This window comes from Streptomyces sp. NPDC107581, assembly GCF_055657175.1.
Map to the genome: position 1 here is coordinate 464368 of NZ_JBVKBH010000005.1, position 55249 is coordinate 519616.

50 protein-coding genes, 4 pseudogenes and 1 riboswitch (2 of these 55 running past the window's edge) are annotated in these 55249 nt (G+C 71.9%); of the genes and pseudogenes, 28 read left to right on the forward strand and 26 right to left on the reverse strand.

The window, feature by feature from the left end; genetic code table 11:
• From ACZ7P3_RS15360 to ACZ7P3_RS15380, 5 genes are all read right to left on the reverse strand, one after another.
• Positions 1 to 384, reverse strand: partial view of a hydroxyacid dehydrogenase gene (locus ACZ7P3_RS15360; RefSeq protein ID WP_472081985.1) — the 5' end (the start) only. It extends 603 nt beyond the left edge of the window; the window shows 384 of its 987 coding nt (coding positions 1–384); the start codon lies at positions 382 to 384; the stop codon falls past the left edge of the window.
• A 77-nt stretch (positions 385 to 461) separates the two neighbouring features.
• Positions 462 to 1379: a carbohydrate ABC transporter permease gene (locus ACZ7P3_RS15365; RefSeq protein WP_472081665.1), complete on the reverse strand. Its 918-nt coding sequence runs from the start codon at positions 1377 to 1379 to the stop codon at positions 462 to 464.
• The gene (locus tag ACZ7P3_RS15370) at positions 1376 to 2197 is read right to left on the reverse strand and encodes a carbohydrate ABC transporter permease (protein ID WP_472081987.1); all 822 of its coding nucleotides are present in this window, start codon (positions 2195 to 2197) and stop codon (positions 1376 to 1378) included. The genes ACZ7P3_RS15365 and ACZ7P3_RS15370 overlap by 4 nt, the downstream gene beginning before the upstream one ends.
• A 356-nt stretch (positions 2198 to 2553) precedes the next feature.
• On the reverse strand, positions 2554 to 3900 hold the full coding sequence (locus tag ACZ7P3_RS15375; RefSeq protein WP_472081667.1) for an ABC transporter substrate-binding protein: 1347 nt from the start codon (positions 3898 to 3900) through the stop codon (positions 2554 to 2556).
• Between the two features lie 144 nt (positions 3901 to 4044).
• Positions 4045 to 5145, reverse strand: a complete 1101-nt coding sequence (locus ACZ7P3_RS15380) for a substrate-binding domain-containing protein (RefSeq protein ID WP_472081669.1) — start codon at positions 5143 to 5145, stop codon at positions 4045 to 4047.
• Between the two features lie 185 nt (positions 5146 to 5330).
• On the opposite strand from ACZ7P3_RS15380, the gene ACZ7P3_RS15385 reads away from it, so the two are divergent.
• The 6 genes and pseudogenes from ACZ7P3_RS15385 (at position 5331) to ACZ7P3_RS15410 (ending at position 12397) form a co-directional block, all read left to right on the forward strand.
• A complete protein-coding gene (locus ACZ7P3_RS15385) occupies positions 5331 to 6086 on the forward strand; it encodes a TetR family transcriptional regulator (RefSeq protein ID WP_472081671.1) in 756 nt (251 codons plus the stop codon).
• Positions 6087 to 6266: 180 nt separating this feature from the next.
• Complete coding sequence (locus ACZ7P3_RS15390) at positions 6267 to 6683, forward strand: Zn-ribbon domain-containing OB-fold protein (protein ID WP_472081672.1); 417 nt, start codon at positions 6267 to 6269, stop codon at positions 6681 to 6683.
• A gap of 76 nt (positions 6684 to 6759) precedes the next feature.
• Positions 6760 to 7020: pseudogene (locus ACZ7P3_RS15395) on the forward strand (hypothetical protein); the annotation flags it as partial.
• Positions 7021 to 7056: 36 nt separating this feature from the next.
• Entirely contained in the window at positions 7057 to 8565 is a 1509-nt protein-coding gene (locus ACZ7P3_RS15400; RefSeq protein WP_472081674.1) for an AAA family ATPase, read from the forward strand.
• Positions 8565 to 9464 (forward strand): hypothetical protein, encoded by a 900-nt coding sequence (locus tag ACZ7P3_RS15405; protein WP_472081676.1) that lies wholly within the window; start codon positions 8565 to 8567, stop codon positions 9462 to 9464. Before ACZ7P3_RS15400 ends, ACZ7P3_RS15405 begins: the two co-directional genes overlap by 1 nt.
• A 140-nt stretch (positions 9465 to 9604) precedes the next feature.
• A complete protein-coding gene (locus ACZ7P3_RS15410) occupies positions 9605 to 12397 on the forward strand; it encodes an alpha/beta hydrolase (protein ID WP_472081678.1) in 2793 nt (930 codons plus the stop codon).
• Positions 12398 to 12630: 233 nt separating this feature from the next.
• On the opposite strand, the gene ACZ7P3_RS15415 is transcribed toward ACZ7P3_RS15410, so the two are convergent.
• Positions 12631 to 13017: a PPOX class F420-dependent oxidoreductase gene (locus ACZ7P3_RS15415; RefSeq protein WP_472081680.1), complete on the reverse strand. Its 387-nt coding sequence runs from the start codon at positions 13015 to 13017 to the stop codon at positions 12631 to 12633.
• A 185-nt stretch (positions 13018 to 13202) separates the two neighbouring features.
• The gene (locus ACZ7P3_RS15420) at positions 13203 to 14381 is read right to left on the reverse strand and encodes a MalY/PatB family protein (RefSeq protein ID WP_472081682.1); all 1179 of its coding nucleotides are present in this window, start codon (positions 14379 to 14381) and stop codon (positions 13203 to 13205) included.
• Between the two features lie 358 nt (positions 14382 to 14739).
• On the opposite strand from ACZ7P3_RS15420, the gene ACZ7P3_RS15425 reads away from it, so the two are divergent.
• Both ACZ7P3_RS15425 and ACZ7P3_RS15430 read left to right on the forward strand, forming a co-directional pair.
• Positions 14740 to 15570 (forward strand): SAM-dependent methyltransferase, encoded by an 831-nt coding sequence (locus ACZ7P3_RS15425; protein WP_472081684.1) that lies wholly within the window; start codon positions 14740 to 14742, stop codon positions 15568 to 15570.
• Between the two features lie 300 nt (positions 15571 to 15870).
• Positions 15871 to 17256, forward strand: coding sequence for a S1 family peptidase (locus ACZ7P3_RS15430; RefSeq protein ID WP_472081686.1), 1386 nt, complete (start codon positions 15871 to 15873; stop codon positions 17254 to 17256).
• A gap of 266 nt (positions 17257 to 17522) precedes the next feature.
• Here the strand turns inward: ACZ7P3_RS15430 and ACZ7P3_RS15435 are convergent, their stop codons facing one another.
• Together ACZ7P3_RS15435 and ACZ7P3_RS15440 are read right to left on the reverse strand one after the other, a co-directional pair.
• Entirely contained in the window at positions 17523 to 17708 is a 186-nt protein-coding gene (locus tag ACZ7P3_RS15435) for a hypothetical protein (protein ID WP_472081688.1), read from the reverse strand.
• Positions 17709 to 17807: 99 nt separating this feature from the next.
• Positions 17808 to 18956 carry an ROK family transcriptional regulator gene (locus ACZ7P3_RS15440; RefSeq protein WP_472081690.1) on the reverse strand — a complete coding sequence of 383 codons (1149 nt, stop codon included), beginning with the start codon at positions 18954 to 18956 and terminating at the stop codon, positions 17808 to 17810.
• A gap of 139 nt (positions 18957 to 19095) precedes the next feature.
• On the opposite strand from ACZ7P3_RS15440, the gene ACZ7P3_RS15445 reads away from it, so the two are divergent.
• Positions 19096 to 20298 carry a Gfo/Idh/MocA family protein gene (locus tag ACZ7P3_RS15445; protein WP_472081692.1) on the forward strand — a complete coding sequence of 401 codons (1203 nt, stop codon included), beginning with the start codon at positions 19096 to 19098 and terminating at the stop codon, positions 20296 to 20298.
• Positions 20299 to 20302: 4 nt separating this feature from the next.
• On the opposite strand, the gene ACZ7P3_RS15450 is transcribed toward ACZ7P3_RS15445, so the two are convergent.
• Complete coding sequence (locus tag ACZ7P3_RS15450; RefSeq protein WP_472081694.1) at positions 20303 to 20998, reverse strand: L,D-transpeptidase family protein; 696 nt, start codon at positions 20996 to 20998, stop codon at positions 20303 to 20305.
• 117 nt (positions 20999 to 21115) lie between these two features.
• The gene (locus ACZ7P3_RS15455; protein ID WP_472081696.1) at positions 21116 to 21433 is read right to left on the reverse strand and encodes a hypothetical protein; all 318 of its coding nucleotides are present in this window, start codon (positions 21431 to 21433) and stop codon (positions 21116 to 21118) included.
• A gap of 101 nt (positions 21434 to 21534) precedes the next feature.
• On the opposite strand from ACZ7P3_RS15455, the gene ACZ7P3_RS15460 reads away from it, so the two are divergent.
• The gene (locus tag ACZ7P3_RS15460; protein ID WP_472081698.1) at positions 21535 to 22926 is read left to right on the forward strand and encodes a pyridoxal phosphate-dependent decarboxylase family protein; all 1392 of its coding nucleotides are present in this window, start codon (positions 21535 to 21537) and stop codon (positions 22924 to 22926) included.
• Positions 22927 to 22930: 4 nt separating this feature from the next.
• Here ACZ7P3_RS15460 and ACZ7P3_RS15465 read toward each other — a convergent pair whose 3' ends face one another.
• From ACZ7P3_RS15465 to ACZ7P3_RS15485, 5 genes are all read right to left on the reverse strand, one after another.
• Positions 22931 to 23719 (reverse strand): SDR family NAD(P)-dependent oxidoreductase, encoded by a 789-nt coding sequence (locus ACZ7P3_RS15465; RefSeq protein ID WP_472081700.1) that lies wholly within the window; start codon positions 23717 to 23719, stop codon positions 22931 to 22933.
• 75 nt (positions 23720 to 23794) lie between these two features.
• On the reverse strand, positions 23795 to 24709 hold the full coding sequence (locus ACZ7P3_RS15470) for an SDR family oxidoreductase (protein WP_472081702.1): 915 nt from the start codon (positions 24707 to 24709) through the stop codon (positions 23795 to 23797).
• Positions 24710 to 24881: 172 nt separating this feature from the next.
• Positions 24882 to 25511, reverse strand: coding sequence for an MBL fold metallo-hydrolase (locus ACZ7P3_RS15475; protein ID WP_472081704.1), 630 nt, complete (start codon positions 25509 to 25511; stop codon positions 24882 to 24884).
• Positions 25511 to 26599, reverse strand: coding sequence for an S-(hydroxymethyl)mycothiol dehydrogenase (locus ACZ7P3_RS15480; protein WP_472081706.1), 1089 nt, complete (start codon positions 26597 to 26599; stop codon positions 25511 to 25513). The genes ACZ7P3_RS15475 and ACZ7P3_RS15480 overlap by 1 nt, the downstream gene beginning before the upstream one ends.
• A 213-nt stretch (positions 26600 to 26812) precedes the next feature.
• Complete coding sequence (locus ACZ7P3_RS15485; RefSeq protein WP_472081707.1) at positions 26813 to 27088, reverse strand: hypothetical protein; 276 nt, start codon at positions 27086 to 27088, stop codon at positions 26813 to 26815.
• A gap of 174 nt (positions 27089 to 27262) precedes the next feature.
• On the opposite strand from ACZ7P3_RS15485, the gene ACZ7P3_RS15490 reads away from it, so the two are divergent.
• Both ACZ7P3_RS15490 and ACZ7P3_RS15495 read left to right on the forward strand, forming a co-directional pair.
• Positions 27263 to 27622, forward strand: a complete 360-nt coding sequence (locus ACZ7P3_RS15490; protein WP_472081708.1) for a nuclear transport factor 2 family protein — start codon at positions 27263 to 27265, stop codon at positions 27620 to 27622.
• 402 nt (positions 27623 to 28024) lie between these two features.
• A riboswitch (ZMP/ZTP riboswitch) is annotated at positions 28025 to 28105 on the forward strand.
• Between the two features lie 22 nt (positions 28106 to 28127).
• Entirely contained in the window at positions 28128 to 28976 is an 849-nt protein-coding gene (locus ACZ7P3_RS15495) for a bifunctional 5,10-methylenetetrahydrofolate dehydrogenase/5,10-methenyltetrahydrofolate cyclohydrolase (RefSeq protein WP_472081709.1), read from the forward strand.
• On the opposite strand, the gene ACZ7P3_RS15500 is transcribed toward ACZ7P3_RS15495, so the two are convergent.
• A complete protein-coding gene (locus tag ACZ7P3_RS15500) occupies positions 28977 to 30002 on the reverse strand; it encodes a CU044_5270 family protein (protein ID WP_472081711.1) in 1026 nt (341 codons plus the stop codon).
• The gene (locus ACZ7P3_RS15505) at positions 29995 to 30573 is read right to left on the reverse strand and encodes an RNA polymerase sigma factor (protein WP_472081713.1); all 579 of its coding nucleotides are present in this window, start codon (positions 30571 to 30573) and stop codon (positions 29995 to 29997) included. The genes ACZ7P3_RS15500 and ACZ7P3_RS15505 overlap by 8 nt, the downstream gene beginning before the upstream one ends.
• Positions 30574 to 30679: 106 nt before the next feature.
• Here ACZ7P3_RS15505 and ctaD (ACZ7P3_RS15510) point away from each other — a divergent pair, with 106 nt between their 5' ends.
• The 3 genes from ctaD (ACZ7P3_RS15510) to ACZ7P3_RS15520 all read left to right on the forward strand — a co-directional run bounded on the left by ctaD (ACZ7P3_RS15510) (position 30680) and on the right by ACZ7P3_RS15520 (position 33598).
• Positions 30680 to 32305: an aa3-type cytochrome oxidase subunit I gene (ctaD, locus tag ACZ7P3_RS15510; RefSeq protein WP_472081715.1), complete on the forward strand. Its 1626-nt coding sequence runs from the start codon at positions 30680 to 30682 to the stop codon at positions 32303 to 32305.
• Complete coding sequence (locus ACZ7P3_RS15515; protein ID WP_472081717.1) at positions 32302 to 32637, forward strand: hypothetical protein; 336 nt, start codon at positions 32302 to 32304, stop codon at positions 32635 to 32637. The genes ctaD (ACZ7P3_RS15510) and ACZ7P3_RS15515 overlap by 4 nt, the downstream gene beginning before the upstream one ends.
• Before the next feature lie 403 nt (positions 32638 to 33040).
• Entirely contained in the window at positions 33041 to 33598 is a 558-nt protein-coding gene (locus tag ACZ7P3_RS15520; protein ID WP_472081719.1) for a DoxX family protein, read from the forward strand.
• A gap of 130 nt (positions 33599 to 33728) precedes the next feature.
• Here ACZ7P3_RS15520 and ACZ7P3_RS15525 read toward each other — a convergent pair whose 3' ends face one another.
• Together ACZ7P3_RS15525 and ACZ7P3_RS15530 are read right to left on the reverse strand one after the other, a co-directional pair.
• Positions 33729 to 34754 carry an alcohol dehydrogenase gene (locus ACZ7P3_RS15525; RefSeq protein WP_472081721.1) on the reverse strand — a complete coding sequence of 342 codons (1026 nt, stop codon included), beginning with the start codon at positions 34752 to 34754 and terminating at the stop codon, positions 33729 to 33731.
• 236 nt (positions 34755 to 34990) lie between these two features.
• The gene (locus ACZ7P3_RS15530; protein ID WP_472081723.1) at positions 34991 to 35653 is read right to left on the reverse strand and encodes a TetR/AcrR family transcriptional regulator; all 663 of its coding nucleotides are present in this window, start codon (positions 35651 to 35653) and stop codon (positions 34991 to 34993) included.
• A gap of 132 nt (positions 35654 to 35785) precedes the next feature.
• Here ACZ7P3_RS15530 and ACZ7P3_RS15535 point away from each other — a divergent pair.
• Positions 35786 to 36262: pseudogene (locus ACZ7P3_RS15535) on the forward strand (YncE family protein); the annotation flags it as partial.
• 133 nt (positions 36263 to 36395) lie between these two features.
• Here the strand turns inward: ACZ7P3_RS15535 and ACZ7P3_RS15540 are convergent.
• Together ACZ7P3_RS15540 and ACZ7P3_RS15545 are read right to left on the reverse strand one after the other, a co-directional pair.
• Positions 36396 to 38258: a cellulase family glycosylhydrolase gene (locus ACZ7P3_RS15540; protein ID WP_472081725.1), complete on the reverse strand. Its 1863-nt coding sequence runs from the start codon at positions 38256 to 38258 to the stop codon at positions 36396 to 36398.
• A gap of 101 nt (positions 38259 to 38359) precedes the next feature.
• Complete coding sequence (locus ACZ7P3_RS15545; RefSeq protein WP_472081727.1) at positions 38360 to 40393, reverse strand: GTP-binding protein; 2034 nt, start codon at positions 40391 to 40393, stop codon at positions 38360 to 38362.
• 363 nt (positions 40394 to 40756) lie between these two features.
• On the opposite strand from ACZ7P3_RS15545, the gene ACZ7P3_RS15550 reads away from it, so the two are divergent.
• The 7 genes from ACZ7P3_RS15550 to ACZ7P3_RS15580 all read left to right on the forward strand — a co-directional run bounded on the left by ACZ7P3_RS15550 (position 40757) and on the right by ACZ7P3_RS15580 (position 48735).
• Positions 40757 to 41239, forward strand: a complete 483-nt coding sequence (locus ACZ7P3_RS15550; protein WP_472081729.1) for a (2Fe-2S)-binding protein — start codon at positions 40757 to 40759, stop codon at positions 41237 to 41239.
• Positions 41236 to 43731: a xanthine dehydrogenase family protein molybdopterin-binding subunit gene (locus tag ACZ7P3_RS15555; RefSeq protein ID WP_472081731.1), complete on the forward strand. Its 2496-nt coding sequence runs from the start codon at positions 41236 to 41238 to the stop codon at positions 43729 to 43731. Before ACZ7P3_RS15550 ends, ACZ7P3_RS15555 begins: the two co-directional genes overlap by 4 nt.
• Positions 43728 to 44582, forward strand: a complete 855-nt coding sequence (locus ACZ7P3_RS15560; RefSeq protein ID WP_472081733.1) for an FAD binding domain-containing protein — start codon at positions 43728 to 43730, stop codon at positions 44580 to 44582. The genes ACZ7P3_RS15555 and ACZ7P3_RS15560 overlap by 4 nt, the downstream gene beginning before the upstream one ends.
• A gap of 15 nt (positions 44583 to 44597) precedes the next feature.
• A complete protein-coding gene (locus tag ACZ7P3_RS15565) occupies positions 44598 to 45473 on the forward strand; it encodes an AAA family ATPase (protein ID WP_472081735.1) in 876 nt (291 codons plus the stop codon).
• A gap of 185 nt (positions 45474 to 45658) precedes the next feature.
• Positions 45659 to 46972, forward strand: a complete 1314-nt coding sequence (locus ACZ7P3_RS15570; protein ID WP_472081737.1) for a vWA domain-containing protein — start codon at positions 45659 to 45661, stop codon at positions 46970 to 46972.
• Entirely contained in the window at positions 46965 to 48071 is a 1107-nt protein-coding gene (locus ACZ7P3_RS15575) for an XdhC family protein (protein WP_472081739.1), read from the forward strand. Before ACZ7P3_RS15570 ends, ACZ7P3_RS15575 begins: the two co-directional genes overlap by 8 nt.
• A gap of 16 nt (positions 48072 to 48087) precedes the next feature.
• Positions 48088 to 48735, forward strand: coding sequence for an SRPBCC family protein (locus tag ACZ7P3_RS15580; protein WP_472081741.1), 648 nt, complete (start codon positions 48088 to 48090; stop codon positions 48733 to 48735).
• A 183-nt stretch (positions 48736 to 48918) separates the two neighbouring features.
• Here ACZ7P3_RS15580 and ACZ7P3_RS15585 read toward each other — a convergent pair whose 3' ends face one another.
• Together ACZ7P3_RS15585 and ACZ7P3_RS15590 are read right to left on the reverse strand one after the other, a co-directional pair.
• A complete protein-coding gene (locus tag ACZ7P3_RS15585; protein WP_472081743.1) occupies positions 48919 to 49506 on the reverse strand; it encodes a GNAT family N-acetyltransferase in 588 nt (195 codons plus the stop codon).
• Entirely contained in the window at positions 49503 to 50030 is a 528-nt protein-coding gene (locus tag ACZ7P3_RS15590) for a metallophosphoesterase family protein (protein WP_472081745.1), read from the reverse strand. The genes ACZ7P3_RS15585 and ACZ7P3_RS15590 overlap by 4 nt, the downstream gene beginning before the upstream one ends.
• A 110-nt stretch (positions 50031 to 50140) precedes the next feature.
• Here ACZ7P3_RS15590 and ACZ7P3_RS15595 point away from each other — a divergent pair, with 110 nt between their 5' ends.
• The 3 genes and pseudogenes from ACZ7P3_RS15595 to ACZ7P3_RS15605 all read left to right on the forward strand — a co-directional run.
• The gene (locus tag ACZ7P3_RS15595) at positions 50141 to 50578 is read left to right on the forward strand and encodes a MarR family winged helix-turn-helix transcriptional regulator (RefSeq protein WP_472081747.1); all 438 of its coding nucleotides are present in this window, start codon (positions 50141 to 50143) and stop codon (positions 50576 to 50578) included.
• Positions 50579 to 50737: 159 nt separating this feature from the next.
• A complete protein-coding gene (locus ACZ7P3_RS15600; protein ID WP_472081749.1) occupies positions 50738 to 51322 on the forward strand; it encodes a hydrolase in 585 nt (194 codons plus the stop codon).
• 176 nt (positions 51323 to 51498) lie between these two features.
• A pseudogene (locus tag ACZ7P3_RS15605) lies at positions 51499 to 51831 on the forward strand (glycosyltransferase family 2 protein); the annotation flags it as partial.
• On the opposite strand, the pseudogene ACZ7P3_RS15610 reads toward ACZ7P3_RS15605, so the two are convergent.
• Positions 51830 to 52299, reverse strand: a pseudogene (locus tag ACZ7P3_RS15610) (glucose-1-phosphate thymidylyltransferase); the annotation flags it as partial. The pseudogenes ACZ7P3_RS15605 and ACZ7P3_RS15610 sit on opposite strands and share 2 nt — an antisense overlap.
• 211 nt (positions 52300 to 52510) lie before the next feature.
• Between ACZ7P3_RS15610 and ctaD (ACZ7P3_RS15615) the strand changes: the two are divergent.
• Positions 52511 to 54175, forward strand: a complete 1665-nt coding sequence (gene ctaD, locus ACZ7P3_RS15615) for an aa3-type cytochrome oxidase subunit I (RefSeq protein WP_472081989.1) — start codon at positions 52511 to 52513, stop codon at positions 54173 to 54175.
• Complete coding sequence (gene ctaF / locus ACZ7P3_RS15620; RefSeq protein ID WP_472081751.1) at positions 54172 to 54555, forward strand: aa3-type cytochrome oxidase subunit IV; 384 nt, start codon at positions 54172 to 54174, stop codon at positions 54553 to 54555. The genes ctaD (ACZ7P3_RS15615) and ctaF overlap by 4 nt, the downstream gene beginning before the upstream one ends.
• Here ctaF and qcrB read toward each other — a convergent pair.
• Positions 54491 to 55249: the 3' portion of a cytochrome bc1 complex cytochrome b subunit gene (qcrB, locus tag ACZ7P3_RS15625; protein WP_472081753.1), read on the reverse strand. Its footprint extends 735 nt past the window's final position; 759 of the gene's 1494 nt are visible here — the last part of the coding sequence; its start codon lies beyond the right edge, outside the window; the stop codon is at positions 54491 to 54493. The genes ctaF and qcrB overlap by 65 nt on opposite strands.

Consider the following 55249-nt stretch of genomic DNA (forward strand, 5'->3'; position numbering starts at 1 on the left):
GTAGGCACGGGCGGTGTCCAGGACGCGCTTGTTGGCGAAGAGGATCGCGGCGAGGGTGAATTCGGCGACCGGCAGGGCGTTGGCCGCGGCCGCGGAGGAGACGGTGATGCCGCGTTTCCAGACGGCGTCGGTGACGTGGTGCTTGACGGAGCCCGCCGCGTGGACGACGGCCCGCAGCCGGGGCATGCGGGCCAGGGCGTCCTCGGTGAGCGGGGGTGCGCCCCAGTGGGTGAAGAGCACCTCGGCGTGGGCGAGCCGGAGGGCGTCGGCGGGGTTTGCGCCGGTGATCGTCGTGATCGTCGTGGTCGTGTCGACGCGGGCGACCGCGTGGAGCCCGTCGAGGATGCCGTCGGCGAGCAGGGAACGGTGGATGTCGGTGCCCATGGCGAGGACGGTACGCGGGCGGGGGTGGGGGTGGGGGTGGGGGTGGGCGCGGAGCGCGGTCTGGGGCACGGTCACCGTCACTTCACCGCACCGGCGGTCAGACCGGAGCGCCAGAAGCGCTGCAGGCAGACGAAGGCGGCGACCAGCGGGAGTACGGCGACGAGGGAGCCGGTGATCACCAGTGAGTAGTACTCGGGCTGCTGCTGGGTGACGCTGTTCCACATGAACAGGCCCAGGTTGACCGGGTAGAGGTGGTCGTCGTTGAGCATGACGAGCGGCCCGAAGAAGTTGTTCCAGGAGGCCGTGAAGGAGAACAGGAAGATCGTCATGAATCCGGGCGCGAGCATGGGCAGCGCGATACGGGCGAAGGTGCCCAGCTCGCCGGCGCCGTCGACGCGGGCGGCCTCCAGGACCTCGTCGGGGACATAGGCCTCGGAGAAGACGCGGGCGAGGTAGACGCCGAAGGGGTTGACCAGGGCGGGCAGCAGCAGCGCCCCGTAGGTGTTGACGAGGCCGGCCTTGGTGGCGAGCAGGTACATGGGCAGCTGGATGACGGTGCCGGGGACCAGGACGCCGCCGAGGACCAGCGCGAACAGCTTCTCCTTGCCCTTGAAGTCGTACTTGTCGAAGGCGTATCCGGTGGCCACGCAGATGAGGGTGGAGGCGGCGGAGCCGACGACGGAGTACAGGATGCTGTTGCCGAACCAGCGCAGGTAGATGCCGTCGTCGACGGTGAACACGTGCCGCAGGTTGGTGAGGAGGCCGAAGCTGCCGGGGCTGAAGCCGGAGGTGGCGAAGAGATCGCGGTGGTTCTTGGTGGCGGCGATGAGCAGCCAGCTGACGGGCATCAGGGTGTAGCAGGCGGCGAGGACCAGCAGGCCGTTGACGATGCCGCGGGAGAGCAGGACGTTCGCGGGGGTGCGGCGGCGGGCGGGTGCCTGCGTGCGGGTGTCCGTGGACGACTGCGCGGGGGCGGGACGGGTGAGGGTGGTCATGCCGCGGCCTTCCAGCGGTGTGCGAGCCGGGTGACGATGAAGGAGAGGACGACGCCGAGCGCGGCGAGCATCAGGGAGGCGGCCGCGGCCAGGCCGTAGTCGTGCTGCACGAAGCCCGCCTTCCAGATGTACAGGGCCGGCGACCACTCGGTGTCGATCGAGGGCGCTCCGCGCTGGTTGAGCAGCTTGGGTTCGGTGAAGATCTGGATGGCTCCGACACAGGTGAACAGGACCGTCATGACGATCGCGGAGGCGATCATCGGGATCTTGATCCGCAGGGCGGTGCGCAGTCCGCCGGCCCCGTCCACTACGGCCGCTTCGATCACTTCGCGCGGTACGGCCTGCAGGGCGGCGTAGAAGATGACCATGTTGTAGCCGGTCCACTGCCAGGCGGACAGGTTGACCATGGAGAGCAGGACGTGATCGTTCGCGTAGAAGTCCCAGCTGCCGCCGGCCGCACCGATCCAGTCGAGCACGGGGCTCAGGCCGGGGGTGTAGAGGTAGATCCAGATGATCGAGGCGATCAGTCCGGGGATCGCGTGGGGCAGGAAGAGGGCGAGCTGGAAGAAACGCTTCGCGCGGGCGAGGGCGGAGTCCATGAGCAGCGCGAGGGCGAGGGAACCGCCGATCATCACCGGGATGTACAGGGCGCAGTAGAGGGCGATGTGGGCGAAGGAGGCGCGGAATCCGGCGTCGGAGAGGGCGGCGGTGTAGTTGGCCGCTCCGGCGAAGACCCGCCGGGTGCCGCCGAAGCCGAGCCCGGAGGAACGTTCCCGGAACAGGCTCATCCACAGGGCGTAGCCGATGGGCGCGACCATGACGGCGGCGAACAGGACGAAGAACGGGGTGATGAGCAGGGCGGCGGTCCGGCGCTGACTGCGTCTGAGCCGTCCGGCTCCGGTGGGTGCGGCCGGTGCCCGGCGGGCGGCCGGCGGACCGGCGGGCCGGGTCAGGGGCACTGCCACGGCGGCTCCTTCACGGTCGTGGGGTGGCGGGGCGGGGGCAGGGGGAGAGAGCGGCGCCGCTGAGGCGCGGGGTCGGTGCGGGCACGGGGTCGGTGCGGGCACGGATTGGGTGTGGTGTGGTGTGGTGTGGTGCACCGGGCGTGCCGCACCCCAATCCCCTCTCATAGGGGGCGCTCCCCCCCGGAGGCACTGCCTCGGGGGGCACTCCTTCAGGGAGTCGCTCCCCCCAGGGGGCACTCCTCCCGGGGATCACTCGGCGAGCTTGAGGCCGCGGTCCTTGATGCCGGACTCGGCCTGTGCTCACCCGCCTCGATGCCTGCGGTGAAGCCGGACTTGGCGGTGGTGTCCTGGATGGCCTGGTAGACGTCCATCTGGTCGGGTCCCCAGGTCCAGCCGGGGACGATGGTGCCGGCCTGCCGGGAGGCGAGGGCGTACAGGTTCTGGCCGTTGAAGTAGGAGGTGTCGAACCTGGCGGCGGCGACCTTGCGCATGTCCGCGTCGGCGGGCAGGGCACTGCTGGGCGATGCCAGGTCGGCGAGGCGGGCCTCGACGCCGGCCTTGTCCGTGGTGAGCCAGGTGATGAACTCTGCTGCGGCCGCTGTGTGCTCGCTGCCCTTGAGGACGCCGTAGGAGGTGCCGCCGTAGTTGCCGGAGGCCGGGGTGCCCCAGGTGGGCACGGGGGCTGCGGCCCACCTGCCCTTGAGGTCGGGCAGGGCCGTCCTCATGCCGCCGGCCGACCAGGAGGCGCCGAGGAAGGCGAGGGTCCTGCCCTGGGCGCGGGCCTGGGTCTCCTCGGGGCTGTAGCCGGTGAAGGTCTGCACGAGGCCGTCCTTGACCAGGCCGTCCCAGTAGGCGGCGACCTTCTTGGTGGCGGCGTCGTTCACGCCGGTCGTCCAGGCATCGCCCCGGGTGCCGAACCAGGTGCCGCCGGCCTGCCAGGCGAGGGCGGCCAGCAGAGCGGGGTCGTTCTTGGGGAAGGAGGCCAGTCGGACGTTCTTGTCCTGCTTGCCGACCTTCTCGGCGGCGGACCTGAACTGGTCCCAGGTCTTGGGGACGTCGATGCCGTACTTCTGGAACAGGTCGGTGCGGTAGTAGAGGAGCTGCGGTGCCACGTCGTAGGGAACGGTCCAGGTGCGGCCGCCGAAGGTCACCAGGGACTGGACGGGCTTCGGGAACTTCGACTTGACCGTTTCGCCGGCGTACTTGGTCAGATCGATCAGATTGCCCTGGCTGGCGAACTCGGGGACCATCTGGTACTCGATCGTGGCGACGTCGGGGGCGTTGCCCGCCTTCACGGCGTTGGCGAGTTTGCTGTAGCCCTCGGTGCCGCTGGGGATCTCGGTGAATCTGACCTTGATGTTCCGGTGCGTCTGATTGAAGGCGTCGACGGTCGACTTGGCACCGAGGGTCCAGGTCCAGTAGTCGATGGTCACCGGCTTGCCGGCGGACGCGGTGCCGTCCGAACCCCCGCTGCCGCCGCAGGCGGTGGCGAGCAGGCCCAGGGCGGCGACGGCGGCGGTTGCTGCGGTGCGGAACGAGCGCGACGTACGCGTCATGGCGCGGCTCCTACGAGACCTCGTACGGGAGAGGCGGTCGCAGGACATCTTTTGTGCACGCACGATCAACGTCAAGAGCGTTCGAGCGAGATAATCAAAACGATCGCAATGCGATCACTTCGCTCGGGTAATCTCCCGGGAGCGTCAGGAGCCGTCGCCGGCAGGCGGCCGGCCGCCGCAGGACGAGCGGATGTGCAACTCGGGGAGCAGGTCGAGGTGTTGCCGGGGGCCGGGCCGTTGCCCCCGGGTCCGCTCGGCGAGCCTGCGCAGCAGCAGTCCGGCGGCGAGTTCGCCCACCGCGTGCTTGGGCGGGGCGACGGCGGTGAGGGGCACGTCGGCGAGGCCGGCGACCTCGTCGTCGTAGGCGATCAGCGCGAGGTCGTCCGGCACGCGCACCCCGCGCGCCTGGAGCCGGGGTACGAGCACGATGGCGTCCTCGTCGCTGTGCACGAGGGCGGCGGTGACACCGCGTTCCCGTACCGCCTGGACGAGGTAGTCCACCGAGGAGTCGTAGTCGCCGTGTTCGCGCACACCGGGGGCGCCCGCGTCGACCTCGATGCCGCGGGAGCGCACGGCGGCCTGGAAGCCGGAGCCGATCTGGACGGCGTGCGGCCCCTCCTGGAGGACGGCGGTGATCCTGCGGTGGCCGAGTGCGGCGAAGTGACCGACGGCGAGGGCGGCGCCGTGGGCGCGGTCGGTGCGGACCCGGTCGAGGTCGGCGGCGGGGTTGCCGGGCAGGGCGGAGCGCTCGACGAGGACGGTGGGCACCTCGCACTCCATGAGCCACTTCTCCTGCCCGTCCTCGGGGACGCCGCCGAACCAGCTCGGCGCCACCAGCAGACCCTGCGCACCGCCCGCGACCAGGTGCTCGGCCTGCACCGGGTCCTCGGTGTCGACATATCCGGACACGCCGAGGACGAGCCGTCCGCCCTGGGCGCCGACGGCCTCGCGGGCGCCGCGCACGATGTCGGCGAAGATGTAGTTCGTGGTCGGCACGATCATTCCGATCACCGCGCCGTCGGCGGAGTTCCGCCGCCGCTCGGGGGCGTCGGCGGTCTCACCCGGCCAGACCACCGCACCGTGCAGCCGCTGCACCCGGCCCTGGGCCGCCAGGGTCTCCACGTCCCGCCTCAATGTGACTGCGGAGACGCCGAGTTCGGCCGCCAGTTCGGAAACACGGAGGCTGCCCCGCTCCCGGACGAGTTCGAGCACCCGCTCATGGCGCTGGTCGACGTGCAGTCGCATGGGGTTCCCCCTGGAACAGTGATCCCGAGTCGCTTACTCTACGCCCACAATCGTATCGATCGTTTCCAATCAATTCGATCGCTCCGATGTTCGGAACAGAGACCTCAGTGCACTCAGTCCCCTCATTGACCCTCCCTTGCTGCACTGAGTGCCAGGAGTGTGGACCGGGTGCTACGTTCCCGTTCATGAGCTCCAGCAGCGCGGCGCCGGCCGCGAAGCCGCCGATGCGGGACGCCCTGGTCGCCGCGGCCTTCCAGCTCTTCCTGGAACGCGGGTACGAACAGACCACCGTGGACGACATCGTGGCACTGGCCGGGGTCGGCCGGCGCTCCTTCTTCCGCTACTTCCCCTCCAAGGAGGACGTGGTCTTTCCCGACCACGAGCGCTGCCTCGCGGACATGAGCGCCTTCCTCGGCGAGAGCGGCGAGGAGGACGAACCGGTGCGGCGGGTGTGCGACGCGGCCCGGCTGGTGCTGCGGATGTACGCGGAGAACCCGGCCTTCTCCGTTCAGCGCTACCGCCTCACCAAGAAGGTACCGGGACTGCGCGCCTACGAACTGTCGGTGGTGTGGCGCTACGAGCGGGGGCTCGCCGCGTATCTGCGCGGGCGGTTCGCCGGGCAGCCCGACGGGACGCTGCGGGCCGACGTGATCGCGGCCGCGGTCGTCGCCGCGCACAACAACGCCCTGCGCTCCTGGCTGCGCTCGGACGGCGAGGGCGATGCCGGCGTGGCGGTGGACCACGCCCTGGGACATGTGCAGACCGCGTTCGGGCGGTCGGCGCACCCCCGCGCTCCTGCCCCCCTGCCCGGACCCGCCTTCGCCGCGTCCGGCGGCGAGCCGGCCGGGCATCCGGACGACGTGGTCGTCCTCGTCACCCGTCGGGACGCCCCGCTGTGGCGGGTGGTGCAGGAGTTCGAGTCCGCGCTCGGCCGCGCCTGACCGTGCGGCCGCACCGCCGTTTCCTCACCGGACCTCCGCAGATTCGGGGTACGGAGTGCCTTTACGAGTGACACTCAGTGCCATAGCCTGTCGGCGTGCACGGTGGCACGGCCACCGCGCACTCGTGTGCGCGGTGCGCCGGGCACGCGGGATTGCGGCCGAGCGCAGGGAGTTGACAGCGTGTACCACCACTCAGCAGGCACCTCGCATCCGGCGGGCGGCTCCGCGGCGGGTGTTCTCGACCCCGCCCCCGCGGACTCCAGGGACGCCATCCTCTTCCAGCGCTGCACCTGGTGCGGCACCGCGACGTACCACCGGCTGCTCTGTCCGGTGTGCCAGGGCAGCGAGCTGCGCACGGAGCGCAGCGAGGGCACCGGAACGGTCCGCCACTCCACCGTGGTGCACCGCAACACGCCCGCGGCGCGCAATGTGTCGCTGATCGAGATGTCCGAGGGGTTCGTCGTCCGGGGCCGGGTCATGGGGCCGCCCGTCGGCATCCACAGCGGCGACCGGGTCCGGCTGTCCACGGCGCAGGACCCGGTACGCGGCGAGCCGGTCTTCCAGCTGGTGGACGAGCCGTACCGAGCCTGGACCTGAGGGGCGCCCGGCCGTCGGCCGCACGGCGCGCGATGGTGCCTCCACGCCGGACGGCATCCGCTGCGAGCCCTCCCGGATCACAAGGCTTCCGCGGCCCCGGCCGGGCACGGGTGGGGTGATTTCCGCGGATGATCCGAAGTGGATCCAGCCGTTCTCCGGGTTGACCGAGGTGCAGTTCGCCAGGCTGGTGGCTGTGGTGCGGCGCCGTGGGGGTGACGTCCAGCGCGGCCGGCCGTGGCGGCTGCCGCCGGCGGACCTGGTGTTGCCGGGGACGATGCAGGGGCGCACGAATGTGGCGTTGCGTCAGGTGGCGCCGCTGTCCGGTCGGAGGCAGTCGCCCCTACGGCAGGAGTGTGTTCGGTAATGTGCCGCGGTGTACTTCACTACGGCGCCCAACGCGCGGGAATCAGCGCGTACTCGTCCGGGCATAGCGTGGCTCGGAAGCGACAACTGGGACGACTACGGGTTCAAGACGGTCTTCCATGTGCGCTGCTACAACGGCAGCCGCGATGTCAACGTCGGTGCAGTGAAGATCGGTTCCTTCGGCATGGAGGCCGGCCGGACGTCCCTGCCCAAGCGCTTCGAAGCCCTTGAGCCGGGGTTTTTCTCCCTGGGGATCGATGAGAACTACTACGCCACGCTCCGTGACGAGTTCGATGACGAAACGCGCCTGGCCATCTTCTCCGGTCTGCGCGATGCCGCCTACGACGCCGAGCTCTTCGAACAAGCACGCAATGAACCCGTCATGCGGGAATCGCTGCTGCGCGGCACCGATGCCGATACGGTCTGTGCGCAGTACCGCAGGATCGCCCACGGCGGGCCCACCCTCTCCCGCTTCCAGGTCCGCTACCGGCAGGAGGCGCTGTCCGAGAGCGCCCCGGCACTCACCATCGAACTGACGGTGGACCCCGGCAAGAACCCTCCCAGCAACATCCATGCGGTCATCGGAAGCAATGGCGTAGGCAAGACCCGCCTGCTGCACAACATCGCCCAGACCACGCTCGCCTCACGCGGCAGGTGGCGCCGTGGCTCGCTGGACGACAGGCTCGACCACCGCCGGCATCCCTTCACCAACGTCGTGTACGTATCGTTCAGTGCCTTCGACTCGCAGGGCCCGCACCAGGTCGGCAGAGCTGCCAACCGGGTCGGTGACCGCGTCGACTACCAGTACGTCGGCCTGAAAACGGCCGACGGTGCGGGAGTGAAGAGCTACGTGGCTCTGGGCTCCGAGTTCGCCGAGTGCGTACAGCGGTGCGTGGAGGATCACCCCGCGAAGGCTCGCCGCTGGAGCGACGTCCTGGCCAAGCTCGAAGAGACGGATCCCCTCTTCCATGACCTGGAGATCACGCGGCTCGCGCACGCCCAGGACCGGCCGGACCCCGAGCAGGTCTTCGACGGACTCAGCTCGGGACACAAGATTGTCCTGCTGACGCTGGCCCGGCTGGTGCAGCACACCACCGAACGCACCCTCGTCCTGATCGACGAACCGGAGGCCCATCTCCACCCCCCGTTGCTGTCGACGTTCGTGCGAACCCTGTCCGAGCTGCTGAGGGACCGCAACGGCATCGCGGTCATCGCCACGCACTCGCCCGTGGTGCTCCAGGAGACGCCCCGTGAGGCGGTCTGGGCCCTGCGCAGGGCCGGCGATGATCTGCGCGTCGATCACCCCGAGGTCGAGACGTTCGGCGAGAACGTCGGAGTGATCACCCGGGAGATCTTCGGACTGGAGGTGCGCCGCACCGGGTTCAACCGGCTGATCCAGTCGCTCGCCGATGACGGCATGTCGTTCGAGGGCATTCTCGACGAATTCGACGACCAACTGGGTGCCGAAGGGCGAGCGCTGGCCCGCTCCGCGACCCGCCGTCGCGAAGGCGGCCGCTGATGCGCCGGCTCGACCCTCCCCGGATCGGAACGCGGGAAGCGTTCCGCATGTGCATCAGCGCGAAGATCAGCCCGCCGATGCGGACTCTGCTCAGCCGTTATGAGGGACGAGTGGTGATCGCCGCCGATATGTATGAGCAGGCGTGCCGCACTTCCACACTTCACCACATGCATCCTGCCGCGTTCGCTCCCTGTCCGTTCAAGAAGCAGGACAAGGATGCCCTGATCGCCATGTACGAACGGCGGATGGGGCCGCATCATCCTGGCCGTCCCGTGTACGAAGAGGCCCGGAACCGCAAGACCAAGTGCCCCATGTGCGGTGTCGGTGCAGTGCGCCAGGTCGATCACCACATGCCCAAGTCGGTCTACCCCTACCTTGCCGCCGTACCGATCAACCTGCTGCCCATCTGCTCGGACTGCAACTTCGCGAAGAAGGACCGTGCACCGACCTGCTACGAGGAACAGACGCTCCACCCCTATTTCGATGACGTCGACGACGATCGATGGCTGCGGGCACGGCTCATGACCCGCTCGGCCGATGGCCAGGCCTATCAGGCAAAGTCCCTGGACAGCCCGGCGAGTTGGGTGATCGAGTTCTACGTGGATCCGCCCCCGTCATGGAATGCGAAGCTCGCGGAGCGCGTCAGACACCACTTCGATACCTTCCAGCTTGGCCCGTTGTACGAGGACCAGGCCGCCGACGATCTGCCGGGCATCGAGCTGTCGATCGAGGAGGCCTTCCAGGCCGGCGGAGCACCAGACGTCCGTGCTCACCTGGAGGGACTCGCACGCTCACGTGCGCGCCGGCACAGGAATTCCTGGATGGTGGCCCTGTATGAAGCGCTCGCTGCCCACGACTGGTTCTGCAGCGGGGGCTTTCGCCAGGTAGCGGCCGGCTAGAGGTTCCGGGCCGGCGGCTCCGCGATGTGATCGAACACCTGTCTTTCACAGGCAACCCACAGAGTTTCCTCACCGTCCTCCGGGGGCGAGGGGTGCCCGGGACGGCCGTGGCACCCGAGCTCGGGGTTCAAGGAGGAACCGTGGTCCGTGCCCGGCGCACATGGGTCGCCGCTGCCGCGCTGCTCGCGGTGGCGGGAGCGTCCCCAGGGGCGGCAGTCGCGCAGAGCCAACCGCCTTCACACATACGGGCGTTGACGGCCGACAGTAGTGAGGGAACGTTGCCGCCGGGGTGGGGGCTGGCCGGAGGGTCGTCGGCGCCACAGCTGGTGTGGCGGTCGCAGCGGCCGGTGCCCATGGGGGACGCGCGCGTCGAATTCCGTTCGGGCGGGCGGCTCCTGGGAGTTCCGCAGCCCGGTAGCGACGGCCGCACGTTCCGGCTGCGACTCGACGGGCAGCGGTCCGACGAGCTGCGGGGGCTGGAAGTCTGGTCCGGGGGACGACGGTTGGACCGCCCCCAGGCCGCCCCGGGCACTCCGGCCACCCCGGTCGCTCCGGCCACCCCGGCGATCAGGCCGCCGGCACCCCTCCCGGCCAATGGCGTGGACCCGGGCAAGCCGGGTTCGTACCGTACGCGGACCGGTGAGTACAGCCTCAAGTCGGTCCGGCTGCCGGGCTTCGCGGCCCCGGTGGAGATGCGCGCGGTGGTCGTCGCTCCCACCGGCACGCGTGGCCCGCGCCCGCTCGCGCTGTTCCTGCACGGCCGGCACTACACGTGCTACAAGGGGCACGACATCAGCGGTGACTGGCCCTGCCGGGCCGGGACCAGGCCGGTGCCGAGCCACCGCGGTTATCTGCGCGACCAGAAGCTGCTGGCCTCACAGGGCTATATGACCGTCTCGATCTCCGCGAACGGCATCAACGGCCAGGACGGGGACGTCGAGGACGGCGGTGCGCAGGCGCGTTCGTCACTGGTGCGGCTGCATCTGGCCCAGTGGGCCGAGTGGGCCGCGCACCCCGGGACGGCACCGGCCGTCGTACGCGATGCGCCCCGCGCCGATCTGTCCCGCGTGCTGCTGATCGGGCACTCGCGCGGCGGCGAGGGCGTCAGCCGGGCCGCGCTGGACAGCCTCTACCCGCCGCCCGCCGGCCAGGACGGCTACCACGGACCGGTGCGCTGGACCATCCGCGGACTGGTCCTCATCGGCCCCACCGTCTTCGGCCAGAACCCGGTGCCCGACGTCCCGTCGGCGACCGTCCTGCCGGGCTGCGACGGTGACGTCTCCGACCTCCAGGGCGAGGTCTACGTCGACGGCACCCGCGCCGTCAGCCGCGGCACCGCCCTGCACAGCGCGGTCTACGTCATCGGCGCCAACCACAACTTCTTCAACTCCGAGTGGACACCCGGACAGGCCGCCGCGCCCGCCGAGGACGACTTCGGGGACGACCCGGACCACCCAGACACGGTGTGCGCCAAGCACGCCGCCACCCGGCTGACGGCCGACCAGCAGCACCGCGCCGGTTCGACCTACATCGCGGCCGCCGCGCGGCTGTTCCTCGCCGGCGACGACAAGGTACGGCCGCTGCTGGACGGTTCCGGCAGGCGGGCGCCTTCGGCGGACCCGGCGCGGGTCCTCACCCATGCGGTGGGCGCGCGCCGCGACGCCGGGTTCCTGCCGGACGGCGGGGTGTCCGTGAGCGGCGCCAAGCTGTGCGCGGCGGTGGACCCCTCCCCCGCCAAGGCCTGCCTGGGCCACGACGCCAAGGGCAGCTCGCCGCACTTCGCGCTGTGGCAGACGGACCGGGAGGCCGGCCGACAGGCCGTCGCCCTGCGCTGGACCCACGCCGGCACCCCGGTCCGAGTGAGCGCCAAGGGCACCGTCCCGCTCGCCGGTGACAAGGCGCTGGCGCTGCGGCTGTTCGTGCCGCCGAACTCCCGTGGCACGCGCCTGGACGTCTCGGTCACCGACGCCTCCGGCCGCCGGGCGGCCCTCGGCACGGTCCAGGTGGACGGGCTGCCCGGCAGCGAGCGCACCGCCTCCTACTGGGCGCGCGAGATCCGGGTGCCGCTGACGGCGGCCACCCGCGCCCGGCTCGATCTGCGCAAGGTCAAGTCCCTGGAGCTGACCCCGCGTTCCGGATCCGGACGGGCCTGGCTGATGGACGCGTGGGGCTGGCGCCCCGGTCTGCCGGCGGTGCGGGCGGCCGCCCTGCCGCGGGTTGACGTCGGCCGGGCGACCGTGGACGAGGGCGACTCCGGTACGCGCACCTACCGGGTACCGGTGCAGGTGTCGGGGCGGGGCAGCGGGCAGGTCCGGGTGTACGTCCTCGATCCGGCCACCGGCCGGGCCAAGGACCGGCTGGTCACCGTGCAGCCGGGCGGCCACGGCATCGACGTGCCCATCGAGGTGAAGGGCAACACACGGTACGGCAACGACGTGTCGTACGACATCGTCGTCAAGGCGGTCCGGGGTGCGGTCGTCGGCTCGTACCGGGGCGGGATCACCGTGCACGACGACGACCCGGCGCCCACGATGACCGTCACTCCGCTCGCCGGCCGGGTGAGCGAGGGCCAGGCCCTGAAGTGGCGGGTGTCGCTGTCCGAGGCCGTCGACGTGGACATGGCCGCGGTGTTGGTCGCGGTGCCGCCCACCGGGCCGGAGCTGTCGACCAAGGACGTGTCCGCGCGCTGGCTGCGGGACACCGCCGGTGCCTCGCCGGACCCGGAGCGGCCCCTGTCCAAGGTGGACGGCGGTCTCTACCTGTGGCAGGACATCCCGGCGGGCAGGAGCAGCATCGACATCGCCGTTCCGACGGCCAAGGACCGGCTCCGGGAGCCGGCCGAGTCGGTGCGGTTCCAGCAGACCGACCCGCAGACCGGCGAACAGCGGCCCGGCGGGCTGGTGTTGAACGGCACGGTGCTCGACGCGTCGTAGCCGCACCGAGGCCCTGAGGGGGCGTCCTCCTCAGGGCTTCGGGGCTTCAGGGCTTCGGGGCTTCGGGGCTTCGGGGCTTCAGGGCTTCAGGGCTTCAGGGCTTCAGGGCTTCAGGGCTTCAGGGCTTCAGGGCTTCAGGGCTTCAGGGCTTCAGGGGCAACCGGACCACGGGCTCACGGACCGTCGGAGCAAGGCCTTACAGACCACCGGGCCACGCCTCGGAGACGGCCGGATCAGGGATTCAGGGTCACCCGGATCCCGACCGTGCCGTCCAGCCCGCGTCGCAGCCGGCTGCCGAGCAGGGTGAGGCGGCCGGCGATGCCGTACTTGCGGGCGATGAGGGTGCGGTAGCGGGCGGTGGAGGCCGCGTCGGCGATCTCGGCGGTGGCCGGGAGCTGGCCGCCCGTGGGCCGGCCGCGCAGGTCGCAGGGCCCGACGAGGACGTCGGCGCGGCGGCGGATCCGCTTGACCTTCCAGCTGTCGGCGGTCGTCCACACGCCCAGGGCGTCCCCGTCGCGGACCACCCACACCGGGGTCGCGACGGGGGTGCCGTCCTTGCGGTAGCTGGTGACCAGCAGGTACTTGCCGGAGCCGAGCCGGTCCGGCCGGGTGTCGTCCATTCCGGCAGTCTAGGAGGCCGCGTCCCGTTCGCGGGCGCCGGAGGCATACCGCGAGCCTGAGCCAGGGGCAGCAGGAGCAACGGAGGCGTACCGCGGGCTGCGCCCGGATCGGCGACGGGCAGCGGAGGAAGCCGCCCGCCTGTGCCCCGGGCAGCACGAGCTCCGGAGGCAACCGCGGTCTGTTCTCAGGTCAGCGCGGCCGTCATGCGCCGTACCGCCTCGCTGAGGATCTCCGGTGTGGTCGCGAGGTTGAGGCGTGCGTGCCCGGCGCCACCGGTGCCGAAGGGCAGGCCGGAGCTGAGGGCGACCCGGCCGCGCTCCAGGAACACCTCGGCGGGGTCGTCGCCGAGGCCGAGGTCCCGGCAGTCGAGCCAGGCCAGATAGGTGGCCTCGGCGGGGCAGGGGCGGAGCGCGGGCAGGTGCTCGGCGAGCAGCGCGGTGAGCAGGCGCCGGTTGGCGTCCAGACCGGCCAGCAGGGCGTCCAGCCAGGCGGTGCCCTCGTTCAGTGCGGCGGTGTGGGCGATGACGCCGAGGTGGCTTGGGCCGTGGCTCACCTCCTCGGGCAGCCGGGCGAGGTCGGCGGCGGCCGCGGGTCCGGCGAGGGCGAGCGCGGCCTTCAGACCGGCCAGGTTCCAGCCCTTGGACGCGGACATCAGTGACAGACCGCGCTCGGCGCCCGGCACGCTCAGGTAGGGCACGAAGGTGACACCCGGGGCGACGAGCGGGGCGTGGATCTCGTCCGCGACGACCCGGACGCCGTGGCGTTCGGCCAGCTCGGCGACGGCGGCCAGTTCGGGGGCGGTGTGCACGGTGCCGGTGGGGTTGTGCGGGCTGCACAGCAGATAGGCGGCACGGCCGCCGCCGGCCGTCGCCGCGCGGAAGGTTTCCGCGAGCGGTTCGAGGTCGAGGCGCAGGCCGGCGCCCAGCGGGGCCTCGACGACGCGTCGGTCCATGTGGGTGATGAACTGGTAGAACGGCGGGTACACCGGCGAGTTGACGATCACCGGGTCGCCGGGGCCGGTGACCAGTTTGACCATTTCGACCACGCCGAGCATCACGTCCGGAACGATCGCGGTGCGCTCCACGGCGATCCCGTCCCAGTTCCACCGTTTGGCGGCGAAGGCCGCCAGGGCCTCGGCGTAGGCGGTGCCCGCGGGGTAGCCGGTGTCGCCGAGGGCGAGCGCGTCGGTGACGGCCCGGACGACGGGCTCGGCGAGCGGTACGTCCATCTCCGCGACCCACAGTGGCAGCACGTCCTCGGGGTAGGTGCGCCATTTCATGCTGGTGCGACATCGCAGCGTCTTCAGGTCGAGGGCGCGCAGCGGGTCGGGTTCGCCGGGTGTGTCCTGCGGGATGCTGGTCATGGGGCTCAAGATAGGGGGCCGCGAGGTGAGCGGAAACGGGGCGAGCCGGTCGGGCGGGGTGCGGCAGGCGGGGGCGGGTGCGGCACCGGTCGGTACCGGGCGGTGCCGCTCGGCGCTGGACGGTGCCGACCGGCGCCTGGCGGTGCCTGGCGGTTTCGGAGCTGCTGCTGGACGAGGGCGGTCCGGTGCACTGGCACGCTCATGCGCGGGTGACGGAGAAGGCGTTCTTCGACGCGCGCAGCCGGTCGCGGCTCGGTCCGAGCGTGGAGCGCCCCGGCCGAGCGGCGGGGCAACTCCGGCGTCTACATTGCGTGTTGAACGGTGCACCTCTCATCAGGCATCCAGGAGCTGAACCCACGTGACCGACAACCCGGCAGCCACCAATGACGTGGCCGTGTCGCTGCGCGCCCGCATCAACACCGGCCAGCCGCACACGGCCCGGATCTGGAACTACTGGCTCGGCGGCAAGGACAACTACGAGGTCGACCGCGCGGCCGGTGACCAGATCCGCGAGCTGCACCCCGGGATCGGGGAGTACGCGCGTGCCGACCGGCTGTTCCTGGGCCGGGCGGTGCGCCATCTGGTGAGCGAGGTCGGCATCCGGCAGTTCCTGGACATCGGCACCGGGCTGCCCACCGCGGACAACACGCACGAGGTGGCGCAGTCCGTCGCGCCGGACGCCCGGATCGTGTACGTCGACAACGACCCGCTCGTCCTCGCGCACGCGCGCGCCCTGCTCACCAGCACGCCCGAGGGCCGGACCGACTACCTGGACGAGGACCTGCGCAACGTCGACGCCATCCTCGAACACGCGGCGAAGACGCTGGACTTCAGCCGGCCGGTGGCGCTGATGCTGCTCGGCGTGGTCATCTTCATCGGCGACGAGGAGGACCCGTACAGCCTGGTGCGCAGGCTGACGGACCGGCTGCCGTCAGGCAGTCATCTGGTGCTGTCGCACACCATCACCAGCCCGTCGATGCCGGACGTGGACGAGGCCGTGGCGTTCTGGAACGAGCACGGCACTCCGAAGCTGACCCAGCGCACCCCCGAGGACGTGACCCGGTTCTTCGACGGCCTGGAGCTGCTGGAGCCGGGCGTGGTGTCCTGCTCGCGGTGGCGCCCGGGCGACGCCGACGGGGTCGACCCGGAGGAGGTCGCCATGTTCGGCGGGGTGGCGCGCAAGAAGTGAGCGGGCCCGGCAGCCGGGACATGCGGGAGCCGAGCAGGCCCGGAGGCCGGGACACCTGAGAATCGAACAGGGGCCCGGCAGCCGGGGCGAGCATGAGCCGGGCAGCCGGGGCGAGGACGAGCCGGGCAGCAGCCGCGGGAGCCGAGCCGGCCCGGAAGGCGGCGCGCGCGTGAGCCGAGAAGATCGCCGTCGTCGGTGAACGCGGCAGGCCCGGGCGACGTACTCAGACGTGGGCGCTCGCGACCGGAGGGCCCCGCGGTGCCGGCAAGGGCATCGCGCGTTCGGGTTCGGGAGCCACGCATGAGGCACGCACGACGACGCGTCGTGAGGCGAGTGACACGGCTGGCGGCGGTCGGCGGACTCCTCCTGGGAGGTGCGATGGTCGCTCAGGCGGCCATGGCGAGCGAGACTCCCCCGGCGTCCGCCAGGCCGCTCAGCACGGCCGGGACGGCCGGTGATTCCGGCGCGGCCCTGGTGGCGAAGCTCGGCACGGCACGGACGGCGGGCAGTTGGATCGGCGGCGACGGGCGGCCGGTCGTGGCGGTGACCGACTCCGGGGCGGCGCAGACCGTCCGGCGGGCGGGTGCCGAGGCGAAGGTCGTGTCGCACAGCATGAACGAACTCAAGTCGGCCACCGCCACGCTGCGTTCGGCACCCCGCGTGGCGGGCACCGCCTGGGCGGTGGACTACCGGACCAACCGGGTCGTGGTGCAGGCCGACTCCACGGTGACGGCCGCCGACTGGTCCCGGATGACCCGAGTCGCCACCGGGATCGGCACTTTCGTGCACATGAACCGCACGAAGGGCACGTTCACCACACGGCTGAACGGGGCGCAGCCGATCCTGTCGACGGGTGGCCGCTGCTCGGCCGGCTACAACGTCACCAACGGGCAGCGCGACTTCATCCTCACCGCCGGCCACTGCGGGCCCGCCGGCTCCATCTGGTTCGCCGACAACCAGGGCAACCAGCAGCTGGGCAACACGGTCAGCAGCACCTTCCCCGGCAACGACTTCTCGCTCGTCCAGTACAACTCGGGCAAGGCCGGTGACGGCGCCGACGTGGTGGCGATCGGCGGCGGCAAGGGCGTGCGGATCACCGGGGCGGCCGATCCGGCGGTGGGACAGCGGGTGTTCCGCAGCGGCAGCACCAGCGGGCTGCACGACGGCCAGGTCACCGCGCTGAACGCCACCGTGAACTACCCCGAGGGCACGGTCACCGGACTGATCCAGACCACCGTGTGCGCCGAACCGGGCGACAGCGGCGGCCCGCTGTTCTCCGAGAGCGTCGCGCTGGGCGTCACCTCCGGCGGCAGCGGCGACTGCACCACGGGCGGGACGACGTTCTTCCAGCCCGTGACCAAGGCGCTGGCGGCGCTGAACGTCCGGCTCATCGTGTCGGCCCAGAACGCGGGCGGAACCCGGGGCGCGGCGCCCTCCCCCGCGCCGTCCGGCGCGGCCGCACAGGGGGCGGCCGCGCCGAGCGCGGCCACGCCCGGCTCTTCTGCGCCCGTGACGGGCACCACACAGGGACAGACCCTGCTGGCGCGGCTCACGGACACCCGGACCGTCGGCCCCGGGCTGCTGGTCGTCGCGGGCAGCCTGATCGCGCTCGTCGCGACCCGGTACATCCGCTCCGAGCAGGACCGCAGGGCATACCAGCGGTACTACTCGACGACGTGGGGCTGACGCGACGACAGGGGCCCCGGGGCCGAGGCAGGGGCCTCAGGGGCCTCAGGGGCCTCAGGGGCCACGGTAGGGGCCTCAGCGCCGCGGCAGGGCCTCGGGTCCGGCGCACGCGCGCCGCGCGGGCCTGCCACGCGGCGCCGGCGTGAGCCCTCAGGCGTGGGCCCTCAGGTGTGCGGAGGCGGTACGGAGAGCGGCACGAGAAGGGCACCCGTGCGGTCACGGGTGCCCCGGACGGTACGCGGTACGGCGGGTGACCGTCGACCCTTTCAGGCCGCCCGGTGCGACTGTGGGGCCGCGGTGGCCCACTCCATCACGAGGCGCTGGTACTCCGCGCGCTGCTCGGTGGTCAGTGTCCCGCCCGACCGGAGCCACAGGGCCCTGATCTCCTCGTTGACCTCCGCGGCCGATCGCTCGGAGGCGGCTTCAACAGTGGTGGACATGCTGTGAAGCATATGCCGATCGAGGTGAAGGCGTTGTGAGTAAGCACGTCCGATTCGGACATTTCGGACCGTGTTACTCATCACGTCAATGTGTCAAGTGGCAGCGGGAGTTCATGTCCGTGCCGTTCCCAGCACGAGGACCTGAATGGCCAACACCGCAGCGCCGCGGGCCCAGTCGTGGAAGTCGCAGACCCTGGTCTCCATTTCCACGGGCGCGGCCAGCGGGTGCCGGTGGGCGCGGACGGTCTGCCGCACCGTGTCCCCCGCCACCTCCATGAGGCCGACGCCTTCTCCGGCGAGCAGGATCTTCTGCGGCATCGCGAAGTTGGCGATCTGCGCGACCAGGGTGCCGAGGGCGCGGGCGGCCTCGTCGATCACACGGAAGGCCATGGGCTCGCCCGCGGCGGCGCCGGCGAGGATCTCCTCGTAGGTCGCGTCCCGGCCGCAGGCGGCGCGGATCTGGTAGCGGATGCTGGGGATGGTGAGCAGGGACACGGCGCTGCCGCGCTCTCCGTCCGGGGTGAGGGGGCCGTGCGGGTCGATGATCCAGTGCCGGCCGAAGCCCCGGTTCTCCTCGGCACAGGGCACCCGTGTGCCGCCGAGGACCAGCCCGTAGCCGATGCCGGCGCCGATGGTCAGGACGACGAAACGGTCCAGCCCGCGTCCGGCGCCGAACCAGGTCTCCGCCTCGGTCAGGGCGGCCACGTCGTTCTCCACGACCACCGGGAGCCCGGTGCGCTCCTGGACCAGTGCGGCGAGCGGAACGTCCGTCCACTGCAGGAAGGGCGACTCGACGACCACCGCGCGGTCACGCACCAGTCCGCCCACACCGATGCCGATGCCCGCGACGGCGGGACTGCGGTCGGCCAGTTCGGCGGTCATCCGCGCGAGCAGGTCGGCGACGCCCGCTGGTTCGCGCGTGGGAAGCGGCCGGTCCAGACGGGCGACGACGTCGCTGCGCAGGGTGGTGACGACGCCGTACGCCGTATCGGCGGTGATCTTGAAGCCGAGGAAGGAGCGGGAGCCCGCGACGATGTCGAGCGGCTGCGACGGCCGGCCCTGGCGCACCTGTTCCGGGGTCTGGGCCTCGGGCACCTCCACGAGCAGACCGGACTCGGTCAGCGGCTTGGTGAGCCGGGTGAGGCTGCCCTGCGAGAGGTCCAGCCGGCGGGCCAGCTCGGTGCGGGACAACGGGCCGTGCACGAGGACTTCGATCGCCACCGAGCGCTCGCCCGGGCTCAGCGGCAGCCAGCTGCTCATGAGTGCCGATCCCTTCGTTTCTTTCGAGAGAGAAGTAACCAGATCACTCTACGGGGAGCAGGGCCGACTTCCGAGTGCGCCGGGCGGGGTCGGGATGCCCTCTTGACGGTCGGATTCTTCTGAAGCAAAAGTAAACCGCATGACTTTTTCCCTCGGCATCATCGGCGCCGGACAGTTCTCCGGTCAGTTCGCCGCGCTGTTCCAGGCCCACCCCGGTGTCGGTGACGTCTACGTCACCGATCTGCTGCCCGAGCGGGCCGAGCGGCTCGCCGCCGCCCAGGGGCTCGCGGGCACCTTCCCGTCCTACGAGGCGGTGCTGGAGTCGAAGGCGGTCGACGCGGTGGCGGTTTTTACCCAGCGCTGGACGCACGGCCCGCTGGTCCTGCAGGGCCTGGACGCGGGCAAGCACGTGTACTCGGCGGTGCCGATGGCGATCACGACGGACGAGACGGCCGCGATCATCGAGGCGGTCCGGGCCACCGGACTGACGTACATGATGGGCGAGACCAGCCAGTACAACCCGGCGACCGTACACGCCCGCAACCGGATCGCCGAGGGCGCCTTCGGCCGGCTGTTCTACGCCGAGGGCGACTACGTCCACGACATGGATCTGGGCTTCTACGACGCGTACCGGTACAGCGGCGGCGAGGACTGGAAGGCGACCGCCAGCTATCCCCCGCTGCTGTATCCGACGCACTCGGTGGGCGGGGTGCTGGGGGCCTGGCGGACGCATGCGGTGAGCGTGTCGGCGATCGGGGTGCACGACGACCGGGACGACGGCGTCTTCGACCGTTCGGTCAGCCGGTTCGACAACGACGTGTCCAACGCGACGGCGCTGTTCGAGGTGGCGGGCGGCGGTTCGTTCCGCACGAACGAGTTCCGGCGGGTCGGCTACCCGTCACACATCCGCGAGTCCCGTTTCCGCTTCTTCGGCACGCAGGCCAGCATGGAGCAGCTGGCGACGGTGGCGCTGTGGCAGGACAAGAACGGCGTGCAGGACATCAGCGAGCTGCTGGAGCCCAAGGCGACCCTCTCCCCCGACGATCCGGCGCTCGGGCACATCGCGCCGGAGCTGCGGGCCGCCTTCACCTCCGGTTCGGCGCCGGTGCACGACCGCTCCCGGCTGCCGCGGGAGTTCGACGAACTGCACAACGGGCACGAGGGCAGCCACCACTTCCTGGTGGACGACTTCGTGACCGCGGTCAACACGCGCACCCTGCCGTCGGTGAACGCATGGGTGGCGGCCCGCTACACCCTGCCGGGCATCGTCGCGCACGACTCGGCCCGGCAGGGCGGGGTGCGGCTGGAGATCCCCGACTTCGGGGACGCACCCGGGGCGTGAGGGCTCAGGTGCCCGGCTTGCGGCCGTAGACGAAGACGTCGTCGCCGTTCCTCAGCAGCGACCAGTACTTCTTGGCGTCCGTGCTGGTCATGTTGACGCAGCCGTGGGAGCCCGGCGGGTTCCACATGCTGAGGCCGACCGAGTGGAAGGCCTGGCCGCCGTCGAAGAACTGGCTGTAGGGCATCGGCACGTTGTAGATGTCCGAGACGTGGTCGATGTCCCGCCAGTAGATCTTCTTCAGACCGGTGCGGGTCTCGAAGCCGTCACGGCCGGTACGCACCGGCACGGGCCCGTAGACGAGCTTCTTGCCGTCCTGGATCCAGCTCAGCTGGAGCGAGAGGTTCACACAGGCGATACGGCCCTTGTTCACCGGGCACTTGCCGTCCTTGTCGGGATTCTTCCCGACGGCCTTCTGCTTGTTCATGAGGTCCATCACGCCCCAGGTGACAGGGCCGGCGTAGCCGATGTCGGGCGTGATGCCGTGCTTGTCCTGGAAGGCCTTGACGGCCCGGCAGTCGGCGGAGGACTGCTTGCCGTCGACCGGGCGGCCGAGGAACTTCTCGACCTGCTTCTGGTACGGCCCCGCCTGGGTGGTGCAGCTCGCGGCCTGGGCAGGCGCCGCGGTCAGTGCGAGTGTGAGCGGCGCCACCATGCCGGTGATGCCGAGCGCGACCACAGTTCGTCTACGTATGTCCCCCATGTCGGGTTTTCCTCTTCTCCCCATGCTTTCCCGGGCCTTGCCCAGGTGGTCCTCTTCGCGATTCCCGCGGTGTCCGCCTGCTAGACGTACCCGCCGGGCCGATGGTTGCCTTTCCGGTCAGGCCGTGACGAAACGGTTAACTTCGTCACCGCACAGCCGGTCGGCGGGCACCCTGCGCCCGTGGGCCACCAGCAGCAGGTCCTGGGCGGAGCCGAGCGGCGGAGCGCCGGCGCCGAAGGACCCTGCGAGGGCGTGGGCGCACAGCCGTACCCCGTTGAGGCCGGTACGGAAAAGGCGCAAAGCACACGGCGAGGACCACGACCACGGCGAGCACACGGCGACTGCGGCGAGGACGGCGACCACGATGAGCACGGCGACCACGGCGACGACGACGGCACCGACACCGACACCGACACCGATGAGCACGGCCAGCACGACGTGGACGGCCGGCGTGCCGGCGACGCCTGGGGCGGCAGGTCCAGTTCCGCTCGAGTGGACCGGGCGGGGGGCTCTGCCGCGGTCCTACGCTGCGGCCCATGCACCGCACACTCGCCGAGGATCTCTCCCGGCTTCCCGAACTGCTCCAGTCGGCCCGCGACGTCGCCGCCCATGAGGTGGCGGGGCTGGACGGCCGCCCGGTCGCCGCGCCCGGAGGGGCGCCGGAACGCGCGCCCCTTCCGGAGGAGGGAACGGGCGGGCCGGGCGCCCTCGCTCGCTTCGCCGAGCGGTGGGCGCCGGGCTTCTCCGGTTCGGCCGGACCCCGCTACCTGGGCTTCGTCACCGGTGGCGCGACCCCGGCGGCGGTCGCCGGGGACTGGCTGACGGCCGCGTTCGACCAGAACGTCTCGGGGGCGGGCGGCTCGTGGGCGGCGGAGCTGGAACGCGAGACCGTGGCCTGGCTGCGCGAACTGTTCGGGCTGGGCGAGGCGCACAGCGGGGCGTTCGTGACCGGGGCGACCGCGTCCAACACGGTCGGTCTCGCGATCGGCCGCGAGTGGCTCGGGGAGCGGCTCGGTGTGGACGTCTCCCGGGCGGGGGCGGCGGCGCTCGGCCCGGTCGACGTGCTCTCCGGCAGCCCGCACTCCAGCGTGGCCAAGGCCCTGTCGGTGCTGGGCATCGGCCGGGACCGGCTCAGGCAGGTGCCGCTGGTGCCGGGCAACCGGGAGGCCGTGGACGTGGCGGCGCTGGATTCGGCACTGGCGCAACTCGGCGGGCGGCCCGCGATCGTCGTCGCGAACGCGGGCACGGTGAACACCGTCGACTTCGACGATCTGCGGGCGATCGCCGCGCTGAAGGAGCGCCACGACTTCTGGCTGCACGTGGACGCCGCGTTCGGCGGTTTCGCCGCCCTCTCCCCCGCGTACGCGGCACTGGTCGACGGCCTGGACACGGCCGACTCGGTCTGCGTGGACCTGCACAAGTGGCTCAACGTGCCCTACGACGCGGCTGTCCAGTTCACCCGCCGCCGTGACCTCCAGGTGGCGGTGTTCCACAACGCCTCCCCGTATCTGGGCCTGCCGACCGGGGAGCCCGACTTCCTGCACCTGACCCCGGAGAACTCCCGGCGGCTGCGCGCCCTGCCGGCCTGGTTCTCCCTGGTGGCGTACGGCCGGGCCGGGCACCGCGAGATCGTGGAGCGGAACGTGGCCCTCGCCCGCCGCCTCGGCGAGGGCATCGACGCCCTGGCGGGCCTGCGCCTGCTGGCCCCGGTACGGCTCAACGTCGTCTGCTTCACACTCACCGGGGATCCCTCACCGCAGCGGGTGGAGGCGCTGGCGCGGGCGGTCGCCGCCTCCGGTGAGGCGTATCTGACGCCGACGGTGTACGGCGGGGTGCCCGCGCTGCGGGCCGCGTTCAGCAACTGGCGGACGACCGGGGCCGACACCGAGCGGGTCCTCCAGGTGCTGGCGGCGGCCTCGGGCGGCTGACGGCTCAGGGGTGCCGAAGGGCCGTGCGGAACGCGGTGTGCACGGCGGTGAGTCCGCCGTCGACCGCCAAGGTGGTGCCGGTGATCCAGGCGGCGTCCCGGGAGGCGAGGAAGGCGACGGCGGCAGCGATGTCGCCGGGTTCGCCGACCCGGCCGAGCGGGTAGAGGGCACGGACGGCGTCGAGTTCGTCGTCGCGTCCTTCCCAGGCGGAGGTGCGCACCGTGCCCGGCACCACGAGGTTCACCCGGACACCGCGGGCGGCCGCGTGCCCGGCAAGGGTCCGGGTGAGCGAGCCGAGGCCCGCCTTGGCGGCGCTGTAGGCGTGGTTGCCGAAGTCCTGGACACCGTTGACGGAGCCGATGCTCACGATGGCTCCGCGTCCCGAGGCGGCCAGGTGGGGCAGGGCGGCGCGGCAGCAGCGGTAGGCGCCGGTGAGGGTGATGTCGAGGTCGCGGGCCCACGCCTCGTCGGGTTCGTCCTCGAAGAGCGGCACATCGGGGGTGCAGTGGGCGGCGCAGTTGACCAGCACGTCGAGCGAGCCGAAGGCGGCGACGGCACGGGCGACGGCCGCCTCGACCGAGGCCCGGTCCCCGACGTCGCACGCGAACGCCTCGGCGGTGCCGCCCTGTCGGCGCAGGGCGGTCGCCGTCCGCTCGGCCTCGGCCGCGTCCTGGTCGGTCACCAGGACCCGCCCGCCCTCCTCGGTGAGCCGCCGGGCGACGGCGGCGCCGATGCCGCGGGCCGCGCCCGTGACGAGAACTCCATGTCCTGCGAAGCGCTTGAGATCGGTCATGGGGTGACCGTAGGGCCGCGGGTGATCGTCAGGACAGGGGTCGTACGTCCGTGCCGGTGTTCCGGTCGTGCCCGGTCACCGGTAGCCGGTCACGTCCGCGGGCTTGCCGGCGTCCTGGACCTCGGCCAGGTAGCGCCAGGCGTCGGGCCGGCTGCCGTCGAGGTCGGTGAAGCCGTACTCCTGGGCGAGGCCGCCGCTGGAGAGGGACCGGCCGTTGAAGCGGGACACGTCGGGGTCGGCGGCGAGTGCGGCGACGGCGCGGCCGGCGAAGTGCGGGGTCTCGGAGATCGCGAAGTGCGGTTCGCGGCGCAGGGCTTCGCGCCAGTTGTCCTCGCGTACGCCGTAGGCGTCGAGCATGATCTCCGAGCGCAGCCAGCCGGGGGTGAGCGCGACGGCGGTGGCGCCGCGCGGGCCGAGTTCGTGCCCCAGGGCGAAGGCCATGCGCAGGACGGACGCCTTGGCGAGGTCGTAGAAGAAGTTCACCCGGTAGGTGCCGCGGTTGTAGTCCGCGGTGCCGTCGGTGACCTCCACCACCAGGCCGCCGGGCCTGCGCAGCAGGAGCGGCAGTGCGAAGTGGCTGGTGACGGCGTGCGTCTCGACGGCGAGACGGAGCAGCCGGAGCCCGTTGTCGAGGTCGTGCTCCCATACCGGCGTGTCCCACGCGAAGAGCTTCTCGCCGCCCCAGATGTCGTTCACGAGGACGTCCAGGCGGCCCTGTTCGTCCTCGATGCGGTCCACCAGGGCCCGTACCGCGGAGGTGTCCAGATGGTCGACGGGTACGGCGATGCCGTGTCCGCCGGCCCGGGTGACGAGGTCGGCGGTGTCCTCGATGGTCTCGGGGCGGTCGTACTCGGAGCGGCGGGCGCGGGTGGTGCGTCCGGTGACGTAGACGGTGGCGCCGGCCGCGCCGAGTTCGACGGCGATACCGCGTCCGGCGCCCCGGGTCGCCCCGGCGACCAGCGCTGCCCTGCCCTGCAACGGCCCTGCCATGTCCGGCCTCCCGTGGGGATACGACTCCGTCGTCATCCACTCTCATGGGAAAGCCGGACATCTCCTGTCGGTATTTCTCGATCTCCTATCGGTATTTCTCGGCATTTCTCAGCGGGCCGGCCCGACGGCTCTTCCCGGCGACGAGCCTGCCGGCCCTGCTCAGGGCCCGCGGTCAGTGCCCGCGTTTGATCCACTCCTCCAGGTGGGGTGCCTCGGCGCCGATGGTGGTGCTGTCTCCGTGGCCGGTGAGGACCTTGGTCTCCGGTGGGAGGGTGAGCAGCCGGCCGCGGATGGAGTCGATGATCGTCGGGAAGTGGGAGTAGGAGCGTCCGGTGGCTCCGGGGCCGCCCCGGAAGAGGGTGTCGCCGGTGAAGACGGTACCGAGTCCGGGTTCGTAGAGGCAGACGGCGCCGGGTGCGTGGCCGGGGGTGTGCAGCACGGTCAGGTCGGCTCCGGCGGTCTCCAGGACCTGGCCGTCGGTGAGATGGCGGTCGGGCTCGCGGTGCGGGTGGGTCTGCTTCCACAGCGGCAGGTCGTCGGGGTGCAGCCAGATGGTGGCGCCGGTCAGGTCCGCGAGGGCGGGTGCGGCGTCGATGTGGTCGTTGTGGGCGTGGGTGCACACGATGGCGGTCAGGCGGCGGTCGGCGACCGCGTCGGCGATCGCCTCGGCGTCGTGGGCGGCGTCGATGACGATCACTTCGCGTTCGTCGCCGACGATCCATACGTTGTTCTCGACGTCCCAGGTGCCGCCGTCGAGGGTGAACTGTCCGCTGGTGACGAGGCGTTCGATGCGGGTGGTCATCACAGCACCACCACCGAACGCAGGACGTCGCCCTGGTGCATCCGGTCGAACGCCTTCTCCACCTCGTCCAGTTCGATGGTCTCGGTGACGAACGCGTCCAGCGGCAGGCGGCCCTGGAGGTGCAGGTCGATCAGCAGGGGGAAGTCGCGGGAGGGCAGGCAGTCGCCGTACCAGCTGGACTTGAGGGCGCCACCGCGGCCGAAGACGTCCAGCAGCGGCAGTTCGAGTTTCATCTCGGGGGTGGGGACGCCGACGAGGACCACGGTGCCGGCCAGGTCGCGGGCGTAGAAGGCCTGCTGGTAGGTCTCGGGGCGGCCGACCGCCTCGATGACGACGTCGGCGCCGAAGCCTCCGGTCAGCTCGCGGATCGCCGTGACGGGGTCGGTCTTCGTGGAGTTGACGGTGTGGGTGGCGCCGAGAGTGCGGGCCATGTCCAGCTTGCGGTCGTCGATGTCCACGGCGATGATCTTCGCCGCGCCGGCCAGGTTCGATCCGGCGATGGCCGCGTCGCCGACGCCGCCGCAGCCGATGACGGCGACCGAGTCGCCGCGGCCGACGTTTCCGGTGTTGATCGCGGCGCCGATGCCGGCCATCACGCCGCAGCCGAGCAGTCCGGCCACGGCCGGGGAGACGGCCGGGTCGACCTTGGTGCACTGTCCGGCGGCGACGAGTGTCTTCTCGGCGAAGGCTCCGATGCCGAGGGCCGGGGAGAGTTCCCGGCCGGTGGCGGCGAGGGTCATCTTCTGCCGCGCGTTGTGGGTGTTGAAGCAGTACCAGGGCCGGCCGCGCAGACAGGCCCGGCAATTCCCGCACACGGCACGCCAGTTGAGGACGACGAAGTCACCGGGTGCCACGTCGGTGACGCCCTCGCCGACCGACTCCACGACGCCGGCGGCCTCATGGCCGAGCAGGAAGGGGAACTCGTCCGAGATTCCGCCCTGTTTGTAGTGCAGATCGGTGTGGCAGACGCCGCAGGCCTGGATGCGTACGACCGCTTCGCCGGGCCCCGGGTCCGGGACCACGATCGTCTCGACCCGTACGGGTTCGTCCTTCCCCGGTGCGATCACGCCGCGGACTTCCTGCGCCATGGCCTGGCCTCTTTTCCTCGATGTGCCTTCGCAGCCGACCCTACGCGTGACCGAACGGTAGTGGCATGGAGCGCGGCTGCGACAGTGGATCTTTCGGCCGAGGTCGCACCGTCGGCGCCGGATCGCCGCAGGACAGCGGTGAGGGCCGTTCCGGCGGGAACGGCCCTCGGATTCCGCGCGAGGATCAGGGCTCGACGGCGGGCAGCGGATCGGTCACGGTGTGGCGAGGTCGGTGACCTGGTCCAGTTCGTCCAGCCGGTTCAGCTCGTCGAGCTTGTCCAGCGCGCGCGTCTGCACCGCGACCCGCGGGACCCGGGACTTGCGCTGGGCGGCGATGCCGCCGGCCGTGTGCGGGTCCACCGTGGCCGACGGGCTGCTCTGCCCGGTGTGCGGCGCGCTCGCCTCGGCCGCGTTCGCCAGCGGCGCGGCGAGACCGGTGACCCCGACGGCCAGGCCGACGGCGGCGACGATACGTCGTGTTGAGATCATGCCTTCAGCAACGGCGCCGGGCTCGGGCCGGACACGGGGGCCCGGCGGCGCTCACCCGTCAGGCGGAGCGCGCCGGCCGCGCTTGCCGTGCCCGCCGGGGCGGAGGAGTCTCGAAGGTGGGGCCCGAACGGTCCGCTCCCCGCGGGACCGCGGGCGCCCGAAGGAGGTCACACCATGGGCACCGCGACGGCCTTCGACACCGAGACACTGCGCCGGGGCATAGAGGGGAGTACGGGAGAGGCCCTTCTGTCGCTCTACACGGATGACGCGGAGATCCGCATCATCGACCGCAACGCCCAGCCGAGCCACCCCACGGTGCTGCACGGCCGGGGCGAGATAGGCGAGATGCTGCAGGACGTCTACAGCCGCGACATGACACACAAGCTGGACCGGTGCGTCGTCCAGGGCGACCAGGCCGCCTACAGCGAGTCCTGCCAGTACGCGGACGGCACCCGTGTCCTCGCCGAGTCGATGCTCACGCTGCGTGATGGCAAGATCGCCGAACAGATCCTGATCCAGGCATGGGACGAGTAGGCAGGAAGGCGGCGAGGGTCCAGGTCAGCTCCCGGCTGACCTGGACCTTCTCGGCCCGGGCGGCACTGGGTCGCTCTCGCGCCCGGCGGCCGGGCCCGGTTTCCGCGGCAGGCCTTGAGGCGTCCCTCGTGCTCCTTCGCTCGGTGCTGCGAGCGGCGCGTCCCCGTCCGCGTCCTTCGCTGGCGCCGGCGCCGGCGCGTCGAACGCGGCGTGCCCGGCCGCGGTGAGGTGCCGTGCGGCGTGGTCGGCATGCGCTTCCGCGGGCGCTCCGGGCCGCGCCGGTTCCGCCGGTGGTCCGGGCCGTGCCGGTTCCGCCGGTGCTCCGGGCCACGCCGGTTCCGCCGGTGCTCCGGGCCGCCGGGGGCCGGGACGTCGGCGCCGCCCGCGCGCTCGGTTACGCTGTGGGCGGGCCGTGACTGGCGCTTGGGTGGAGTACCACCGGGGAGCGGCCCGTGGTCGATGCCGCGCGCCTGGGCGATGAAGGTCAACCAGCTCAGGAGCGCACATGACACAGGCCCGTCTCATGGACGGCACCGCCCTCGCCCGCCGCATCATCGAGGAGACCGCGCAGCGGGCCGCCGATCTGACCGTACGGACGGGCAGTTCGCCCTGTCTGGCCACGGTGCTGGTCGGCGAGGATCCGGCGTCCGCCACCTACGTTCGCATGAAGCAGAACCGCTGCCGCAAGGCCGGGATCGTCTCCCGTCACGTGGCGCTGCCCGCCGCCACGACCACCGCCGAACTCGTCCGTACCCTGCGGGAGTTGTCGGCCGATCCGGCCGTGCACGGCATCCTGCTCCAGCACCCGGCCGGCGATCACATCGACGAGCGGGCCGCGTTCGAGGCCATCGCGCCGGAGAAGGACGTCGACGGCGTCACCTTCGCCTCCTTCGCCACGATGAGCTTCGGCCTGCCGGGGTTCGTGTCCTGCACTCCCGGCGGCATACTCCGGCTGCTCGACGCCCACGGCGTCGACCCCGCCGGGAAGCGGGCCGTGGTGGTGGGCCGCAGTGCGATCCTCGGCAAGCCGGTGGGCATGCTGCTGCTCGCCCGGGACGCGACCGTGACGTACTGCCACTCCCGGACCCGGGATCTGTCCGCCGCGGTCCGGGAGGCCGACATCGTCGTCGCCGCCGTCGGACGGCCGCGGCTGATCCGGGGGCAGGACATCAGGCCGGGCGCGGTCGTCGTCGACGCGGGGTACAACCCGGGGAACGTCGGCGACGTCGACTTCGCATCGGCCGTGGAGCGGGCCTCGCTGATCACTCCGGTGCCGGGCGGTGTCGGCCCCATGACGATCGCCACGCTGCTGGAGCAGACCGTCGACGCCGCCGCCCGGCAGCTCGGGGTGTGATCAGCGCATCCAGGCGCTGTATCCCATGAGGTCCCCGGCCTTCACGCCGTACTCGGGGTCGCTTTCGGTGAAGGTGTCCTCCATACCGAGGACGGCGCCGGTGCGCGGCTCCAGGATCAGCATGTGCCGGATGCCGCGGGTGTCGTACACGTAGGCGTGGCCGGGGCGGCCGAGGCGGTCGGTCACCTCGCCGGCCGGCCGCACCCCCTCGGCCTGTGCGAACAGCCGGACGAGGGCCGCGGACTCGCGGGCGCCGAGGGTCCAGTGGTCGAGCAGTTCCCCTACGGCGTCGAAGAGTTCGGCGGTGCCGAGCGGGGCCGTGCCGCGGCCGGTCCCGGGGCGGGCGATTTCCGTGAGGTAGGCACGCAGGCTCGCCGCGGTGTGCGGCGGGGTTTCTTCGGGCGGGGCGTCGCTCCACATCGGCGGGTACGTGGTCCGGCTGATGACCTGGCCGTCCGCCACCTCGTGCGGGTCGTCGCCCTCGTCGGTGAGGACCGGGCGGCCCGGTCTGCGCGGGTCGGTCGCCACGACCAGTTCGGTGTGACTGGCGTCCGCCCGCCAGCGCACCACCCGCTCCTCGGGAAGCATCACGGGACGCCTGTCGTCGCTCAGGCTGAGGCTCCACGACTGCACGTGGGTGCCCTTGCGCAGGCCGGGAGAGCCCTCCGCCGCGGCCGCGTCGGCGAGGGCGACCATCTCCTTCAGGGGTACGGGCCTGGAGTGGACATGGAGGGTCAGCGGTCGCGGCGCGGCGACGGCCCGCGGGGTGTTCGGGCCGCCGAGCACGGCGTCGACGGCGATCACGAGGACGACGGCGGTGGCGGCGAGACCCCAGACCAGCCGGGCGCGCGGGGTGCGGCCGGGAAGCGCCGGGAGCGGCCGGAACCGGCGCCGTGGGCGGTCCCCTTCGTGCAGCAGCCGTTCCAGGTGCCGCTCGGCACGGTGGTCCAGCGGCTCGTCGCCGAAGCGGGAGCCGTCCGTCGGCACCGGGTTGGCCCGGCGCAGGAGTTCGAGTTCGTCAGCCATGTCGGTGGTCCTTGCAGAGACTCGCGCCGGCGGGGGCGGTCACCGGGGCGGAGTGCCTCTCGGGTGCGGCGGGGCGCATCCGGTCGATCTCGGCTCTGAGGCGGCTGCGGGCCCGGTGCAGGCGCATCGCCGCGGCCCGTGGGCCGCAGCCCACGGCGACCGCGATCTCGTCGGCGGCCAGTTCCTCCCATGCCGCCAGGCGCAGCACCTCCTGGTCCGCCGGGGAAAGCCGGGCCAGCGCCTCGTGCACCCAGGCGCCGGGGGCCTCCGTGTCGGGGCTGTTCACGATGTGCCGGCCGTGCGCCGCCTCGTCGTTGCCCATCCGGTCCACCAGCCGTCGCAGGCGTCCGTAGCCGCGTACCGCGTTCGCCAGGCAGTTGCGTGCCACGCCGTACAGCCAGGGCAGCGGCGACGCGGGCAGGTCGGCCCGGCGGCGCCAGGCCACGGTGAACACCTCCGCCACCACTTCCTCCACTTCGTCGGCCCGCCCCGGCAGTCGCCTGGCGACATAGCGGCTGACCGCCCAGTAGTGCTCGCGATAGGCAGCGGCGAAAATCTCGTCGTTGCTCATGTTCGGTTCGTGTCCGGCACCCCCCGGATCGTCACACCCTTCGTAGGTGATGCTCGTCGCGTCGTCCGAGTGTGACTCAGGCGCCGGGCGCGGACACAGGCGGGGCGTGAAGAGGATCCAAGACATCAAGGCCGTACGGTGGCTGACGACCACCGATCACAAGACGATCGGAACGCTCTATCTGGTCACAGCGTTCGTGTTCTTCCTGATCGGTGGCGTGATGGCGCTGCTCATGCGCGCCGAGCTGGCCCGTCCGGGCCTGCAGATCATGTCGAACGAGCAGTTCAACCAGGCGTTCACGATGCACGGCACGATCATGCTGCTGATGTTCGCGACGCCGCTGTTCGCCGGCTTCGCGAACTGGATCATGCCGCTGCAGATCGGCGCGCCCGACGTGGCGTTCCCGCGGCTGAACATGTTCGCCTACTGGCTGTACCTGTTCGGCTCGACCATCGCGGTCGGCGGCTTCCTCACCCCGCAGGGCGCGGCCGACTTCGGCTGGTTCGCCTACTCCCCGCTGTCGGACGCGGTCCGCTCGCCGGGCGCCGGGTCCGACATGTGGATCATGGGTCTGGCCTTCTCCGGCTTCGGCACCATCCTCGGTGCGGTCAACTTCATCACCACGATCATCTGCATGCGTGCCCCGGGCATGACCATGTTCCGCATGCCGATCTTCGTGTGGAACGTGCTGCTGACCGCCGTCCTGGTCCTGCTCGCCTTCCCCGTCCTCGCCGCCGCGCTGTTCGCGCTGGAGGCGGATCGGAAATTCGGGGCGCATGTCTTCGATGCCGCGAACGGCGGGGCATTGCTCTGGCAACACCTCTTCTGGTTCTTCGGCCATCCAGAGGTGTACATCATCGCGCTGCCGTTCTTCGGCATCATCTCCGAGGTCATCCCGGTCTTCTCCCGCAAGCCGATGTTCGGCTACATGGGTCTGATCGCGGCCACCATCGCCATCGCCGGTCTGTCCGTGACGGTGTGGGCCCACCACATGTACGTCACCGGCGGTGTGCTGCTGCCGTTCTTCTCCTTCATGACGTTCCTGATCGCCGTACCGACCGGCGTGAAGTTCTTCAACTGGATCGGCACCATGTGGCGCGGCAGCCTGTCGTTCGAGACGCCGATGCTGTGGGTGATCGGTTTCCTGGTGACATTCGTCTTCGGCGGGCTGACCGGGGTGATGCTGGCCTCGCCGCCGCTGGACTTCCCCACCTCCGACACCTATTTCGTGGTGGCCCACTTCCACTACGTCATCTTCGGCACGGTCGTGTTCGCGATGTTCGCGGGCTTCCACTTCTGGTGGCCGAAGATGACCGGCAGGATGCTCGACGAGCGCCTCGGCAAGATCACCTTCTGGACGCTGTTCGTCGGGTTCCACGGCACGTTCCTCGTACAGCACTGGCTGGGGGTGAACGGCATGCAGCGCCGGATCCCCGACTATCTGGCGGTCGAGGGGCTCACCACGCTCAACACGGTCTCGACGATCTTCTCGTTCCTGCTCGGCTCGTCCCTGCTCCCGTTCTTCTACAACGTGTGGAAGACCGCCAAGTACGGTGAGAAGGTCGAGACCGACGACCCGTGGGGCTACGGCCGTTCCCTGGAGTGGGCGACCTCCTGCCCGCCGCCCCGGCACAACTTCCTCGCCCTTCCGCAGATCCGCAGTGAGTCACCGGCGTTCGACCTGCATCACCCCGAGGTGTCGCTGCAGGAGCGGGAGTTGACCGCGCGATGAACAGCGGGGACGAGCGCGCTCTGGTCCAGGAGATCGAGGGGCATCTGCTGCTCGCCGCCGCGCGGGAGGAGGGCCGCACGGCGGCGGCGTGTCTCGCCGTCCGTCTCGGCTGGCTCACCGACTCCCAACGCGATGATCTGGAGCGGCAGTTCGAGGCGGCGTATCTGGCGCTGGCCCGCACCTCGTGGCGGCGCACCGCCGAACGCGCCGAGGAGCTGGGGCACATCTACGAGGCCAGGTACCGGGCGCTGCGGCAGCGGCTGGTGGCCTGCTGCGTGCTGGGCGGTGCCCTGCTGGCGGCGACCGGCCTGCTGGTGCTCGCCACCGCTTGAGCGGCACAGGCCGCCGGGCAACCGGACGGAGCACGGCAGCCGAAGGGCACGCGAGAGCTTTCCCGGTCCCACCGAGGGGCCGGGGAAGCTCTCGCGTGCCCGGAATCTGTTGCGATCCCGGAATCTGCCGCGATCCAGAATCTGTCGCGATGCTGGAATCTGTTGCGGCCCCGGAATCCGTAGCGCCGGGCGCAATCCCTGAGACCCGCCGCTTCGTATATAGGTGAGTAAGCACTCGTCGCGCAGTGACCGGTGGTGCCGGCCGGTGCTTCAGCCGTCATATGGAGCGGGCGGGGTGCGTGGGTCCCGGCGTCTGCCGTGCCCGGACCGGTGCCCTCTGCCCGCGTGGGGTAATCACCATTCACCGCACGCCTGTTCCGGCGTTCTTCAGGGGAGCAGCAGCATGCTTGCCGAGCATATTTTGTACCGTCCGGCGAATCCGGAGGACTCGCCGGTGCCTCGGGCCGCCGTGTCGGCATCGTCCGCGGCGGACTGGGGTCTCTTGCTGATCAGGCTCACCTTCGGTCTGCTGATGGCCGCGCACGGCGCTCAGAAATTGTTCGGAATTTTCGGTGGCAAGGGTCTGGCCGCGACCGGCAAGGGGTTCGCGGCTCTCGGATACCGCCCGGGGAACCTCTTCGCCGTGATCTGCGGCCTCTCCGAATCCCTCGGTGGGCTGGGCCTGGCTTTCGGGCTGCTCACTCCGCTCGCGGCTGCCGCTGTGATCGGAGTGATGATCAATGCGATGGCGACCGTGAGCGGCGCCCACGGTCTGTGGGAGATGAACGGCGGGGTCGAATACAGCGTCTGCATCACCGTGGTCGCCCTGGCCCTCGCGGCCATCGGACCGGGCAGGCTGGCCCTGGACCGGTTCTTCCGCTGGGGCGCCGGCGGGTGGGGCGAGGCCGCCTTCGCCCTCGGCCTGGGAGGTGCGGCCGCCGCGATCACGCTGAGCCTGTGACACGCGACGGCCGGGCAGCGAAGGCGCCGTGCGGGCCGTCGGACCTGAGCTGACCGCGATCCCGGCACGCCGGCCGCCGTGCGGGTTGCGCCCGCTGCCGGACGCGGTGAACGGGCCGGGTGGCCGACGCTCAGCCGTAGGTGAGCACCATCCGGAAGCGCGCCTTGCCGGCGACCATCTTCTCGTAGGCCTCGCCCGCGCGCTCCTGGGGCACCTGCTCGGTCATCGGGCGGATGTTGTGCAGAACGCTGAACGCCATGGTGTCCTCCACGTCCTGGGCGGTGCCGGACGGGTGGCCGCGTACGACGCGGGCGGTCATGATCAGCTGGGCCGGGTTGATGCCCATGGGCTCGTTGTCCGCTCCGATGACCACCAGCTCGCCGCGGGGCGCCAGGCCGTCCACGGTGTCCGTGATGGCCTGCGAGTTCCCGGCGGTGGCCAGGACGGCCTTGGCGCCGCCGAGGGACTGCAGGGCCTCGGCGACCGGGGTGCCGGAGGTGCTGTCGACGTAGTGATGGGCGCCCAGCTGCTTGGCGAAGTCGGCCTTCTCGGGGCCGCGGGCGATCGCGACGGTCTCATGGCCCATGGCGACCGCGTACTGCACCGCGAGGTGCCCGAGGCCGCCGAGTCCGAGCACGGCGACCAGATCCCCCGGCCGGGCCGAGCTGCGCCGCAGCCCGTTGTACGTGGTCACGCCCGCGCAGGCCATGGGTCCCGCATCGGCCGCCGCCAGGCCGTCGGGGATCCGGGCCAGGGCGTCGGCGGGCGCGATCACCTTCGCGCCGAAGCCTCCGTCGTACGCCCATCCCGGGACCGTCAGGTTCGGGCACACGATGAAGTCGCCCTCCCTGCAGGGCTTGCAGTGCCCGCAGCTGCCGCCGAACCAGCCGACCGCCACGCGGTCGCCGACCTTCCAGCCCCGTTCCAGCACTCCCTGGCCCAGCTCCTCGACCTTGCCGGCGATCTCGTGCCCGGGCACCTCCGGGAACGACACGCCGGGTAGTCCGCCGCTCACGAAGAGGGCGTCACTGTGGCAGACCCCGCACGCCTCCACGGCGATCCTCACCCGGCCGGGCCCGGGCTGCGGCACCTCTCGCTCGACCAGCTCGAACGTGCCGTTCGGGGCGGTCACCTGCGCGACTCGATACGTACTCATGCGTTACTCCGGAGAACGGGTACGGCGGCCCCCTCGATCCAGCACACCAGCTCCGGACGGATCGCGCGCGCCGAACGGCAGGCATCCGAGGGCCACGCAACCGCCGGCTCGGTCCGCTCCGTCCGGCCGGCCCGACGGCCCCCACGCACAGGACGGGGCCGACAGGTCAGACGAACCGGACGGACCAGACGGGCCGGAAAGGTCACGCAGGCCGGCAGTTCACACAGGCCGACGGTTCACGCGGGCCGCGGGCGCCAGCCCTCCGGCCGCAGGATGCCGAGCAGGTGGCGGACCAGCTCGTCGACGACCTCGTCCAGGCTCGCCTCCACCCAGCCGGCGCTCCAGTCGTGCAACAGACCGTTGACGCTGCCGATGAATGCCGTGGCCGCGAGGTGGTAGTCGCGCGGTGCCGCCTCCCCGCGGGCCACCGCCGCGTCGGCCTCGGCACGGATCAGCTCGACCCACCGGGCCCGCCGGGCCAGCCGCTGCTCCTCCAGGCGCGGGCTGACGCCGATGACCTCCACGAACGCGATGCGGATACGGCGCGGGTCGGAGGTGACGTCCCGGGCGTAGGCGTGGAACAGCACGGCGACCCGCTCGGCCAGCGGCAGCCCCTGCGCCGCCGTGAGCGCGTCCAGCACCGCCTGCTCCGCCCAGCCGTTGACCTCCAGGTGGAGCGCGGCGAGCACATCCTCCAGGGTGCGGAACTCCTCGTAGAACTGGCGGGTGGACAGGCCCGCCGCCTGGCTCAGCGCGGCGACCGTCGCCGTGCGGAAACCCGGGCTGTCCCCGAACACCTGCAGCGCCGCGTCCAGGAAACGGCGCCGCCGCTCGGCCTGCCGTTCCTCGGCGGACCGGCCGCCGTAGCGGCCCCTCGGCGCCCTGAGCCGTCCCGTCACGCTTCCCCCTCCGTCACCCACCGGTGACCCAATCTTGTCGTGCACACATCTTGTCGAGAAGGGTGGCCCCTCCTTACTTTTCAGTAAGTCCACTGTGAATCCAGTCGTGTTCAGATTCCTCGAGAAGAGAGAGCAGTCATGCCTGCCTCCCCCGACGAGTCGAAGCTGTACCTCCAGGTGTCGTTCTTCAACGGCTTCCTGGAGTACGACGTCGCCACTGACAAGATCACCCGGGTGAAGACGCTGCCGAAGAACCCGGCGACCAGCGAGGACCGCACCACCTGGGTCAACGGCTCGCGCCACCACGGCCTTTCGATGAACCCCGACGGCACCGAGCTGTGCGTCGCGGGCACCATGGACGACTACGCCACGGCGGTCGCCCACGCCACCCTCCAGGAGGGCCCGCTGGTGACCGCGTCCAAGCCGCACCGGGCCACGGTCAGCGGCGACGGCAAGGACCGCGTCGTCTCCGAGAGCGGCGCCGCCCAGGTCACGGCGATCGACTTCGCCACCGGGAAGAGGGTGGCCTCGGTCCCGGTCGGCGACCATCCGCAGCGCGTCCGGCCGGGACATGTCCGGGCCGGCGGGACCGGCCCCGCCGGCAGCTGAGCGACCCCCGCGGCCCCGCGCCGCCCATGCCGCCGACGCCGTCCGTGCGGCCCATGCGGCCACGCGGCCCACGCGGCCCACGCGGCCCACGGCATCCGGGATGCCCCCACTCACCCCGGATGCCGTGCGGCTCTCAGAAGTGTGCCGCCGCCCACGCGGCCAGCTCGGAGCGGGCCGCGGCCACCAGGTCCGCCGAGGGCGCCGCGGCCCCGTCGGTCACCAGGGCGTAGTGCAGGACCCCGGAGTCCGTGTCGGTGAGGAGGACCCGGCGGCTGCCGGTGCCGCCCGGCTCCGGGACCACGCCGACCGCGGTGGAGGCGGTGCAGGCGGGCGGTGCGCAGAGCGTGCCCAGGTCGGAGACGACGGTGGTCGCCGAGGCGGGGAAGGTGGCCGGCAGGTGCAGCTCGGTGGGTGCGGTGCCGCTGCCGGAGCGCCACACCAGCAGCCCGTAGCGGCCAGGGCCCACCAGGCGTGCCACGTCGGGCAGCGTGCCGGGCACCGGGTTCCAGGTCAGGGTGGCCGAGCCGTCCCGGGAGCGGTCCTCGTAGGTGAAGGCGAGGGCCGTACCGGCGGTGGCGCTCGGGTAGATCCGGTCGAGGAGCCGGGCATCCTGGCGCAGGGCCGCGTTCCCGCTGTCGTCGAGCCGCACGGCGGAGAGGTCCTCGCCGTTCCAGCCGTCGCCGGAGGTGACGACCTTGTCCGGGTTGCCGTTCATGGGCTCGTGGTGGCGGCCGCTGTAGAGGTCCCACTGCCACTGCGTGCCGGACAGCACCGGGCCGGAGGCGGCCGGGTCCGTCCACCAGTCCGCCCCGGGGACACGGGAGTCGAGCGCCTGGTACATCGCCTTGAGGACGGTCGGCGCCTTGTCCGACGCCGTGCCGGACAGCGGATGGCCGAACTCGCTGACCAAGGCGGCGGTGCCGGCCGCCGAGGCGCGGTCGCGGACGGCGGCGAAGTCGGAGGCGTACTGTCCGTCGGCCGCCTTGCCCCACATCAGGACGCCGGAGATGGCCTTCTGGTCGTAGAAGTGGGTGTTGAAGACGTAGCGGGAGCCGAGCGTGCCCGCGTCCAGCAGTCCGCCCTCCTGCTTCTGGGCGGAGATGTTGGCGTTCCAGAAGAGGTTCGGCTCGACGAAGGCGGGCCTGTCCTGCCAGCCCGCGGCGTCCATGCGGGCCCGGAATTTCACGTAGAACGGCCAGAGCAGGTCGCGTTCCCAGGTGCGGGAGGTCTGCCCGGAGTCGTAGCGGCCCGCGTAGGGCTCGTTGTACGGGTCGAAGCCGACGACGCCCGCGAACTCGCCGTCGCTCAGGTGCTCCCGGAGGTAGCTCATGGTCCCCTGCGCCGTCGCGAGGAAGGCGTCCTGCAGTCCGTGGGCGTTGTGCCAGAAGTCGTACTGGCCCTGCTGCACGGCCGCGTTCTGAGTGATGTTCTGGCCCCAGAAGAGGCAGATGCCGCAGAACTCCTTGGGATAACTTCCGGCGTCCACCGCCCACTTGGGGGCGCCGTCGCCCGTGTACCAGCTTCCGGTGTTGAACAGGTGCCGGGAGTAGAGGTCCTGGTGGAAGTCGGGATAGACCCGGATGCCCGCGTCGAGGAAGGCGCGCATCTGCTCGGTGACGGCGGCCAGGTAGGCGGTGTCCACCTGGCCGCGCACGGGTTCCGCGTGCGCCCAGGAGAGCAGGAAGCGGACCGCGTTGCCGCCGCCGAGAACGCGCAGCGCGGTCGCCGAGGTCCGGGCGTCGGCGACCGAGGCGAAGGGCAGGCCGCCGTTCTCCTCCAGCTTGGTCTCGCCGGAGACGTTGTAGCCGCGCAGGACGACCTCGCGGCCCTGGCCGTCGGTGAAGCGGCCGTCGTGGACGGTGAGCGGGGTGCCGTCGAACCAGAGGGAGCCGGAGGGGACGGCGGGGGTGGCGGCGGCGGGCGGGACACCCTCCACCGTCAGGAATCCGCAGAGGACGACCAGCACGGCCAGCAGACGCGCCCTGATGCTTGACATGCACACCACGGTCCGACGCGGTCCCGGCAGCGTCAATACTGCTGACTCACAAGTAAGTTGACTATCAGTCAGCAGCCGGTTTGCCGGAACCGCCGCCCGTCTCAGTCGGACGCCCTGCGCGTCACGTTCAGCAGGTACTCCTTCCGGTTGAGCGGGTTGTGGTCGGTGCGCGGCCGCTCGGGGGCCGGGCCGCGGGTGACCGGCGCGTAGCGGTCGAAGGCGCTCTCCAGCTCACCCTCGCCCCGGGTGAGCCCGGGCAGTCGCCGCTCCAGTTCATGGACCCGGGCGGCGGGTACGGCACCCTCCAGGACACCGGCCGAGCCCTGCACCCCGGCGCTCCCCGGCACCGCCCCCAGCCGGGCGAGCACGGGCAGCAGGGCGCCCAGCGTGTCCGCCGGGGCCTCGATGCGGAAACGGTGCATCGGCTCGTGCACCAGGGTCCCGGCCCGGCGCAGTGCCTCGATCAGGACGAGCGGGGTCACGCCCCGGAAGTCGTAGCCGGTGCTCGACATGCTCTTGTCGAAGCCCTGGTGGGCGTGGCTCTGCCGGGGCGAGTAGCCGGAGTGGGTCATGGTGACGGTGCAGTCGGTGACCTGCCAGCCGTGCAGACCCTGCCCGAGGCTCTCGCGGACGGTGTCCTCGACGGCCTTGAAGAAGGCGTACGGCATGGAGCCCAGCTCGACCTCCAGGCCGAAGCGCACACCCGATCCGGGCGGCGCCGGATCGACGCGCAGACCGACGGTGGCCAGGAAGGGGTTGGGGTCCTTCTTGTTGAACTCCACGGCAGCTCCCGTGCCGACCGGCCGTTCGATGCACAGGGTGGTGGTCTCCCGGAAGCCCACGTCCAGGCCGTACTCCTCGGCGAGGGTGGCCTGGACGACCTCCTTCTGCACCTCGCCGTAGAGGGAGACGGAGGTCTCCGCCCGCAGTTCGTCGTGGCGGACGCCGATGAGCGGATCCTGTTCGGCGAGCTGGGTGAGGGCGAGGTGCAGGGACCGCCGGTCCGTCGCGGGTCCCGGGACCACGACGGTCTCCAGGGTCGGCGGCGCGAAGTGGCGCCCGTACGCCCTGCCGGGCGCGCCGAGCGCGTCACCGATCCGGATGCCGCCGAGACCCCACACCTTGGCGATCCGGCCCGCCCCCACGCTGTCCTGCCGGACATCGGTACCCGCGTCGAAGACGGTGAGCGCGGTGACCCGGCCCTCCTCACGGCGGCCCTTGCCCTCGCCGCGGACGGCCCCGCCTCCGTCATGGCCGGCCCCGTCCTCCTCACGGCCGCCGCCGAAGGGGATGCGGTCGCGTACCCGCAGGGTGCCGGAGAAGATGCGCGCGTAGGCGATCTTCTCCCCGGCCGGGCCCCGCTCGACCTTGAACACCGTGCCGGAGAGCGGTTCCCCGGGGTCGCCGTCGGCGCGGGGCAGCAGCCGCTCGATCCCGGTGATCAGCTCGTCCACACCGGCGCCGGTGATGGCGGAACCGAAGGCGACCGGGTGCACCAGGGCCTGCCGGGTCTGGGCGGCGAGGGCGGTGCGCAGGCACTCGTCGGGGACGCCGCCGCCCACGTAGGCCCTGAGCAGGTCGTCGTCGTGATCGGCGAGCACGTCCAGGGCGGACGGGCCGAGGCCGGGGACGAAGCGTGCGGCGTGGGTGCCGAGCCCGGTTGCCGCCCCCACGGGAACGAGCGGTACGGCCAGCCTGCGTGCCATCTCGTGCAGCACGGCCTCACCCCGGGCGCCGCGCCGGTCGATCTTGTTGACGAAGACCAGCGTGGGGATGCGCAGGCGCCGCAGGGTGCGCATGAGGACCCTGGTCTGCGCCTGGACGCCTTCGACGGCCGAGACGACCAGGACGGCGCCGTCGAGCACGCCGAGCACCCGCTCCACCTCGGCGATGAAGTCCGGGTGGCCGGGGGTGTCGATCAGGTTGACGGTCACCCCGCGGAGCGGGAAGGACACGACCGCCGACTTGATGGTGATGCCGCGCCGGCGCTCCAGCGCCAGGGTGTCCGTCCGGGTGCTGCCCTCGTCGACGCTGCCGATCTCGTCGGTCACCCCTGCCGTGTGCAGGAGCCGTTCGGTCAGGCTGGTCTTACCGGCGTCTACGTGCGCGAGAATTCCAAGATTGAGCAGATGCACTGAGCGTGATGTCCTTCGGCATGGGATGGATTCCTTCCTGGGTGGACATGCACGCAGCGCGCATCTCTGGTCCTCTCCTCCGTGTGATGCCGGGTCTCAGGCAGTGCAGCAGGGCCGCCCCGCCACGGCAATGGATTAACGCTCAACAAAACCCGTGGCAGCACTCGCCGTCTTCAGGACGTGGTCATAGAGTGACCTACATCATGCCTATCTGACTGTCTTCCCTACCATTCCTCACGATTTACACCAATCCATTCGCACCTTTCATCCCGCTACCTCTCTCCTCTCCCCTCTCTCCCCTCTCTCCCCTCTTCTCACCTTTCTCCGTTCTCCCCGCTCCTGTCCGCACGGTCTGGAGGGCACATGACCCACATCAAGGTGAACGTGGACGGCACGGCCTACGAGGACGACGTGGAACCCCGTCTGCTCCTGGCCCACTACCTGCGCGACCGCCTCGGTCTGACCGGCACCCCGATCGGCTGCGACACCTCGAACTGCGGGGCGTGCACGGTCGACCTGGACGGGGCGACCGTCAAGAGCTGCTCGGTGCTGGCGGTACAGGCGGACGGAGGCGAGGTGACGACCGTCCAGGGGCTGGCCGAGAACGGCGAGTGGACGCCGCTGCAGCACGCCTTCCACGAGCGGCACGGCCTGCAGTGCGGCTACTGCACCCCGGGGATGATCATGGCCGCGCGGGATCTGCTGCGCGAGAACCCGCACCCCACCTCCGACGAGGTCCGCGAGGCCCTGGAGGGCAACCTCTGCCGGTGCACCGGCTACCAGAACATCGTCCGCGCGGTGCTCGCCGCCTCCGGGCAGCAGGCCGGCGAGGAGGTCACGGCATGACCGATCAGGCCGTCGAACACGAGGTCGGCCGCGCCCGCCTGCGCAAGGAGGACGCCCGGCTGATCACCGGCCAGACCACCTGGACCGACAACATCCAGGTCGCCGGGCTGCTGCACCTGGCCATTCTGCGCAGCCCGATGGCCCACGCCCGCATCACCCGCATCGACGTCTCCCCCGCGCTCGAACGCCCCGGCGTCGTCGCCGCGTTCAGCGGCGCCGACCTCGCCGAGGGGCTGGGCTCGCTGCCCTGTGCCTGGCCGGTGACCGAGGACATCGTGCTGCCCGACCACCCGCCGATCGCCGTGGACGAGGTCCGCTACGCCGGTGACCCGGTGGCCGTCGTCGTGGCCCGCGACCGCTACGCGGCGGCCGACGCGCTGGAGGCGATCGAGGCCGACTACGAGCCGCTGCCGCCGGTACTCGACCTGGAGGCCGCGCTGGCCGAGGGCGCCCCGCTGGTCCACGCCGACAAGGGCACCAACCGCTGCTACACCTGGCCGCTCGCCACCGGCGAGAGCTTCGAGTCCGTACGCCGGCGCGCCGAGGTGACGCTCAAGCGCCGCTACCACCAGCAGCGGCTGATCCCGAACGCCATGGAGCCGCGCGCGGTGGTCGTCACCCCGCTCGCCGCCTCCGGCGAGTACACGCTCTACTCGGCGACCCAGATCCCGCACATCCTGCGGATCATGCTCGCGGTGGTCACCGGGATCCCCGAGCACAAGCTGCGGGTGATCGCCCCGGACGTGGGCGGCGGCTTCGGCTCCAAGCTCCAGGTGTACGGCGAGGAGGCCCTCGCGCTGGCGGTCGCACGCAGGCTCGGCCGCCCGGTGAAATGGACCGAGTCCCGCTCCGAGGGCTACCTGGCGACACACCACGGCCGCGGCATGATCCAGGACATCGAGGTCGCCGCCACCCGCGAGGGCAGGCTGCTCGGACTGAAGGTCGACCTGCTCGCCGACATGGGCGCGTATCTGATGCTGGTCACCCCGGGCATCCCGATCCTCGGCGCCTTCATGTACCCGGCCATCTACAAGATGGACGCCTACGAGTTCACCTGCACCGGCGTCTTCACCACCCGCACGCCCACCGACGCCTATCGCGGCGCCGGACGCCCGGAGGCGACGTTCGCCATCGAGCGGGTCATGGACGAACTGGCGGCCGAACTCGGTCTGGACCCGGTGGAGGTGCGGCGCCGCAACTGGATCCGGCACGAGGAGTTCCCGTACACCTCGATCGCCGGGCTGACCTACGACAGCGGCAACTACGAGGCGGCGACCGAGAAGGCGCTCGCCCTGTTCGGGTACGACGCCCTGCGCGCCGAGCAGCGGCAGCGCACCGAGCGCGGCGATCCGGTACGCCTCGGCATCGGCGTGTCGACGTACACCGAGATGTGCGGGCTCGCGCCGAGCCGGGTGCTGCGCGACCTGAGGTACGCGGCCGGCGGGTGGGAGGCGGCGAGCATCCGCATGCTGCCCACCGGCAAGGTCGAGGTGGTCACCGGCACCAGCCCGCACGGGCAGGGGCACGAGACCTGCTGGAGCCAGATCGCGGCCGACGTGCTCGGTGTGCCGTTCGAGGACGTCGAAGTCGTCCACGGCGACACCAAGGCGGCCCCGCAGGGCATGGACACCTACGGCTCGCGGTCGCTGGCCGTCGGCGGCGAGGCCGTGCACCGGGCGGCGACGAAGGTGGTCGACAAGGCGCGGAAGGTCGCCGCGCACCTGCTGGAGGCGAGCGAGCAGGACCTGGAGTTCACGAACGGCGTGTTCTCCGTGAAGGGCTCCCCGGAGGCGCGCAGGACCATCCAGGAGGTCGCCTTCGAGACGTTCACCTCGCACGACCTGCCCGACGGCGTCGAACCGTCCATCAACGCGGAGACGCTGGTCGACCCGGAGAACTTCTCCTACCCGCACGGCACCCACCTGTGCGCGGTCGAGGTGGACACGGAGACCGGACAGACCCGGATCAGGTCGTACGTCTGCGTCGACGACGTCGGCCGGGTCGTCAACCCGATGATCGTCGAGGGCCAGGTGCACGGCGGCCTTGCCCAGGGCATCGCGCAGGCGCTGTACGAGGAGGCCGTGTACGACGACGAGGGCAACCTCGTCTCCGGCACCATGGCCGACTATCTCGTGCCGTCGGCCGCGGACCTGCCGGACTTCGTGACCGACCGGACGGAGACACCGGCGTCCTCCAACGCCATGGGTGTCAAGGGCGTCGGGGAGGCCGGGACGATCGCCTCGACGCCGGCCGTCGTGAACGCCGTGGTCGACGCGCTGCGGCCGCTGGGTGTGCAGGACGTACGGATGCCCTGTTCGCCGTACCGGGTGTGGCAGGCCGTCCGGTCGGCCCGGGCGGGCACGGCCGAGGAGGCCGGCGGAACGGGTCCGGCGCAGTCCGGGCAGTCGGCACAGGCCGCTCGGTCCGGCGACATCGGTCAGTACGGCGAGCCCGGTCGGCCGGGTCAGCCGGGGACGGAGGGTTCGGCATGATTCCTCCCGCGTTCGAGTACACGCGTCCGACCAGCGTGGACGAGGCGGTGCGCGCGCTGGCGGAGGCCGGCGAGGAGGGCAAGGTGCTGGCCGGCGGGCAGAGTCTGCTGCCCCTGCTGCGGCTGCGGCTGGCCTTCCCGGAGCTGGTCGTGGACATCGGGCGGATCCCCGAGCTGCGCGGGGTCCGCGACGACGGCGACACCCTGGTCATCGGGGCCATGACCACGCACCACGAGGTGGTGCACGACCCGCTGGTGCGCCGGCACGCCGGGCTGCTGGCGGAGGCGACGGCCACGGTGGCCGATCCGGCCGTACGCCACCGGGGCACCCTCGGGGGCTCGCTCGCGCACGCCGACCCGGCCGGTGACCTGCCCGCCGTGGCCCTGGCCCTCGACGCCGAACTGGTCGTGACGGGTCCGGGCGGGCGCCGCACGGTCCCGGCGCGGGAGTTCTTCGTCGACTACCTGCAGTCGGCGCTGACCCCCGACGAACTGCTGGTCGAGGTGCGGATCCCGAAGACGGACGGATGGAGCTTCCACTACGAGAAGTTCCATCCGGTCGCCCAGTCCTGGGCCATCGTCGGCGTCGCAGCGCTGGTGCGGCACGGGGACGGGCACATCGCCGAGGCGCGCGTCGGACTGACCAACATGGGCTCGACCCCGCTGCGGGCCGCCGCGGCCGAGGAGGCACTGTCCGGCGCCGACGGTCCCGGGGCCGTGGCCCGGGCCGCCGAGGCGGCCGCCGAGGGCACCCGCCCGGCGCAGGACCTGTCCGCCTCGCCCGAGTACCGGGAGCACCTCGCACGGGTGCTGACCAAGCGGGCGGTGCTGACCGCCACCGGAATGGGGTGAGTGCCGATCACCCGGATGGATGACCCGGAGCGGGTGCGGGCCCGCCTGGAGGAGACGGGGTACCTCGTCGACGAAGGGCTGGCCGTCACCTGCTTCCTGGCCCTGAGGCTGCACCGGCCGTTGTTCTGCGAGGGCGACGCGGGCGTGGGCAAGACCGCGCTCGCGGCCGCGCTGGCCGAGGCGCTCGGCGCGCCGCTGATCCGGCTGCAGTGCCACGAGGGCATCGACGCCTCCCAGGCCCTGTACGACTGGGACTTCCCGCGGCAGCTGCTGCACCTGAGGGCCGCCGAGGCGGCCGGCGTCCAGGACGCGGACCGTCTGGAGAGCGAGCTGTACGACCAGCGCTTCCTCGTCGCCCGGCCGCTGCTCCAGGCCCTGCAGACGCAGCCGTCGGTCCTCCTCGTCGACGAGATCGACCGGGCCGACGACGAGTTCGAGGCGTTCCTGCTGGAGCTGCTCTCCGAGTACTCCGTCACGATCCCGGAGATCGGCACCCTGCGGGCCGAGCGGCCGCCGGTGGTCGTCCTGACGTCGAACCGGACCCGGGAGGTGCACGACGCGCTGAAACGCCGGTGCCTCTACCACTGGTTCGACCACCCCTCCTTCGCCCGTGAACTGGCCATCGTGCGGCGCCGTCTGCCGCAGGTGTCGGCACGGCTGGCCGAGCAGGTCACCGCGCTGGTGCAGGCGCTGCGGGGCACCGACCTGCTCAAACCGCCCGGTGTGGCCGAGACCATCGACTGGGCCGAGGCCCTGGCCGCGCTGGGGGCGGACGAGGTGGACGCGGAACTGGCCGTGGCGACACTGGGTTCGGTCCTGAAGTACCGGGAGGACACGGACCGGGCACGGGGACTCGACCTCACGGCGGTCCTGTCGGCCCGGGGGACGTGACGGCCATGACCGGACAGGGACGCGGTGCGGCCAGGCCCACGGCGGACGAAGGCCGAAGCATGCACGGTACGGACAGGCCCACGGCGGACGAAGGCCGAAGCATGCACAGTGCGGACAGGCCCACGGCGGACGAAGGCCGAAGCATGCACGGTACGGACAGGCCCACGGCGGACGAAGGCCGAAGCATGCGCGGTGCGGACGGGCTCGCGGGGAACGAAGGCCGCAGTCCACGTGGTGCGGGCGGACCCGGCGGCGGCGAGGGGACGGGCGGGTACGGGGCGGCGGATGCCGTCCTGGTCGGCTTCGTGCGTGCGCTGCGGGCGGCGGGGGCCGACGCGAGTACCGAGCGGCTGCACGCGTTCCTGCGTGCCGTGGACGTGCTGCGGCCCGGGATGCGGGCGGACGTGTACTGGGCGGGGCGGGCGACGCTGTGCGGCGGGCACGACGACCTGGAGCGGTACGAACGGGTGTTCGCCGCGTACTTCGGGCCGCTCGGCGCGCCCGCCCGCCAAGGGGTACGGGCCGCTCCCCCGCCCCGGATGCGGCCGGCGGTGCGGGGCGCACCCGCCGGGACGCGTGCGCCCGGCGGGAGCGAGCCCCCGGGGCCGCCCACCGCGGCCCTGGCCAGTTCCACGGAGGTGCTGCGCCACCGTGACGTCGGCGAACTGGACGCCGCGGAACGCGCCCAGCTCAACCGGCTGCTCGCGGCCTTCGCCCTGCACGGGCAGACCCGGCGCTCGGCACGGCGGCGGCCCGCGCGACGCGGGGACGTCGACCCGCGCCGCACGGTACGGGAGCTGCTGCGGCGCGGCGGTGAGCCGGCCCGGCTGCGGCGGCACGCGCGCGTGCGGCAGCGCCGCCGGGTCGTGCTGATCGTCGACGTGAGCGGCTCGATGGCGCCGTACGCGGACGCGCTGCTGCGGTTCGCGCACGCGGCGGTACGTGCGGGGCGCACCGAGGTGTTCACCGTCGGAACCCGGCTGACCCGGGCCACCCGCGAGCTCTCCCACCGTGACCCGGACCTGGCGATGGCGGCCCTGGCGGCGGCCGTGCCGGACTGGCGCGGCGGCACCCGGCTCGGTGAGCTGCTGCGTGAGTTCCTGAACCGCTGGGGACAGCGCGGCATGGCGCGCGGCGCGGTCGTCGTGCTGCTCTCGGACGGCTGGGAGCGCGGCGATCCGGAGCTGCTCGGCGCGCAGATGCGCCGTCTGCACGGGCTGGCGCACCAGGTGATCTGGGCCAACCCGCGCAAGGCCCGCCCCGGTTATGCGCCGCTGGCCGCCGGGATGGCGGCGGCGCTGCCCAGCGTGGACGTCTTCGTCGAGGGGCACAGCCTGGCGGCACTGGAGCGGCTGGCGGCCGTGGTGCAGGGGGCCGAGACCGATGAGACACCCGTGGCCCCCGTGATCCCTGCGGGGCCCGTGACCCCTGTGGCCCCCGTAGCCCCTACGGCCCCGGAGGCCCCGGTGGTCCCCGGGAAAGGAGCGGAGCGTGCGTGAGATTCTGCCGGCGCTGGAGCGCTGGTACGCGGACCGGGTCCCGTTCGGTCTGGCCACGGTCGTCCAGGTCAGCCGCAGCGCCCCGCGCGGACCCGGCGCCGCCATGGCGGTGGGGTCCGACGGCGAGGTCGTGGGGAGCGTCTCCGGGGGCTGTGTGGAAGGCGCGGTGTACGAGCTGGCGCAGGAGGTGGTGGCGAGCGGCGAGGCGCGGCTCGCCACGTTCGGGTACAGCGACGAGGACGCGTTCGCCGTCGGTCTCACCTGCGGTGGCGAGATCACCGTGCTGGTGCGGCCCGTGACGCCCGAGGAGGACCCTGGCTTCGGCACGGTCGCCGCGTCCGTCACCGCGGGCGAGCCGGTGACCGTGGCCACGGTGGTCGACGGACCCGCTCCGCGCGGGGCCACGCTGGCCGTCTGGGAGGGCACCGAGGCCGGCACGCTCGGCGCGGCCGGCCTCGATGTCGCGGTCACCGCCGACGCGCGCGGCGAACTCGCCCTCGGAGCCTCGGTGCTCAGGCACTACGGGGCGCACGGGGAGCGCCGCGAGGACGCCGTCACGGTGTTCCTGCAGTCGTTCGCGCCCCCGCCGCGCATGCTGGTCTTCGGCGCGATCGACTACGCGGCCGCGGTGGCCAGGATCGGCGACTTCCTCGGCTACCGGGTCACCGTGTGCGACGCCCGTCCGGTCTTCGCCACGCCGAAGCGCTTCCCGGCGGGCGTCGAGGTCGTCGTCGAATGGCCGCACCGCTATCTCGGGGGCACCGACACCGACGAGCGCACGGTGATCTGTGTCCTCACCCACGACCCGAAGTTCGATGTGCCGCTGCTGGAGGAGGCGCTGCGCAGACCGGCCGCCTACATCGGGGCGATGGGCAGCCGCCGTACCCATGACGAGCGGCGCGAGCGGCTGGCCGAGGCCGGGCTCGGCGAGGCCGAGCTGGCCCGGCTGCGCTCGCCGCTCGGGCTGGACCTCGGGGCCCGTACGCCCGAGGAGGTCGCGGTGTCCGTCGCCGCCGAGATCGTCGCGCTGCGCTGGGGCGGCAGTGGCGCGCCGCTGACCACGACCGCCGGGGCCATCCACCACCCCGTCGCTCCCTGAGTGCGAGGAGGAACCCATGGAGCTGCACCACGAGTTCACGGTCCCCGTCCCGGTCGGTGACGCCTGGCGGGCGCTGCTCGACATCGAACGCGTCGCGCCCTGTCTGCCGGGCGCGGTGGTGGAGGAGTACGACGGCACGACCGTGACCGGCTCGGTGAAGGTCAAGGTCGGGCCGGTGACCGTGACCTACCGGGGCACGGCGGTCTTCGAGGAGCAGGACGAGACGGCGCACCGGATGGTGCTCGTGGCGAGCGGCCGGGAGACCCGCGGACAGGGCACGGCGAGGGCGACGGTCACCGGCACGCTGACCGAGCGGAACGGCGGGACGGCGGTGTCGGTGCGGACCGATCTGACGGTGACCGGGCGCCCGGCGCAGTTCGGCCGTGGTGTCCTGGCGGAGGTGGGCGACCGGCTGGTGGGCCGGTTCGCGGCGTGCCTCGCCGAACGGCTGGGCGAGCGACCGCCGCGGACCGCCGAGGAACAGCCGGAAGCGCCCGCCCGGGGTGCGCGGGCGGAGCCGCTCGACCTGCTGCGCACGGCCGGAGGGCCGGTGGCGAAGCGGGCCGCCGCCGTGGTGGCTGCGGGCGCGGTGCTGGCCGCGGTGGCCACCTGTGTACGACGCCGGAGGCGGTCCCGGTCCCGCCGCCCGGGCCGGCACCGATAGCCGCCGCACCGGCGCACCGGTCCGCAGGCCACTCGTGACGACGACGGCGGTGTGCGTGGGCGGGGGCCCCCGCGCGGACCTGGGGGGGCGCGGCGCAGGAGGGTGGCCCGCGCATCGGCCGTGTCCCACGGGTACCTCGGGGCGCCGACGATCCCCGCCGGGCGCGGATGTCCGGGCTGCGGCTCAGTCCGCCCCGGCCACGAGGGCGTGCAGGTGCTCGTCGTGCCAGCCGTCGGCGTGCAGCAGGGAGGAGCGCATGGTCCCCTCGAAGGCGTAGCCGGCCTTCTCCGCGACGCGGCAGGACGCCTGGTTGGCGACCGCGTGGCACAGCCGCAGACGGTGCAGGCCCAGGTCGTCCAGGGCCCACCGGCCGAGCCGCCGGGCCGCCTCGACGACGATGCCGCCGCCGCGTGCGGCGGGCAGCACCCAGTACATGATGCCGGCGCTGCCGCCGGCCAGGTCGACGGCGTGGAGCCCGGTGAGTCCGAGCGGTGGGCCGCCGGCCCGGGCGATCGCCCATACGGCTCCGGTCTCGGCGTGCCACCGCTCGTGCATGCGCTCGATCCGGGCGCGGGCCTCGTCACGGCTGCCGACGGAGAACAGGTTCCACTGCCGGATCGCCGGGTCCTGCCCGCCGGCGAGCAGCGCGTCGGCGTCGGCGGTCCGCCAGGGCCGCAGTTCCAGGCCGCCCGGCAGGTCGAGGACCGGCTGGCCGGCGCCGGCCATGCTGCCTGCGGGGACGACGTGGGGTATGGCGTGGTCGGAGATCATCGGCGCATCGTGCCACAGGCCGGCTGTCGCGGGGGCAGGCGCCGCAGGGTGACGTCGGTGAGCGCGCCGTCGGCGAGGGTGGCCGTGAGGTAGGTGCAGTGGGGCTGGCGGCGGCGGTCGGTCGGGGAGCCGGGGTTGAGCAGCCGCAGCCCGCCGGGGGCGACGGTGTCCCAGGGGATGTGGCTGTGGCCGAAGACCAGCACGTCCAGGTTGGGGAAGCGGGCGGCGCAGCGGGCCTCGCGGCCGGTTGCGGGGCCGGTCTCGTGGACCACGCCGAAGCGCAGGCCGCCGAGGTCGGCGTACGCCACCTCGGGGAGCCGGGCGCGCAGTTCGGGGCCGTCGTTGTTGCCGTACACGCCGATCAGCCGGCGGCTCAGGCTCTCCAGCAGGTCGACGGTGGCGGCATCGACCCAGTCGCCGGCGTGGAACACGACGTCCACGTGCGGGAGTTCGGCGAGCAGCTGGTCGGGGAGCCGCTTGGCGCGCAGTGGGAGGTGGGTGTCGGACATCAGGAGCAGACGCACGCCACCAGCCTAGGGAACCCGGTGGGCCGCAGCGCCCCCCGGAATATTGTTCAGGTACAGCTGAACAGTTCCAGCTGGACAGCTTTACCTGCCGGTTCTAGGCTGGCGGCATGGTGCACACCTCGGACTCCGCCGTTCGCGCGGCGCTCGACCTGCGGGTGGTCTTCAGCCGGCTGCGACGCCGTATCCGTGAGGTCGCGCGGGACGCCGACCTCACGCCGTCCCAGGAGTCGGCACTCTCCCTGGTCGGCAAGCACGGCGCGGCCACGGCCAGCGCCCTGGCCGCCGCCGAGGGGGTGCGTCCGCAGTCGATGGCGACCACGCTGGGCGCCCTGGAGCAGCACGACCTGATCCGGCGGGCCCCCGACCCCGACGACGGCCGCCGCCAGCTGGTCACCCTCACCGAGGCCGGCCGGGCCCGTGTCGAGGGCAACAAGCAGCTGCGCGAGGAGTGGCTGGCCCGGGCCTTCCAGGACCGCTACACGGAGGAGGAGCGGCAGATCGTCCTGACGGCGCTGGAGCTGCTGGAACGTCTCTCGCGGCCGTGACAGGCAAGCGCGCCGGCCGCACCGGGCAGGACGACCCGCCCGCCCGTCCGGGCCGCACCAGCCGGCCCTGTTCATGCCCGCCGGCCCGGCCCTGCCGCCGGCGGCGATCTCCCCGGCCGTTCACCCGGCCGGCTCACCCCCGAAAGGCCTGACCCGCCCATGGCGCTCACCACCCTCGACCCCCGTACCGCCCTCGTCGCGATCGATCTGCAGAGCGGCATCACGGGCATGCCCACCCAGCCGCACCCCGCGGCGGACGTCGTGTCCCGTACGGCCGAACTCGCCGACGCGTTCCGCTCCCGCGGCCTGCCCGTGGTCCTCGTCCGGGTCTCCTTCGCACCGGACTGGGCGGACGCCCTCCCCGGCCGCACCGAGGGCCAGGCCCGCGGTCCGGCCTTCCCCGAGGGATGGGACGTCATCGTCGACGAGCTGTCCGGCCACCCGGGAGACATCCGCGTCACCAAGCACAACTGGAGCGCCTTCCACGGCACCGACCTGGACGTCCAGCTGCGCCGCCGCGGGATCACCCAGATCGTCCTCACCGGCATCTCCACCAGCATCGGCGTCGAGTCCACCGCCCGTGACGCCTACGCCCACGGCTACCACGTCACCCTCGCCACCGACGCGATGACCGACAGCGACCCGCAGGCGCACGCCAACAGCGTCGAGCGGATCTTCCCGCGGCTCGGCGAGAGCGGAACGACGGCGGACGTCCTGGAGCTGCTGGCCAAGACCCACGCCTGACCGTCCGGGCCCTGTCGTCGTGGGCATACGGGAGTCCGACGGCAGGGCCCGCCCCCGGGCGACGGCGGGTGTTCACCCGGACGCCCCCCCGCACGAGGGTCCGGGTTGGCATTCGGCCACACGCGCGCCGTGCCACCTAGGCAACGGGTGGCGAGTGAAGGGGGCTTGGAAGCCGGATGCCGGTCAAAGTCAGCGCCGTCGTCCCCGTGTACAACCCCGGCCCGTACATCGAGGACTGCATCGCCCCGCTGCTGCGGCAGTCGCTGCCTCCGGACGCCTACGAGGTGATCTTCGTCGACGACGGCTCCACCGACGCCACCCCGGCACGGCTGGACGCACTCGCCGCAGAGCACCCGCACATCGGGGTCGTCCACCAGGAGAACTCCGGCTGGTCGGGCAAGCCGCGCAACGTCCGCATCGAGGCCTCCGAGGGCGAGTTCGTGATGTTCGTCGACCACGACGACCACCTCGGCGACGAGGCCCTGGAACGGATGTACGCGTACGGGGTGGAGAGGCGGATGCCTGCCGGCCGGTCAGCGAGGACTCGATGCGGCCGGCGCCGGCGATCGAGGAGTCCCGCAGCACGATGGAGAACTCCGGTTCGCCGTCGGTGATCCGGCGGTTCTCCGCGATGGAGGTGAAGGGGCCGGCGTAGGAGCCTCGGACGACGGTTCCGGCTCCTATGACGGCCGGGCCGACGATCCGCGAGTCGGTGATCCGCGCGCCGTCCTCGATCACCATCCGGCCGACGGCCTCGGACGCCTCGTCCACCGTGCCGGCTCGTCCACCGTGCCGGCGGTGCGTCGTGCCACGGCTTCGAGGACGGTCCGGTCGACCTCCAGCATGTCGCCGACGTCGCCGATGTCCTTGCAGTAGCCCTCGACGACCGTGGACCGCACCTCCGCCCGCATGTCGATGAGGTACTGGAGGGCGTGGGTGATCTCCAGCTCGCCCCGCCAGGACGGCTTGGCGGCGCGCGGGTTCCGGCTCCGCCGGAGAGCACCAGAGCCTTCATCGGCCACGCCCCAACGGCGATCGTCCGGATCGGACCATCGTCCGTCCTCCTGCTCGTCACGGAAATGTCGCTCCGGAGCCGTGAGCGGTTTGCGCGGGGTGTGCGCAGGCGTGGCGCGGACGGGGCTCCGGTCACGGGGAGTAGCGTCACCGGCGATGACCGAACCATCCGGTATGCCGGACACCACTGAGATCGTCGCGCGGTACACGGCCCCCGCCCCGCGGCCCGGCCGGGCCCTGCTGCGCTGGGTCTCCACGACCGATCACAAGGTGATCGGCCGGCTCTACATGGTCACGGCGTTCTGCTTCTTCCTGCTGGCCGGGCTGCTGGCCCTCGCGATGCGCGCCGAACTGGCCCGGCCGGGGCTGCAGTTCCTGAGCGAGCAGGGCTACGACGAGTTCTTCACCATCCACGGCACGATCATGATGCTGCTGTTCGCGACGCCGATGTTCGCCGGTTTCACGAACGCCGTGATGCCGCTGCAGATCGGCGCGCCGGACGTGGCCTTCCCCCGGCTGAACGCGCTCTCGTACTGGATGTATCTGTTCGGCGGGCTGATGGTGGTGTCCGGGTTCGTGGTGCCGGGCGGTGCGGCCGCCTTCGGCTGGTTCGCGTACGCGCCGCTGAACAGCGCCTACTTCTCCCCCGGCGCGGGCGGTGACCTGTGGGTGATGGGCCTGGTGGTGGCCGGCGTGTCGACGACGCTCGGCGCGGTCAACTTCATCGCGACGATCATGTGCCTGCGCGCGCCGGGCATGACGATGTTCCGGATGCCGATCTTCACCTGGAACGTGCTGTTCACCTCGGTCCTGGTGCTGCCCGCGTTCCCGGTGCTGACGGCCGCGCTGCTGGCGCTGGAGGCGGACCGGAAGTTCGGGGCGCACGTCTTCGACGCGGCGAACGGGGGCGCGCTGCTGTGGCAGCACCTGTTCTGGTTCTTCGGGCACCCCGAGGTGTACATCGTGGCGCTGCCGTTCTTCGGGATCATCTCGGAGATCCTGCCGGTGTTCTCCCGCAAGCCGCTGTTCGGCTATCTGCCGATGATCGGGGCGACGATCGCGATCACCATGCTGTCCGCGGTGGTGTGGGCGCACCACATGTTCGCGACGGGCGCGGTGCTGCTGCCGTTCTTCTCGGTGATGTCGTTCCTGATCGCGGTGCCGACGGGCATCAAGTTCTTCGCGTGGATCGGGACGATGGTCCACGGGTCCGTCTCGTTCGAGACGCCGATGCTGTGGTCGCTGGGGTTCCTGGTGTCCTTCTTGCTGGGCGGGCTGAGCGGGGTGCTGATCGCTTCACCGCCGCTGGACTTCCACCTGACGGACTCGTACTTCATCGTGGCGCATCTGCACTACGTGCTGTTCGGCACGGTGGTGTTCGCGATGTTCGCCGGGTTCTACTTCTGGTGGCCGAAGCTCACCGGGAAGATGCTGGACGAGCGGCTCGGAAAGGTGCATTTCTGGCTCCTGTTCCCGGCGTTCCAGCTGACCTTCCTGGTGCAGCACTGGCTGGGCGAGGCAGGGATGCCCCGCCGGTATGCGGACTATCTGCCGTCGGACGGCTTCACGCTGCTCAACACCCTGTCGTCGACGGGGGCGTTCCTGCTGGGCGTCTCGACGCTGCCGTTCCTCTACAACGTCTGGCGCACCTCGACCCGGGGCCGGAAGGTGGCCGAGGACGACCCGTGGGGGTGGGGGCGGAGCCTGGAATGGGCGACGTCCTGCCCGCCGCCGCGCCACAACTTCCTGGCGCTGCCCCGGGTGCGGTCGGAGTCGCCCGCCTTCGACCTGCATCATCCGGAGGTCGTGCGGATCGCCGAGCGGGAGGGGCTGCGGTGAAGGCGGAGGCGATGCTGTTCGGCGGGGTGGCGGTGTTCTTCGGCGGGGCCGCGGCCCTGTACGGGGTGTGGTCGCGGGACGAGACGGGCACGACCGCGCTGGTCGTCGCGTTCGCGATGGCGGCGCTGGTCTCCTTCTTCTGCCTGGTCCAGTACCGGCGCAGGGGTCCGCGGGCCCAGGACCGCACGGACGCTCAGGTGGCGGACGGGGCCGGGCCGGTGGCGTTCTTCCCGGACGAGAGCGCGTGGCCGCTCGTCACCGCGCTCGGGTTCGCGGTGACGGCGACCGGCGTGGTCTACGGACTGTGGCTGTTCCTCATCGGTCTGGGTGTTCTGGCCCGCGGTGTCTTCGGGATGGTGTTCCAGTACGCGCACCGGTGAGCGGTCTGCGTGGCGCGCCGGGCCGGAACCGCCCGACGGGCTCGTGGGCGCTGCCGTAGCCGCCGGTCACGCTCTGGTGGATCTCGCCGGTCGGAACGCCCTCGGCGAGGCGCTCGCACTCGGCCGCGGTCAGCGCCCGGCACAGCCAGCGGGTCAGCAGGAAGGCGAGGACGGGGGCCACGACGAGGGCGACCCGCAGCATCCAGGTCAGGGCGTTGACGGAGATGCGGAAGGTCTGGGCGATGATGTCGTTGCCGCCGGCCAGCAGCAGCACGGCGTAGAAGACGGTGCCGGCCACCCCGAGGCCGGTACGGACGGGGCGTTCGCGGGGCCGGTCGCACAGGTGCTGCTCGTGCTGCCACTCCCCCGTCAGGCGCTGCTCCACGAACGGATAGGCGTAGAGCACGGTGAACAGCAGGCCGGGCAGGACGACGGCCGGGAGCAGTACGTTCCACATGAGGGTGTGTCCGGCGAGGTTCGTCTCCCAGGGCGGTACCAGCCGCAGGGCGCCCTCCAGGAAGCCGACGTACCAGTCGGGCTGGGAGCCGGTGGAGTCCACGTCGGGGCGGTAGGGGCCGTAGTTCCAGACCGGGTTGATCTGGGCGAGTCCCGACAGCAGTACGAGCACGCCGGAGACGGTCAGCGACAGGCCCGCGGACAGGGCGGTGAAGTGCGGGAAGAGAGGTTTGCCCAG

Excerpts from the sequence above, each read along its gene's own strand:
- ACZ7P3_RS15365 (WP_472081665.1), bottom strand. The coding sequence starts at position 1,379 with ATGACCACCCTCACCCGTCCCGCCCCCGCGCAGTCGTCCACGGACACC.
- ACZ7P3_RS15370 (WP_472081987.1), bottom strand. The coding sequence starts at position 2,197 with ATGGTCGCGCCCATCGGCTACGCCCTGTGGATGAGCCTGTTCCGGGAA.
- ACZ7P3_RS15375 (WP_472081667.1), bottom strand. The coding sequence starts at position 3,900 with ATGACGCGTACGTCGCGCTCGTTCCGCACCGCAGCAACCGCCGCCGTC.
- ACZ7P3_RS15380 (WP_472081669.1), bottom strand. The coding sequence starts at position 5,145 with ATGCGACTGCACGTCGACCAGCGCCATGAGCGGGTGCTCGAACTCGTC.
- ACZ7P3_RS15385 (WP_472081671.1), top strand. The coding sequence starts at position 5,331 with ATGAGCTCCAGCAGCGCGGCGCCGGCCGCGAAGCCGCCGATGCGGGAC.
- ACZ7P3_RS15405 (WP_472081676.1), top strand. The coding sequence starts at position 8,565 with ATGCGCCGGCTCGACCCTCCCCGGATCGGAACGCGGGAAGCGTTCCGC.
- ACZ7P3_RS15415 (WP_472081680.1), bottom strand. The coding sequence starts at position 13,017 with ATGGACGACACCCGGCCGGACCGGCTCGGCTCCGGCAAGTACCTGCTG.
- ACZ7P3_RS15420 (WP_472081682.1), bottom strand. The coding sequence starts at position 14,381 with ATGACCAGCATCCCGCAGGACACACCCGGCGAACCCGACCCGCTGCGC.
- ACZ7P3_RS15430 (WP_472081686.1), top strand. The coding sequence starts at position 15,871 with ATGAGGCACGCACGACGACGCGTCGTGAGGCGAGTGACACGGCTGGCG.
- ACZ7P3_RS15435 (WP_472081688.1), bottom strand. The coding sequence starts at position 17,708 with ATGCTTCACAGCATGTCCACCACTGTTGAAGCCGCCTCCGAGCGATCG.
- ACZ7P3_RS15440 (WP_472081690.1), bottom strand. The coding sequence starts at position 18,956 with ATGAGCAGCTGGCTGCCGCTGAGCCCGGGCGAGCGCTCGGTGGCGATC.
- ACZ7P3_RS15445 (WP_472081692.1), top strand. The coding sequence starts at position 19,096 with ATGACTTTTTCCCTCGGCATCATCGGCGCCGGACAGTTCTCCGGTCAG.
- ACZ7P3_RS15450 (WP_472081694.1), bottom strand. The coding sequence starts at position 20,998 with ATGGGGGACATACGTAGACGAACTGTGGTCGCGCTCGGCATCACCGGC.
- ACZ7P3_RS15460 (WP_472081698.1), top strand. The coding sequence starts at position 21,535 with ATGCACCGCACACTCGCCGAGGATCTCTCCCGGCTTCCCGAACTGCTC.
- ACZ7P3_RS15465 (WP_472081700.1), bottom strand. The coding sequence starts at position 23,719 with ATGACCGATCTCAAGCGCTTCGCAGGACATGGAGTTCTCGTCACGGGC.
- ACZ7P3_RS15470 (WP_472081702.1), bottom strand. The coding sequence starts at position 24,709 with ATGGCAGGGCCGTTGCAGGGCAGGGCAGCGCTGGTCGCCGGGGCGACC.
- ACZ7P3_RS15475 (WP_472081704.1), bottom strand. The coding sequence starts at position 25,511 with ATGACCACCCGCATCGAACGCCTCGTCACCAGCGGACAGTTCACCCTC.
- ACZ7P3_RS15480 (WP_472081706.1), bottom strand. The coding sequence starts at position 26,599 with ATGGCGCAGGAAGTCCGCGGCGTGATCGCACCGGGGAAGGACGAACCC.
- ACZ7P3_RS15485 (WP_472081707.1), bottom strand. The coding sequence starts at position 27,088 with ATGATCTCAACACGACGTATCGTCGCCGCCGTCGGCCTGGCCGTCGGG.
- ACZ7P3_RS15490 (WP_472081708.1), top strand. The coding sequence starts at position 27,263 with ATGGGCACCGCGACGGCCTTCGACACCGAGACACTGCGCCGGGGCATA.
- ACZ7P3_RS15495 (WP_472081709.1), top strand. The coding sequence starts at position 28,128 with ATGACACAGGCCCGTCTCATGGACGGCACCGCCCTCGCCCGCCGCATC.
- ACZ7P3_RS15500 (WP_472081711.1), bottom strand. The coding sequence starts at position 30,002 with ATGGCTGACGAACTCGAACTCCTGCGCCGGGCCAACCCGGTGCCGACG.
- ACZ7P3_RS15505 (WP_472081713.1), bottom strand. The coding sequence starts at position 30,573 with ATGAGCAACGACGAGATTTTCGCCGCTGCCTATCGCGAGCACTACTGG.
- ACZ7P3_RS15515 (WP_472081717.1), top strand. The coding sequence starts at position 32,302 with ATGAACAGCGGGGACGAGCGCGCTCTGGTCCAGGAGATCGAGGGGCAT.
- ACZ7P3_RS15520 (WP_472081719.1), top strand. The coding sequence starts at position 33,041 with ATGCTTGCCGAGCATATTTTGTACCGTCCGGCGAATCCGGAGGACTCG.
- ACZ7P3_RS15525 (WP_472081721.1), bottom strand. The coding sequence starts at position 34,754 with ATGAGTACGTATCGAGTCGCGCAGGTGACCGCCCCGAACGGCACGTTC.
- ACZ7P3_RS15540 (WP_472081725.1), bottom strand. The coding sequence starts at position 38,258 with ATGTCAAGCATCAGGGCGCGTCTGCTGGCCGTGCTGGTCGTCCTCTGC.
- ACZ7P3_RS15550 (WP_472081729.1), top strand. The coding sequence starts at position 40,757 with ATGACCCACATCAAGGTGAACGTGGACGGCACGGCCTACGAGGACGAC.
- ACZ7P3_RS15555 (WP_472081731.1), top strand. The coding sequence starts at position 41,236 with ATGACCGATCAGGCCGTCGAACACGAGGTCGGCCGCGCCCGCCTGCGC.
- ACZ7P3_RS15560 (WP_472081733.1), top strand. The coding sequence starts at position 43,728 with ATGATTCCTCCCGCGTTCGAGTACACGCGTCCGACCAGCGTGGACGAG.
- ACZ7P3_RS15565 (WP_472081735.1), top strand. The coding sequence starts at position 44,598 with ATGGATGACCCGGAGCGGGTGCGGGCCCGCCTGGAGGAGACGGGGTAC.
- ACZ7P3_RS15570 (WP_472081737.1), top strand. The coding sequence starts at position 45,659 with ATGCGCGGTGCGGACGGGCTCGCGGGGAACGAAGGCCGCAGTCCACGT.
- ACZ7P3_RS15580 (WP_472081741.1), top strand. The coding sequence starts at position 48,088 with ATGGAGCTGCACCACGAGTTCACGGTCCCCGTCCCGGTCGGTGACGCC.
- ACZ7P3_RS15585 (WP_472081743.1), bottom strand. The coding sequence starts at position 49,506 with ATGATCTCCGACCACGCCATACCCCACGTCGTCCCCGCAGGCAGCATG.
- ACZ7P3_RS15595 (WP_472081747.1), top strand. The coding sequence starts at position 50,141 with ATGGTGCACACCTCGGACTCCGCCGTTCGCGCGGCGCTCGACCTGCGG.
- ACZ7P3_RS15600 (WP_472081749.1), top strand. The coding sequence starts at position 50,738 with ATGGCGCTCACCACCCTCGACCCCCGTACCGCCCTCGTCGCGATCGAT.
- ctaD (WP_472081989.1), top strand. The coding sequence starts at position 52,511 with ATGCCGGACACCACTGAGATCGTCGCGCGGTACACGGCCCCCGCCCCG.